Here is a 56,420-nt window from a genome sequence, read left to right as displayed (position 1 = left end):
GGCTCCCAATCGAGTTCTGGAGGGGCGGACGGTTAGGCGTCTTCTTTGTAATGGGGTACGGCAGGCGCATCGGCGGAGACGCCCATTGGAACGAAGTCGAAATCGTAACCGAATGCGCGCGGGCCGACGGAGGCGAGCGCGATCTCACTGCGCAGCAGCACCGGAGCCGGCATGGACAGGATGTCGATGCGCAGGCCGTAGCGCAGCTCTTCCGTGCCGATGGCGCGACCGGTCTCCGAATCCACGATGCAGATCAGGTCCGGCACCATGGTGATGATCTCTTCGCCTTCGCGTGCGATCAGATATTCGTTCTGGATGTCGACGGTGAGCGTGCGGCCGGCATCCGCATCGAGCCCTGCAACGGTAAGCTTGCCGCGGGTGAAGCCCGCCATGACGCGGCGGCTGATATCGGTGACCTTGCCGCGCATCAATCGCACGCCGCCGGACTGCTTCAAAATGGCGTCGACGGGGTCTTCCTTCGCCGCCCGCGCGTTCATCACCGCGTCCCCGAGGCTCCAGGCCTGGCTTGTGGTGTGAGGCACACCGAAACGGCGGACGAATTCACCGGACATCGGCGCCGTCGTCATCAGCGCCGTGCATCCCATCGCAATGGTGCTGGCGCGCAGCAGCTTTTCCAGCATTTTCGGCGTCGTCGCGTCGGTGACGACGATCACGTTGCCGTCTGCATCGGCGAGAGCCGCGGGCTGTACGGCCTGGCCGTGGATGAAGAAGGTGGTCATCTGCACTTCCGGGAAGGCGCGGCCCATGCCGTCAGCGTCGACGACGGGCAGGTCGACCATAGCCGCCGTCAGCATCGGCGCAATGCCGTTGCCGCCGCCAACCTCATCACCGAGCAGCGCATCGACCTTGCGGCCGAGATGCCGTTCGAGAGCGTGCAGAAGCCGCACGCCCTCGCTGCCTTCGGGGATCTTTTCGATACCCACGGTCGGGGCGCCGATGCCGCCGATTCCGAGGATCTGGGCATCCGGCGCCATGTCGGCCGGGCGCACCATGCGAATGCGCTTGCCTTCTCGCAAAAGCGCCTTGGCGCGCAGCAGGCCGTGATAGGTGCTGCCGCCGCCGCCGGTTCCCAGAATGCCGCAGCCGATGGCGATCCGATCGATATCCGCTTCGCTGAGCGTCCAATACTTCATGCCCGCAACTCCCCAATCACTTTCGCGGCGACGCGAACGGCATTGCCGGGCAGGTAAGCCAGCGGCGTTTCTTCGATTTCGGCAAGGGTGGTCGTCTCCGCGTCAGCGCCCGCCTCGACGGCCCGCGCCCGTGCCTCGGCGACGATGGATTCCAGTGCGATTTCCCGCGTGGTGCCTTCGAGCGAAACCACGCTGTCCACCTCGCCGGACACCTGCGCGATCGCCGCGCCGATGGCGTTGGCGGAACCGAAATGATCGGGCTTCAACGAAACCGAGGTGCCTTCGAGCAGCCCTTCGACCAGCACCGAACCGCCGCCGACGAGAATGGCGGGAATGGGATCGGCGCTTGGTTTCATGCGGTCGAGAACCGTCTCGATGCTGGCCTTCATCTGGGCCAGCAACTGCTGCGCCAGTTCCGGCGTGATGTCGCTGAGACGGCTGCGGTCGCCGAGATCGACGAGGCCGGCCGCAACGGCGATATCGGTCGCCGTCAGCGTGTCGCCACCGAAGCAGAGCGCCTTTTCCGGCAGGCGGAAGCCAACCGAATCCGGACCGACCGTTGCCGACGGGCCCGGGCGTACGATGCTGCCGCCGCCAAGGCCGAAGGAATAGACATCCGGCACGCGGAAATTGGTCGGCACGCCGCCGATCATCGCGCCTTCGCTGCGGGTGCGCGGGAAGCCGGCAACCAGCATGCCGATATCGGTGGTGGTGCCACCGATGTCGATCACGGCTGCGTCGGAAAGCCCGGTGAGGAAGGCCGCGCCGCGCATGGAATTGGTCGGGCCCGAGGCGATGGTGAAGACCGGATAACGTTCCGCGAACTCGGCGGCCATCAGCGTGCCGTCGTTCTGCGTCAGGAAGAGCGGGCAGGTGAGGCCGAGGGCGGCAAAGGCCGAGCGGAAGGCGCCGACAGTCTCACGCCCGAGCGTATGCAGGCTCGCGTTGAGGATGGTGGCATTTTCGCGCGGCAGGAGGCCGGTGCGACCGACGCGATGCGACAGGCTGATTGCCGCGCCCGGCATCTCCTCGGCAACGATTTCCGCCGCGTCGTTTTCCATCTTCGGGTCGACAAGGGCGAAGACCGAGCAGATCGCGATGGCGGAGATGCCGCGAGCGCGCCAGTCGCGGCAGGCCGCGCGGATTGCCATATCGTCGAGCGGCGCAATTTCCGAGCCATCGTAATTGACGCCGCCCCCGACCAGGGCTGCGCCGCCGTCAACGACGGGGCGGAGCCTGTCGGGCCAGTCGATCATCGGCGGCAGCGAGCGCGTCGCCGCACCGCAAAGCCTGAGAACGCCAACCTTTTCAAGATGACGGCCCTCGACGATGGCGTTGAGAAAATGCGTGGTGCCGATCATCACGGCATTGACCGCGCCGGCCAAAACGCCGGCTTCCGCGAGCACGGTGCGGATCGCAGCGCTGACGCCCGATGTCACGTCCGCTGTGGTCGAGGATTTGACCGTGGCCAGGACCTCGGAGCCACGCAGCAGCGCCGCATCCGTATTGGTTCCGCCGACATCCACTCCGATACGAAGCATGGATTATCCCTTCTTCTTGCTGCCGAGGTCCGTGCCGCGGCTGATTGCGGTCGTCCTCGTGCCGAATACCTTGTAGAGGCGCAGCACAACCGAGCTGGTGACGCGCTTGACGCCAGGCAATTTGCCCAACTCTTGATCGATGAATTCGAGCAATGCCGCATGATCAGAGACGAAGAGCGACGCGCTCAAATTCGCCGTACCGCTCGTGGCGGCGAGGTATCCGATCTCGTCATATTCGGCGAGCAGGATGGCGACCTCTTCCTGCTTGCCCGCCTCGACCTCGATCAGGAGTTCAACCTGGACATCGCGTCCGAGAGCGACCGGATCAGGAATGGCGCCAATGACGATCATCTTCGCCTGCAACAATCCGGCGATACGGTTGCGGATCGTGCGTTCCGAGGCGCTGCCGATCCGGCCGGCGATTTCGGCCGCCGAAAGGCGCCCGTCTTCGGTGAGGTAGCGAATAATCTCGCGGTCCAGATCATCGACGAGGTAGCGTTGGGTCATCACCGTTTCCATTTCGGCCTTGATGAGCCGAGTAAATTTCCGAAACGGAATTGTGTCAAGAATATTTCAGTCATGTATGGCATTTTTTGTCGAAAATGTCCCGTTATAGGCGGGGATTCTTCCGGAAGTTGCCGAATCGGAAATTCGAGTTGGGCGGGAAAGTTGCCGAAACGGCCGATTTGGAGCGACGGATGTCTGATTTTCGCTTGGCCGGGGCTGTGCCCAGGGCCTGGAGCGCTGCCGGGTTGCGCCTGAAGAGCGTCCGATCGTCCGAAAGGAAGTCTTCCGTATCGATATGAGAGGAGCCGAGTGCGGCTGTGGAGGCTGTTCTCTTCAGGGATGGCGCTCGGCCGACAAGCGCGGCTCTGCCGGTCACGACAACGCGAGACCTGGTTCGATCGGCGGCGTTCACGTCATGCTGGGCGGCAGCAAGCCAAAGTCCAAAACGCGACCGCCTGCAGCGTCGCAGCCGGGCCTGGCACTCGCAGGAGAACGCTGGCGAACCGCAATGATCTCAGCCGCTTTTGGCGGGCAGGCCAGGGTGCGATGGTGTCTCGCGGCCCTCGGCTGTCGAGATCCGCTGGCTCAGTGGTACTTTTCCTGCTCGCGAACGAGGATCGCCGGAGCGTTCAGCCCGGCGATCGGTTGGTTGACATCTGTCGGAATGTCTCCGGTCAGTTGAAGGTCGAGATAACGCGCGCAGCAGACCCTGAGAAATGAAGTGAAGTTCCCGAGATCGTGGCCGGCATCGATGGATTCATGATGCAGCTTGGTGATCAACTGCGTGACGTTCATGCGATCGCGCTGTGCGATCTCCTCAAGCTTGGACCAGAAGAAATTCTCCAGGCGAACGCTGGTCACCATGCCATCGATGCGTAGCGAACGGGTCGTGCTTTCCCAGAGCCTCGCGTCCGCCTTTATGAACAACTCGCACATCGCGACCTCCCTTGTCCGCTTCCTCAGGCGGCGTCCGTTTGTAGCAGGGCGGAGGCGTCGAGCACAGCCATGAACTGCCGCAGCCACGACGGATGCGCCGGCCATGCAGGTGCGGTAACGAGGTTGCCGTCCGAGACCGCATCGTCAATCGCGATATCGGCGTAGGTGCCGCCGGCAAGTTCGACTTCTGGGCGGCAGGCGGGATAGGCTGAGCATGTGCGTCCCTTCAGCACGCCGGCCGCAGCGAGCAGTTGGGCTCCGTGGCAGATGGCGGCCACTGGCTTTCCGGCTTCGAAGAAATGCTGAACAGCCTTGATGACGTCGGGGTTGAGGCGGAGATATTCGGGCGCACGGCCGCCGGGGATGACGAGCGCGTCATAGTCCTCGGCGCGAATACTAGAGAAGGTGGCATTTAGCGCGAAATTGTGGCCGCGCTTTTCGGAATAGGTCTGGTCGCCTTCGAAATCATGGATGGCGGTTGCGACCGTTTCTCCTGCCTTCTTGCCGGGGCAAACGGCATGAACGGTGTAGCCGCAGGCAAGCAGCGTCTGAAACGGGACCATGGTTTCATAGTCCTCGGTGAAGTCGCCGGTGATCATCAGAATTTTCGAAGCTGTCATGTGTTCCTCCCAAAACCAATGGAAGGAGCCTAACAGGGCTGATGAGCGAGTAGGTACTAACTGAATACTACAATGAAGATTCCGGGAAAATTCCGGGCGGTTCCGACTGCTGCCGATTGGTGGAGCGATCGCCATGGGCGGCTCGATGAAATTGCCTGTCAGTCGGAGACGCCGCACCAGCCCGGCAAAAAGCTGGCGGATTTGCCATGTGCAAGGCCGAGCGCGTCATGCAGCGCCTTGCCGATGTCGCTGGCGATGAGCTTCGCGTCGATCCGCGTGCGCAGGAAGTTCGCCCACATGAACTCGCTATAGGGGGTGGTGTCCTTGGCATAACCGCCCGCCCGGCGAAGCGCGCCTGCCAGGGAGCGATAGGGATCGTCGACGAGGTCGGCGATGGTCTTCGGCAAGTCGTGGTGCGAGCGCCGCAGGCCCTGTGCGTCGAAAGGATACATCCAGTGACGATGGTCCATGACCGACCAGAACTCATCCTTGCCGAGATGGCTGAGGTCGTACACGATGCTGGTCAGCACATGTGCGACGCCTTCATCGTAAAGGGCGCGAACGAGGTGGTGGTGGTCGACGAGATAAGCGCGCTCTCTCGGCCCCAGAACGACCGGCACCATATGATGCCCCAGAAATTCCGAACCGTGTTTCTTGGCGTTTCTGCGCCACTCCTGCCGTTTGTCGGCGACTTCGAGGAGGCCGACGGTGAGCTGGGTCGGGCGAAGGTCGGCAATCTCCACCGGCTGCAATTGCGGCTCATAGACAGTTGTCATTGAACGGCTCCGGGTGCGGGGGTGGTGGCCCCGGGTTGAGAAACGGCGGCTACGGCGTCATCGACACTGTAGCTGAGATAGGCGAGGAGCGCGGGCGCTGCCAGTCCGATCAGATCACGAACGCGGTCATGCACACGTGCATATTGCAGGCATTTGCCCTGTGCGCGGACCAGCGTGTCGAATTCGAGCAACGCGTCGAGCGCGGTGCTGTCGAGGTCGAAGCTTTCTTCCAGGCTGACGACGATGGCGCGGACCGTCTGGTCCTTGCCGATCCTTGCCGCGGTCTCGGTGAGAATGGCATCAGCATTGGCAAAGAAAAGCGGTTGTGCCGGCCGCCAAATCGAAATCCCCGGAATGGGTTGGGCGTCAGAATGGCGGGCGAGGTCGACGAAATCGTGCCCCTGACCAAGGCGCCCAAGGGTAGCGACATAAGGAGTGGCCAGCCTGTGCAGCAGAACGGCCAGCGAGAGTGCGACGGCGATCGTGATGCCGTTTACGACACCGAAGGCGATGACCCCCACTGCCGCCGCGAGCGCAATGACGACGTCATGTTTCAGCTTCCACAGCCACAAGAAGGGGCGCGGATCGAGGGCATGGGCCAGCGCGGCGATCACCACCGCCGCCAAGACGGGTTCGGGCAGGCTCTCCACGAGGCCGGCGCCAACAATGACGAGGACGGCAAGGCCGATCGCAGCGATTGGTGCCGTCATCCGACTTCCAGCGCCGGCTGCCTCGGCGGCGGATCCCGCCGAAAAGCCTGCGCCAACGGGCATGCCTTGAACGACGGCGCTCGCCACATTCGCGGCGCCGAGCGCCAGCAGTTCACGATTGGCCGTGACGGTCTCTCCATGGCGCAGCGACAGCGAGCGGATCGTGCCCCAGGACTCGGCAAACAGAATGAGCACGAGCGGAAGCGTGTAGGGCACCAGTTGCCTGAGTTGGCTCCATTCCACCAGCGATAACGATGGCCAGGCCAACGCGATCGATAGCGGGCCGACCACTGCCACGCCATGGCTGGAGAGGTCCAGAAGCTTCGAGGCGAATATACCGCCGCAGAGCACCACGAAAGCTCCGGGAAGCATCGGAAGGCGACGCAAAAGCAGCAGGGCGGCGAGGGCCACAAGACCGACCGTGACGCTTACGGCATTCCACTGCGGATAGGCGGCGGCGAGGTCCGCGACCTGATGGAATATATCCGTGGCCGGCACGCTTACTCCCATAACGGCGGGCAGCTGTTTGATGATGATGGTGATCGCGAGGCCCAAGGCGAAGCCGCGAAGGACGGGGCGGGAGATGAAGCCGGCCAGATTGCCTAGCCGCAGCAGCGACGCCGTCACGAACAGGAGGCCGGTCAATGCCACGATCAAGGTCACGAGTGTCATCTTGTCGGCCGTCGAACCGGGCAGTGCGGCGATCGTTGCTGCAAGAATGGCGGCCGACGATGACGTCGGCGACACGATCGCGAAACGGCTTCTACCGAAGACGGAATAGGTCAGGCAGCCGGCAATGGCGGCTACGACCGCATGCTGCGGTGGCAGGCCCGCAATACCCGCATAGGCAACAGCTTCGGGCAGCATCAGTCCTGCGACGGACAGCCCGGCAATCCAGTCCCTGTTGCCCATTCTTGTCGTCACCTTTTCCTCATGCACGCCGGGACGCGCGGCCAAGCGCCGCCGAATGCGCGCGATACTGCGAGCATGCCGGAGCCAACTCAGCGTTTTATTATAGTCGAATAGACTTGATTTTTCGTTCAGGGCTGCAGCGCACTTGAGGTGCGACTGCCGGTTGAACGCACATGCTAGACAAGATGGCGCTTGGAAGCCTTTATCAAGGCTCGTTTTCCCGAAGGCGGCTCCTTGGTTGCGGGCGCTTTTTCACCGGTTCATTTCCGTGCGACACTTACGATGCCGCTAAGAGTCCCCGACACGGCTGATGCGGCCGGGGCGATTGCTTGCTGAGAGGACAAGGTAGCAAGACGTGCAATGTGGGCGTTTCCCCTCCCATTTTTCAATCGCTCATTGCGAGACGGAGTGTCACATATCTGTCATAAATGCAGTCAAGATTCTGGCTGCAATCCATTGGGACCGAGAGAGAAATGTCCGAGCAAATCTCGCTGGTATGCGAAGCGCTGCCGCAAAATGCTGCTCGTTCAATAACATTTGTCCAACAGGCAGGCGCGATCTGTTTTCGGATCGCAGCAGATGGTCATCCTGAGGTGCTGCTCGTCACGAGCCGCCGCAACGGCCGTTGGGGGATTCCGAAGGGCCGCATAGAGGAGGGCGAAACGTCCTGCGCCGCTGCCGTGCGTGAGGCCATGGAAGAAGCTGGCGTTGGAGGTCAAGTGTCGAGCGAGGTGGTTGGCTCGTTCCTTTATACCAAGGACGGTGCCGACCTCAGCTATCACCTCAACATTCATCTGCTCGAAGTTCAGGAAATTCTGGCGGACTTCCCCGAGAGGCAAAGTCGCAAGCTGAAATGGGCTCCGCTTGAAACTGCGGCCCGGGAGGTTTCTCAGCCGAAGCTTCGCGATCTGCTGTTGTTTCTGGTCGCGGAAAATCGGCTGCGTGTCGGGTTCGAGCTCGAGGCGCAATAGCGCCGCCACTGTCGGCCCCGATTGAGTCATGCTGCGCCAAAACTAGCTCGCCATGCGGACGAAGGTGGCGCCGTTGGCGGGCTCAGTTTGCAGTTTTTGCTCGTTGCAGGAGAACCTGCATTTCCTGAAATCGTCTCTTGCGCACGGGATCGTCTTCGTCGGCCGAGTAGCAAATGCGCGAAACGCAGAAGCGCAGGATCTTCTTCGGCGCGTTCGTCTTGTCGAACTCGCATTCGAAGGTGTCCGTCATGTCGGCCTTCTTCGTGTCGGCTCTCTCGGCATACTTGAAGCGTGCTCCAGGCGGCTCGATCTCGGGAAAGGACTGCACCACCCCGACATTGAGGGTATCGACCATGAAGAAATTCCTGGCGACCGCCATGCAGGTCGATTCAAGATCGGGGCTTTGCGCGTATGCAGGCCCTGCTGCGATACATAGGACTGGGAGAAGCCATTTCATCGCACACTCCATCCCCAGGGAACCTGCCCGCTCGGACTGTTGCGACAACACGAAAGTGGGGCAATTGTTCCATCGTGGGCGCTTGGGGCTGGTGGGGGCGCGAACCCGGAAACCCAGCAGCCCGACTTTGATCGCAAAGTGCGCCGGTAATCCGATCAGGATCGGTTTATGAGCGTTTGGCCAATTGGTGTTCGCGCCAGATCGTGAAAAGGCCTGCACCGACAACGATGAGGGCGCCGACGATCATGTTGTGCGTGATCGTTTCGCCAAACAGCAGGACGGCGAACATCACGTTGAGAACCAGCTGAAAATAGGTGACCGGCTGGACTTCCGCGGCAGGCAGCAGGCCGTAGGCCCGGATGAGGAAGTAGTGGCTGAGCGTGCCGCAGACGCAAAGGGCTGCCAAGGCGAACCAATCGGATGGGACGACTTCGGTCCAGTAGAACGGACCGATCAGCGAAATCGCCAAAGCCCCGACGACGCCCGCGTAAAAGAGGCTCGTTACGGCGGAATCCTCGCGGCTGACAGCGCGCGTGGCGATGCTGTAGAGCGCGAAGAGCACGGAGGCGACAAGCGGCAAAAGCAGCGACATGTCGAAGTGAACATTCACCGGATTGATGATCACCAGGACGCCGGCGAGACCAACCAGCACCGCCGTGCCGCGCCGCCATCCAACCACCTCTCCAAGCAGAGGGATCGACAGGATGGTGATGATCAGTGGCGTTGCCTGGAAGATCGACTGGCTCATGGCGAGCCCGGCGTGAACGTAGGAAAAGACGATGACGACGATCTCTGCGACCAGCAGAAGGCCACGAATGACCTGCAGCCAGGGATGCCGCGTTTGAATGGATCCGCGAAGGCCCCCGGGCGACGACGCGGCAAAGGCAAACACGAAGAGAGCGAAGGCCCAAAAGCGGATCATCGTGATGAAGAGCGCCGGGTAGCGATCACCCAGATACTTGGTTATCGCGTCCTGCCCCGCGAAGATGCAGATGGCGAGGAAGGCAAACAAATAGCCGCGGGTCTTGGGGCTCATCACACTAAAAACTCAGAATCGTTCGCCACTTGATTAACATAGTCTTTTCGGGAGCGCTCGAACCAAACGACGGGATCCTTCTCGGCGCATGTCACATGGGAGCGTGACGAGATGGCTCCGCTCGCTCGCGCAATTGTTTCGCTGCCGCATCGCGTCGCGCAAGAACGGCCACTCGACCAGTCGCGCTTTCGCTCACATCAGAGCAGACCGAGATGGGTGGCCAGTTCCCTTGCTGCCGCGCCGCCCGCCCTGTTTGCCCCGATCGTCGACGCCGAGGGGCCGTAGCCGACCAGGTGGATGCGCGGATCTTTCTCGACCCGCGTCGCGAGACGTCCGCCCATCACGATGCCGCCATCGTTCCCGCGCAGTTGCAGCGGCGCGAGATGATCGAGCGAACTGCGAAAGCCCGTCGCCCAGAGAATGACGTCGGCTTTCTGTTCCGTTCCATCCGGCCAGCGTACGGCGTGAGGGAGGATCTCGTTGAACATCGGCCGGCGGTTCAGCGCCCCACGGGCCGCTGCGGCCCGCAACGCCGGGGTCCACGGAATTCCGGTGACGGACACCACCGATCCCGGCACCAGACCGCTCCTCACCCGTTCTTCGACGGCAGCGACGGCGGCGCGGCCGTCTTCCGGGGTGAACGGCCCATCGTGAAACCGCGGCTCGTGGCGCGTGACCCAGGTTGTCGTCGTCACTTGCGAGATTTCGTCGAGATGCTGAAGTGCCGAGATGCCGCCGCCGACGACAATCACATGTTTGCCGGCAAACGCTGCCGCCGTTTGATAGTCGCGGGAGTGAAGCTGCTGTCCTTCGAAACGATCGGCGCCGGGGTAAACGGGAATGGAAGGGGTCTCCCAGGTTCCTGTGGCGTTGATAAGTCCCTCGGCCGAGAAGGTCTCGCGGTCGGTTTCCACCCGAAGCCGGCCGAAGCGTTCGCAGACCACCTTGACTGCGACCGGGCGATAGATCGGCAATTGGAATTTCTCTTCGTAGGCGGCGTAGTAGTTGGGAACCGCCGTCGAAGCCCGCGCCTCTGTTTCGCCAACCGGAATAACTTCCGCGAACTCCATGCCCGGCAGGTCGTGGAGGCGGTTGACCGTGCTCAACGTCAGTGACGGCCAGCGGTGCTGCCAGGCGCCGCCGGGTTTGTCGTTCTTGTCGAGGACGATAAAGTTCCGGCCCGGCTGAAGGCCGAGTTTCATCAGGTGATAGGCCGATGACAGCCCGGCCTGCCCGGCGCCAATCACGACAATGTTGACCTTGATCGCGGTCTGAAGCGTAGCATTCGTTGACGTCGTGGATGGCATGGCAGCAGTCGATCCTGATCTTTGGGCCCGGCAAGTCGGCTGCCCCGTGCGGCGCAAACCTTATGCTCTTCTGCGCATCCATGTGGTCCCATGCAGCCGGAAGCACAATCCCGTGTCCGGCGTCGGTCGGGGGAATTCCTCCATCGCGATGCCGGTCTGAAAAATCTTCTTCGCCGCGATCCGTTTCCGCGCTCCTGATCGTCCTTGGCATATCCGAAACCGAAGGAGCCATGCCATGGTCGACGAGCCTGCCATCCTGAGCAATTTGCGGCAGCATACGCCAGGGAAATGGGAAGCGCCGACCCACGCATGAAAGCCCTTTCCCGATGATTGCGCTGGTGAGCGTGGCTCCACGGAAACGCCTCCTTGCCTGCGGGACACAACAGACAAAAGGAGAACCACAATGGCCCATATGGTTGTGATCTATCGGACGCCTGCGGATATCGAGGCGTTTGATCGGCACTACTTCGACATTCACGTGCCCCTCGCCAAGAAGCTTCCGGGGCTCCGCAAATACGAAGTCAGTCAAGGTCCCATCGCAACGCCGGCAGGCGTCCCCGATGTCTATCGGATCGGGACGTTGCACTTCGAAGATCTCGCGGCGATCAAAAGAGCATTTGCGAGCCCGGAGGGACAAGCGGCCGCTGCCGATCGAAGGCTCTTCGCACCTGATGGTTCGGGCGTTCAAATATACATGTTTGAGAACAGGGAAGTCTGAGGTCGGCCGGGTCCGTACGATCCGGGCACGAGGTGCAGGTGGCGGCTAGCCTGGTCACCCGGACAGTCACTTGAAGCAATGACATCAGATCGAGGAAGGCGCAGCAATGACGGCATCCAAGGCAGTTTTCGTCCTGATCCACGGCGGTTGGCACAACCATTCGTCCTGGAGCAAAGTCACCCCAATCCTTGAGGCACAGGGCTTCACCGCGTTGACGATCGACCTCCCCGGAGCGGGCGTGCACGCGGTTGCGCCAAGGTCACGCGATCATCGTCCGTTCGACCCGCTTGCGTTTGCCCGTGAGCGCTCGCCCGTTGCCGAGGCAACGCAGGACGAGCGGACCGAAGCGGTGATCGCGTTGGTGAAGCAAGCCGCGTCGCTTGGCAACGGCAAGGTCATATTGATCGGGCATTCCGCCGGTGGCATGACGGTTTCTGCGGTTGCCGAGCGGGTTCCGGAACTGCTTCTCGCAGTCGTCTATCTTGCTGGATTCATGGTGCCGAAGGGCATGCCGTTGCTCACCATGCTTCAGCACGAAACCATGTCTTCGGCGCTAGCGCCCAAACTGTTCATCGGCGACCCCATCGCCATCGGCGCAACGCGGATACACGCCGGATCGACCGACGAGGCCTACCGGGCTTTGCTGCAGGCATCGTTCTACGCCGACGTGCCGGAGGCCGACTTTGCGCAGGCCGCATCGCAGCTCCATTGCGACGAATCCAACGCCGGCGCACTGGCTCCATCGGAGATTACGCCCGGAAGATTTGGCTCGGTGCCGCGCCACTACATCCGCTGCACCCGGGATTGCGCAGTTCCCCTATCCGGTCAGGATCATATGATTGCGACGGTCGACGGCTCCATTGACGGCAAGACGATCACCCACACATTGGAAAGCAGTCATTCGCCGTTCCTGTCCCAGCCGGCGAACTTGTCGAACATCCTTATCGACATCGCTCTCCGATCGAGCGCCGAACAGTAGCTCGATCGACAGTGACGAATGCCAAGGCGGACTGAAGGCGCGGCAGGCCGCCTTCGGCGCTGCCGTGTGTGTGGCTGAACCAGCGATCGCTCGGCTGATCTTCCTCGGGACATTTCCACGGTAGCCGCGCCATGTCCGCGTAGGTGAAGGGCCGGACGCGCAGCCCTTGCTGTTTGCAAATGTGTCTTTCGTCCGCCGAAGACCAGAGACTCTTGCAATGCTGACCCATATGTGAGTAAGCTATTTATATAAGAAGATATCTGGTTTTGCTCGCGGAGCATTTCTGCTCCGGCCGCCAAAATCAGGGACTGACTTAGCTATCGCTGCGCAAGGGTCTGCTCATGCATGAATTCACGCCGACCRTCGGTGTTTCCTCGACGCATCCCACGGATATGCCGCAAGACCATGCCGCCCTGCCGGTGTGGAACGCGGAAAACTGGTTTTATGAGGATTGGCCCGTCGGCCAACGTATCCGGTCTCTGCGCCGGACGATCGCCGAGGGTGACAGCCACCTGTTCAACACGCTGGTGGTCGACATCCACCCCTACGTCCAGGACCAGATGTTTGCCGAGCGAGACGGCATGTTTGGCCGCCGCCTTGTTGCCGGTGCCTTCGTCTTCTCCGCGGGGCTCGGGCTCGTTGCGACCAACTGCGTCAACGCCTTTTCCTATGGCTACGACAAGCTACGCTTCATCAAGCCGGTCTTCATCGGCGACACGATCTACACGATCCGAACCAACATGGACAAAAGCCCGCGCTACAAGGAGCTCGGGCTCATCCGAGCCAGCTACCAGGTCTTCAAGGGCGAGGGGGAGCTGGTGCTCTACTGCGAGCACTTGCAAACCGTGAAGTACAAGAACCCCGCCGATTTTGTCGGCAAGACCGAGAAATAAGATACCGATGACCGAAACAAACGAACTGCCGCTCTCGGGCCTTGTCGTGGTCGACATGAGCCAGTTTCTTTCCGGCCCCTATTGCTCCCTGCGCCTCATGGATCTCGGTGCACGCGTCATCAAGATCGAGCGCCCCGACGGTGGCGACCTGTCGCGCCGGCTCTATCTGAGCGACACCGAGATCGGCGGCGACTCGACGATCTTCCATGCGATCAATCGCGCCAAGGAGAGTCTCGCGATCGACCTCAAGAACGAGGCCGACCTTGCGGCCTTGAAGACGCTGCTCGCCAAGGCCGACGTCCTCATCCAGAACTTCCGGCCCGGCGTCATTCAGCGTCTCGGGCTCGACTATGAAGCGGTCAAGGCGATCAATCCGAAGATCGTCTATGCCTCGATCAGCGGTTACGGGGAGGAGGGCCCCTGGGTGAAGCGTCCGGGGCAGGATCTGCTTGCGCAATCCCGCTCCGGCGTGATGTGGCTGAATGGCGACGAAGGGCAGGGGCCGGTTCCCTTCGGTCTGGCGATCGGCGACATGCTCGCCGGTGCTGCGGCGGCGCAAGGCATTCTCGCCGCTCTGGTTCGCCGCGGCATCAGTGGCAAGGGGAGCCTGATCGAAACCAGCCTGCTCGAGGCGCTGGTAGACTTCCAGTTCGAGGTGCTGACCACGCACTTGAACGACGGTCGCCGGCTTCCGGCCCGGTCCGGCTTCCGCAGCGCCCATGCCTATCTGTCGGCGCCTTACGGGGTCTATCCGGCCGAGGACGGCTATCTCGCCATCGCCATGACGCCGATCCCCAAGCTCGCGGATCTTCTGGAAATGCCCGAGCTCGACGCCTACCGCGACGACCCGGCGTCCTGGTTCTCCGAGCGGGACAAGATCAAGGCGCTGATCGCCAAGCGTATCGCCGAAAACACCATCGACCATTGGCTTGGTGTCCTTGAGCCAGCAGACATCTGGTGCGCCCGAGTTTTGAACTGGAACGAACTGCTCGAAAGCGAAGGTTTTCGCGTGCTCGACATGCTGCAGACGGTGGTGCGCGAGGACGATGTTTCAATCCTGACCACGCGGTCGCCGCTTAGGGTCAACGGCAAGCGCGCCCAGGTGGATCGCGCCGCTCCGCGGATCGGCGAGCATAGTACCTCGATCCGAGAGGAGTTCGGCCTGTGAGCATCACGTTGAAGGGCATGACCTGGAGCCACCCGCGCGGCTACGATCCGATGATCGCCTGTTCACAGCTCTGGCAGGAGCGCGCCGGCGTCACGGTCGAATGGGAGAAGCGGTCGCTGCAGGACTTCGAGACCTATCCGGTCGAGGAACTTGCAAAGGCCTATGACCTGATCGTCATCGATCATCCCCACGTCGGCCAGATCACCAAGGAGAAGTGCCTGGCGCCGCTCGATGTCGAGGGCCGCGAAGCCGAGCGGAAGGCGCTTGTGAATGCAAGCGTCGGACGTTCCTACCCGAGCTACGCCTGGCAGGGTCGGCAGTGGGCCTTCCCGATCGATGCCGCCACCCAGGTTCAGGCGTGGCGCCCGGATCGGACGGACCGTATAGACAGCTGGACCGATATGTTGGCACTCGCACGACAGGGACGAGTGACACTGCCGATGCGCCCGCCGCATTCTTTGATGAGCTTCTACACGCTTGCCGCCAATCTCGGTCACCCCTGTCGCAGCGATGGTACTGGCCTGCTGATCGAGGCTGATGCGGGCATCGACGCCTTCGAACGCCTGCGTGAACTGACGGAACTGGTTGATCCCGGCTGCTTCTCGATGGACCCGATCGCCGTACTCGAAGCGATGAGCGAACCGGCTTCGAAGGTTGTCTGCGCGCCACTGATCTACGGCTATGTCAGCTACGCGATGCCGGGATTTCGACCGTCTCTCGTAAAGTTCGGCGATATTCCGGTTGCCGGAACCATCGGTCCGGTCGGCTCGGCCTTGGGTGGTACGGGCATTGCGGTTTCGGCCTTTTCGCAAGCGCGCGATTCCGCGATCGATTTCGCCTATTTCGTTGCGAGCGGCGAGGTGCAGCGCGGTCCCTATGCCGCCGGTGGCGGGCAGCCCGGCCATGCGGCCGCCTGGGACGACGACGTCGTCAATGCCGCGACCTCGGACTTCTATCGTGCCACGCGCAAGACGCTGGAGAAAGCCTGGGTTCGGCCCCGGCACGATGGCTACATGGCCTTCCAGCAGGCGGCCTCGGATCGCATCAACGACGGCCTCCTGCGCAAGGAGACGGCGCGAAAGGTCGTCGACGACCTCAATCGGCTGTTTGCGGAGAGTTTCACTGCGGCCTGATATCCGGGCTCCGGGACGCCCTCGGCGTCCCGGTCCTGTGACGACAAGATCTCGCTAGGCGAGATTCCAGATCCGGCGCGCATTGTCGGCGAGCAGCTTGCGCTTCTCCGCGGCACTGCAGCCTTCGAGAAGCGCGTGGGTGGCGCCGACCCAGGTCGAAAGATTACCGCCGAGCGTGCAGACCGGCCAGTCGCTTCCCCAGACCACCCGGTCCCAGCCGAAGGCGCCGATGGTGTGCTCGACATAGGGGCGCAACGTTTGGACCTGCCAGGCTTCGTCCGCATAGGCGACGACGCCGGAGATCTTCGCCGTGACATTCGGCCGGCGCGCGATCTCGCTCATATGCTCGCGCCAGGGGTGCTCGGCGCCGGCGCGAATGTCGGGGACGCCGCAATGGTCGAGAATGAACTGAACGTCGGGCGCGAGATCGGCAAGCGCGATCGCCTTTCCGATCTGGTGCGGCAGGACACAGAGGTCGAAGGTGAAGCGGCGGCCGCCGAGCTTGCGGATGTTGTCGCGAAAGCGTGATGCTTCGGACAGTTCATCCGGCATGACATGCAGCACCCTGCGGAAGCCCTTGACGAAGCCATTCGCTTCCTGCCGCTCCAGATAGGCTTCGAATCCATCGCCCTCGGGGCGGCAGGCGGCAATGGCGCCCTTGAGCAGGCTGTCCGGCCCGCGCGAGAGCCGTTCGATCTCTGCCGTTTCCTTCTCGATTTCCGAAGGCTCGACATCGACCTCCATGTGCAGGGAGGCTTCGATGCCGAGCCGGCGCGCTTCCCGTTCATAGGCTGCGTAAAGGAAGTCGTGGTCGAGCGCCGGTACGCCTGCGAGCCACGGATAGGTGAGCTTCGACCTGTCGATGAGGTGAAGATGGGTATCGATGATCAAGGCGATTCTCCTCCGGATAGAATTCTTACATAAGAATTGACTATTCAAATAAGAATTAGTGCCGTCTCAAGCGGTCGTCAATCGGCTGCCGGAACCACATCCGAGCCTGCAAGCGTCGATAGTTGTTCGGCGGTTTTCAGCAGCAGGGCGATTGTTTCGGTGATATCCGGCGCCGAAGGCGCGTTGACGAGCGCGATGTAGGGCACGGTCAACGCAGCGATGCCGCGACCGTCGGGGCCGAGGATCGGTGCCGAGAGGTTATAGACGCCGGCTGTCTGCGCACTCGCCATCATCTCGTAGCCGCGTTCGCGAATCTGGTCGAGGCGCGCGTAGAATTCCGGCCCGCGCGGGACTTCGTCTTTGCTCTTGGCATGTTCCGTAATCATCATCTCGCGCTCTTCGGCAGAGCGGAAGGCGAGCAGGATATGGCCGGAACCGGTATCGAACAGGCTGATGTGCGAGCCGACCCGGATCGAAATTCCCCAGTAGTCAGGGGCTTCCTGCTGGGCGATCACCACGGCCGAGCCGCGGTCGAACACCGCAAGGTGGTTTGCCTGCTTGGAGCGCTGCGCCAGATCGCGCATCAACGGTGTCGCATAGGAAGCGAGCCTGCGCACCGGTGCATGCAGCTGCGAAAGCCCGAACAGCTTCAAAGTCAGGGAATAGCGATCGCCGTCAATGCGGGTGACGTAGCCGCGCCGCACCAGCCGGTCGAGCATGCGGTAAAACTCGTTGGGGCTGCGGTTCAGGCGCTTGGATATCTCCGCCTGCGTTAGGCCGCCGTCGACGCTGGCGAGCAGCTCGAGAATGTCGAGCCCCTTGTCGAGGGCGGGCGCGCGATAGCGGTCGGACTCTTCGGTGTCCATGGGTTCCCTCCTTGGTGAATATTCATATCCATATACGCAGAGAAAGGCGCCGACAAAGGAAAGTTCTCCCTTGACGCTGGATAAATTTATTGTTTGTATATGAATTAGTTTCTCACAAATGAGAAAGTCGCGCCAGGATGAGGGCGTGAACCCAGGGAGGAGTGGAGATGAGAAGGCTGCTATCCGGCGTGTCCGCCGGAGTCATCATGCTTGCCGCGGGACTGGGGTCGGCTATAGCCGCCGACCTGCCCGGCAAGTTCGAGGGCGTCACGATCGACGCCAAGCTGATCGGCGGACAGCAATACGAAAAGCTCTATGAGCGGATCGGCGAATGGGAGAAGGCGACCGGCGCCAAGGTCAACATCCTGTCGAAGAAGAATCACTTCGAACTCGACAAGGAAATCAAATCGGACATCGCGACCGGCGGCGTCAGCTGGTGCGTGGGCTCCAACCATTCCTCCTTCGCTCCGCAATATCCTGACATCTATACCGACCTCCTGGCGCTGCTGCCGCCGGAAGAGATCGCCAAGTTCGTGCCGGCGCTGATCGACGCTTCGACGCTCGACGGCAAGCTGGTGATGCTGCCGCGCGCCCAATTCGACGTGTCGGCGCTCTACTACCAGAAGAGCCTCTACCAGGACGAAGCCAAGAAGACCGCCTTCAAGGCGAAATACGGCTACGATCTCGCGCCGCCGGACACTTGGGCCCAGGTCAGCGATCAGGCTGAGTTCTTCGCCGCACCGCCGAATTTCTACGGTACGCAGTTTGCCGGCAAGGAAGAGGCCATCAACGGCCGCTTCTATGAAATGCTGGTTGCCGAAGGTGGCGAGTACCTCGACAAGGACGGCCGCCCGGCCTTCAATTCCGAAGCCGGTGTCCGTGCGCTCGACTGGTTCGTCAAGCTCTACAAGGACAAGGCCGTACCGCCGGGCACGACCAACTACCTCTGGGACGACCTCGGCCAGGGCTTTGCCTCGGGCTCGATCGCCCTCAATCTCGACTGGCCTGGCTGGGCAAGCTTCTTCAACGACCCGAAGTCGTCCAAGGTTGCCGGCAATGTCGGCGTGAAGGTGCAGCCGGCCGGTTCTTCCGGCAAGCGCACCGGCTGGTCGGGCCATCACGGCTTCTCGGTCACCGAGGATTGCGCCAACAAGGAAGCGGCCGCTTCGCTCGTCTGGTGGCTGACCAACGAGGATAGCCAGAAGCTGGAATCGGCTGCCGGCCCGCTGCCGACCCGCACCGCCGTCTGGGAATACAACATCAAGCAAGCCGAGGGCGACGCCTACAAGACGGAAGTGCTTCAGGCTTTCCAGGAAGCCGCCAAGCATGCCTTCCCGGTTCCGAAGACGGCCGAATGGATCGAAATCTCCAACGCCGTCTATCCGGAGCTCCAGGCCGCCATCCTCGGCGACAAGACGTCGAAGGAAGCGCTTGATGCCGCCGCCCAGAAGGCGACCGGCATTCTCGAAGACGCGGGCAAGCTCTGATCGATAACAACGAGGCGGCGCCGATGCCTTGAAGGCGCCGGCGCCGCCTCAGCCATTTCATGCAATCCTCAGGACTGCCCGATGAAGCTCAAGAAATTGTCAGCGCCGGCCCTGCTTCTGCTACCGGCCTTTGTCGTGCTCGCGGCGGTGATCGTCCTGCCGCTGCTCTTCTCCTTCTATTCGAGCTTCACGCCTTTCCGTTTGACCAAGCCGGAGACGCTGTGGGTCTTCGTCGGCCTGCGCAACTACGCGACCGTTCTCGGCAACACCGAGTTCTGGGTCGCCTTCGGCCGCACCGTGCTGCTGCTGACGGTGGCCTTGAACGCGGAGATGCTGCTCGGCCTCGGCCTGGCGCTGCTCGTCAACAAGGCGACCCATGGTCAGCGCCTGCTGCGCACCATGATGATGTTTCCGATGATGTTTTCGCCCGTGCTCGTCGGCTTCCAGTTCAAGTTCCTGTTCAACGACAATATCGGCTTCGTCAACAATGCGCTGCAGTCGCTGGGACTGACGGATCAGGCGATCCCGTGGCTGATCGACGGCAATCTGGCGCTCCTCTCGATCATCATCGCCGAAGTCTGGTCCTCGACCGCGGTCTTCGCCATCCTGATCCTCGCCGGTCTGCTTGCCATGCCGAAGGATCCGGTGGAGGCCGCCCATGTCGATGGTTGCACACCGTGGCAGACCTTCCGCTACGTCACTTGGCCCTATCTCATGCCGTTCGCATTCATCGCCATGACGATCCGTTCGCTGGACGTTGCGCGCGCCTATGACATCGTCAAGATCATGACCGATGGTGGCCCGGCCAAGCGCACCGAGTTGCTGTGGACGCTCGTCGGCCGCACGGCTTATGCCGATGCCCGCATGGGGCTCGCCAACGCCATGGCCTATGTCGCGATCCTCTTGTCGATTGTCTTCACCGTCTATTTCTTCCGCAAGCTCGCCGCAGCGCGCCAGCAGATCGGAGCCGAGTGGTAATGGATATCAACGCTTCGCACCGCTTGCGCCGCCGCCTGTTGAAGACGGCGCACCTGATCGGCCTGTTTCTGGCCATGCTCGTCATCTGCCTGCCCGGTCTCTGGATCGTGCTGTCTTCGCTGCGCCCGACCGTCGAGATCATGGCGAAACCGCCGGTCTGGATCCCCGAGAGCATTTCGCTCGATGCCTATCGCGCCATGTTTTCGGGCGCAGGTCAGGGCGGCGTTCCCGTCTGGGACTATTTCCGCAATTCGCTGATCATCTCGGTGACCTCGACGGTGATCGCGCTCGCGATCGGCATGGCCGGCGGCTACGCCTTTGCCCGCTATCGTTTCAAGGCGAAGTCGGCGATCTTCCTCGGCTTCATGCTGACACGGGCGGTGCCCGGCATCGCGCTCTCGCTGCCGCTGTTCATGCTCTACGCCCGCACCGGCATCATCGATACCCACTTCTCGCTGATCCTGACCTACGTTGCGCTCAACGTGCCCTTCACCATCTGGCTGATCGACGGCTTCTTTCGCCAGGTGCCGAAGGATCTCGCTGAAGCCGCCCAGATCGACGGCTGCACACCCTGGCAGGCCTTCTGGCAGGTGGAGTTTCCGCTTGCCGGTCCCGGCATCGCATCTGCCGGCATCTTTGCGTTCCTGACGTCCTGGAACGAATATGCGCTCGCCTCGCAGATCACCCGCTCGGTCAATTCCAAGACCCTGCCGGTCGGGCTTCTCGACTACACCGCCGAATTCACCATCGACTGGCGCGGCATGTGTGCGCTCGCCGTCGTGATGATCATCCCGGCGCTGACCCTTACCTTCATCATTCAGAAGCACCTCGTTTCGGGCCTCACCTTCGGCGCGGTGAAAGGATAATCGTTCATGGCTCCTGTAACCCTCAGGAAACTGGTCAAGCGCTACGGCGCGCTCGAGGTCGTCCACGGCATCGACCTCGAAGTGAAGGACCGCGAGTTCATCGCGCTCGTCGGCCCCTCGGGCTGCGGCAAGTCGACGACGCTGCGGATGATCGCCGGCCTCGAGGACGTCAGCGACGGCGCCATCGAAATCGGCGGAAAGAAGGTCAACGACCTGCCGCCGCGGGCGCGCAACATCTCCATGGTCTTCCAGTCCTATGCGCTCTATCCGCACATGACGGTCGCTGAAAACATGGGCTTTTCGCTGAAGATTGCAGGGCGCTCGGCAGACGAAATCAAGACGCGGGTCGACGAGGCCGCCGCCATCCTCGATCTCGGCCATCTCCTGGAGCGCCGCCCGTCGCAGCTTTCCGGCGGCCAGCGCCAGCGTGTTGCCATGGGACGGGCGATCGTGCGTCAGCCTGATGTCTTCCTGTTCGACGAGCCTCTGTCGAACCTCGACGCCAAGCTCAGGACGCAAGTCCGCACCGAGATCAAGAAGCTGCACGCCCGCATGCAGGCAACGATGATCTACGTCACCCACGACCAGGTCGAGGCGATGACGCTATCGGACCGCATCGTCATCATGCGCGACGGCTATATCGAGCAGGTGGGCACGCCCGAAGAAGTCTTCCAGCGCCCGGCCACCAAGTTTGTCGCCGGCTTCATCGGCTCGCCGCCGATGAACATGGACGAGGCGATCGTCGACAACGGTACGCTGGTCTTTGTAAGCGGCGCGCGGCTGCCGATCCCGCCGCGCTTTGCCAAGGCACTGCGCCCGGGCCAGAAGGTCACTTTCGGCCTCAGGCCCGACGACATCTATCCAAGCGGCCATGGCCTGCATGCCGGCGATCCGGCGGCTGTGCACGAGGTGGAACTGCCRGTGTCGATCACCGAACCGCTCGGCAACGAGACGCTCGTCTTCATCCAATTCAACGGTCGCGACTGGGTCTCGCGCATGCTCAACCCGCGCGCGCTTAGCCCAGGCGAGAAGGTGCGCATGAGCTTCGACCTCTCGCGCGCCCATCTCTTCGACATCGATACCGGCAAGGCTCTGGAAGGCTGACATGGCAAGAATCGAGAAAATTGAACTGCGCATGGTCGACCTGCCGCCGAAGGTGAAGCGGACCGATGCGATCCAGAGCTTCGTCAGCCAGGAAACCCCAATCGTCACCATCACCGACAGCGATGGCGCAACCGGCACCGGTTACAGCTACACGATCGGTACCGGCGGTTCGTCGGTGATGCGGCTTCTCTCCGATCACCTCGTGCCGATCCTGATTGGCGAAGATGCCGATTGCATCGAGGCGATCTGGCACAAGATGGAATTTGCGACCCACGCCACAACGATCGGCCCGATAACGGCGCTGGCACTGGCTGCTGTCGATACGGCCCTTTGGGACCTGCGCGCCAAGAAGCAGAAGCTGCCGCTCTGGAAGCTTGCCGGCGGCGCCAAGGAGAGCTGCCCACTCTATACGACCGAGGGCGGCTGGCTGCACATCGAGAAGGAAGCGCTGGTCGAAGATGCACTGGCCGCCAAGTCCAAGGGCTTTTCCGGTTCGAAGGTGAAGATCGGCAAGCCGCACGGTTCCGAGGACTACGATCGTCTGTCGGCGATGCGCAAGGCGCTCGGCGACGGCTTCGAGATCATGACCGACTGCAACCAGGGCTTCACCGTCGACGAGGCGATCCGCCGGGCATCGCGGCTGAAGGAACTCGATCTCGCCTGGATCGAGGAGCCACTGCCGGCCGATGATCTCGACGGCCATATCCGGCTGGCGCGCTCGACGCCAACGCCGATCGCGGTCGGTGAATCGATGTACTCAATCCGTCATTTTCGCGAATATATGCAGAAGGGCGCCTGCTCGATCGTCCAGGTCGACGTTGCCCGTATCGGCGGCATCACGCCGTGGCTGAAAGTCGCGCATGCGGCGGAAGCCTTCGACATTCCGGTCTGCCCGCATTTTCTGATGGAGTTGCATGTCAGCCTCGTCTGCGCGGTGCCGAACGGCAAATATGTCGAGTACATTCCGCAGCTCGACGACCTGACGACCGAGGGCATGGAGATCCGCAACGGTCGCGCATTGGCGCCGTCCGAGCCGGGCATCGGGATCTCATGGGACTGGGATGCCGTGCGCGCCCGCTCGATCGGTGAATTCACCCGCGAGTTTCGCGGCTAGGGCAGGGAGGTCATCATGCAACGGATGGGAATGGTGATCGGCCTCGAAGCCTCGAAGATCACCGAATACAAGGCACTGCATGCCGCCGTCTGGCCGGAGATCCTCGCGCTGATCTCGGAATGCAACGTCACCAACTATTCGATCTTCCTCAAGGAGCCGGAAAACCTCCTGTTCGGCTACTGGGAATATGTCGGCTCCGATTTCGAAGCGGACATGGCCAAGATGGCCGCCCATCCGAAGAACCAGGAATGGTGGTCGGTGTGCATGCCCTGCCAGAAGCCGCTTGAGACGCGAAAAGAAGGTGAGTGGTGGGCGATGATGGAAGAGGTTTTCCATCATGACTGAGCATTTCGATCCGGGCGCGCTCAGGCAGTGGTTGCCGAAACCGAGCAATCCGCAACCGATCGTTATCTTCGGCGCCGGCAGCATCGTCGGCGACGCGCATCTGCCAGCCTATCGCCAGGCCGGTTTCCCGGTTGCCGGGATTTATGACCCTGACCATTCCAAGGCGGCAGTCCTGGCAGGCAAATGGGCTATCCGCGCCTTCGACAACGAGGCGGACGCGCTTGCGGTCGCCGATGCGATCTTCGACCTCGCAACCCCGCCGGCTGCCCACGCAGCCATCCTCGCCAAGCTGCCGATTGGCGCAGCCGCGCTGATCCAGAAGCCGATGGGCTCGGATATTGCAGCTGCAACCGCCATTCTCCAGATCTGCCGCGCGCGCAAGCTCAAGGCAGCCGTCAACTTCCAGCTTCGCTTCGCGCCGATGATGCTGGCGCTGAAAGACGCGATCGCCAAGGGATACCTCGGCGAGGTCGTCGATTTCGACGCCTGGCTGGCACTCGCTACTCCTTGGGGCCTGTGGCCGTTCTTGAAAGGCCTGCCGCGCATCGAGATCGCCATGCACTCGATCCACTATCTGGATCTCGTGCGCGGCCTGCTCGGCAACCCCTTGGGCGTTCACGCCAAGACGATCGGCCATCCGAACCATGACGTCGCGCAGACGCGGACGGCGGCGATCCTCGACTATGGCGATCGCGTGCGCTGCGTGCTCTCGGTCAATCACGACCACGATTTCGGCCGTAAGTTCCAGGCCTGCGAGTTCCGCATTTCCGGCACGTCGGGTGCAGCCTATGTGAAGCTCGGCGTCAATCTCGACTATCCCAAGGGCGAGCCGGACGAGCTTTGGATCAAGCCGGCCGGTAGCAGCGAGTGGGTTTCCGTGCCGCTGGAAGGCGCTTGGTTCCCCGATGCATTCGTCAACCGCATGGCCAGTCTGCAGCGCTTCGCCATGGGCGAGGATCAGGAACTGATCGGCTCCGTGGAGGACGCCTGGCAGACGATGGCCCTGGTCGAGGCCGCCTATCAATCGAGTGCCGCGCCGGCAACGGCGATCGCGCCACTTCCGGGACGCTGAGATGTCAGAACAGATCATCCATTTCGAAGATTACGAGTTGGGGCATGAGCGCCTGACGACGGGCCGCACGATCACCGAGACCGACTTCGTCGTCCATGCCGGCCACACCGGCGACTTCTTTCCGCACCACATGGATGCAGAGTTTGCCAAGACCCTGCCGGGCGGCCAGCGGATCGCCCACGGCACCATGATCTTTTCGATCGGCGTCGGGCTCACGGCATCGCTGATCAATCCGGTTGCCTTTTCCTACGGCTATGATCGTCTGCGCTTCGTGCGCCCGGTCCATATCGGCGATAYGATCCGCACCCGCGTCACGATTTCCGCCAAGGAGGACGATCCGAAGCGGCCGAAGGCGGGGCGCGTCGTGGAACGATTAGAAGTTATCAACCAGCGTGGCGAGGTTGTTCTCGCCGCCGACCATATCCTGGTCGTCGAACGCAAAGCATGAGGGATCGAGAATGACAGCGGATCTTAAAGGCAAGGTCGTCCTGATTACGGCTGCCGCTCAAGGCATCGGCCGCGCTTCGGCTTTGGCCTTCGCAAAGGCCGGCGCGAAAGTTCATGCGACGGATATCAACGGGGATGCGCTTGCCGCGCTCGCCAAGGAAGCCGATGTCGAGACGCACCGGCTGGACGTGTTGGACACGCAAGCCGTCGAAGCCCTGGTCGCCAAGATCGGCGCCGTCGATGTGCTCTTCAACTGCGCCGGCTTCGTTCATGCAGGCTCGATCCTGGAGATGAAGGATTCCGATCTAGAATTCGCCCTCGACCTCAACGTCAAGGCGATGATCCGCACCATTCGTGCCGTGCTTCCGGCGATGCTACAGCGCAAGGACGGCGCTATCATCAACATGGCTTCCGTCGCCTCCAGCATCAAGGGCGTGCCGAACCGGTTTGCCTATGGCGTTACCAAGGCGGCGGTCATTGGTCTCACCAAGGCCGTTGCCGCCGACTATGTCTCTGAAGGTATTCGCTGCAACGCGATTTGCCCCGGCACGGTAGAAAGTCCGTCGCTGCAGGACCGCATGCGTGCCCAGGGCGACTATGAAACGGCACGGGCCGCCTTTATCGCCCGCCAGCCAATGGGACGTCTCGGCACCCCGGAAGAGATTGCCGACCTTGCCGTCCATCTCGCGGGCGCCACCTATACGACCGGCCAAGCCTATGCCATCGATGGCGGCTGGACCATCTGACAACAGACAAGCAGGAAGCAGAGATATGAAACTTCTTCGTTACGGCCTCCCGGGTCAGGAAAAGCCGGGCATCCTCGATGCGAACGGCACCTTGCGCGACCTTTCCGGCCACGTCGCCGATTTCTCAGGTGCGGCGCTCGACCCGGACAAACTCGCCGAACTCAAGGCGCTCGATCTCGCCGGCCTTCCGGCTGTCGACAGCAACCAGCGGCTCGGCCCTTGCGTGGCCGGCACCGGCAAGTTCATCTGCATCGGCCTCAACTATTCCGACCATGCTGCCGAGACCGGCGCCACGGTTCCCTCCGAACCGATCATCTTCATGAAGGCGACGTCGGCGATCGTCGGCCCGAATGACGACCTGATCATTCCGCGCGGCTCGGAGAAGACCGACTGGGAAGTGGAACTTGGCGTGGTCATCGGCCGCAAGGCGAAGTACGTCACCGAGGCCGAAGCCCTCGACTACGTTGCCGGCTATTGCACCGTGCACGACGTCTCCGAGCGTGCCTTCCAGATCGAGCGCCAGGGCCAGTGGACCAAGGGCAAGTCCTGCGACACCTTTGGCCCGACCGGTCCGTGGCTCGTGACCAAGGACGAGGTGCCGGATCCGCAGAACCTGCCGATGTGGCTGAAGGTCAATGGCGAGACCATGCAGAACGGTTCGTCGAAGACCATGGTCTATAGCGTCGCCTATCTCGTTTCGTACCTGTCGCAGTTCATGTCACTGCAGCCGGGCGACATCATTTCCACCGGCACGCCGCCGGGCGTCGGCATGGGCATGAAGCCGCCGCGTTATCTGAAAGCAGGCGACGTCGTCGAACTCGGCATCGAGGGCCTCGGCAGCCAGAAGCAGTCCGTTCGCGCGGACGATTGATACCTACCGACTGGAGTGACCATGACCCGCATCACTGACCTGCGCGTCTTCGACCTGCGCTTTCCGACCTCGCAGAGCCTCGACGGTTCCGATGCGATGAACCCGGACCCGGATTACTCCGCGGCCTATGTCATCCTCGATACCGACAAGGAAGGCGTTGCGGGCCATGGTCTCACCTTCACCATCGGCCGCGGCAACGACATTTGCTGCATGGCGATCAAGGCCATGCGGCATTTGATCGTCGGCCAGGATACATCAGACATTCTCGCGCACCCCGGCCGTTTCTGGCGGCACCTGACCAGCGACAGCCAGCTGCGCTGGATCGGCCCGGAGAAAGGCGCGATGCATCTGGCGACCGGCGCTGTCGTCAACGCCGTTTGGGACCTGCTCGCCAAGGAAGCGGGCAAGCCCGTGTGGCGGCTTGTCGCCGACATGTCGCCGGAAGAGATCGCCGATATCGTCGACTATCGCTACATGACCGACGTTTTGACGCGTGACGAAGCGGTCGCCATCCTCAGCAAGGCCGAACCCGGCAAGGCGCAGCGCATCGCGACACTCGAGAAGGAAGGTTATGCTTGCTACACGACGTCGGCGGGCTGGCTCGGCTACGACGACGACAAGCTCCGGCGTCTCGCCCAGGAGGCGATCGACGAAGGCTTCAACCATATCAAGATGAAGGTCGGCCGAGACCTTGCCGACGACATCCGGCGACTGACGATCGCCCGCGAGGTAATCGGGCCGGACCGCTACCTGATGATCGACGCCAACCAGGTCTGGGAGGTCGGCGAGGCGATCGACTGGGTCAAGCAGCTCGCCTTTGCCAAGCCGTTTTTCATCGAGGAGCCGACGAGCCCCGACGATGTTGCCGGTCACCGCAAGATCCGCGAGGCGATCGGGCCGGTGAAGGTCGCAACCGGTGAGATGTGCCAGAACCGCATCATGTTCAAGCAGTTCATCGCCGAAGGCGCGATCGACATCGTCCAGATCGACTCGTGCCGCATGGGGGGACTGAACGAGGTGCTGGCGGTACTACTCGTCGCCGCCAAGTACGGACTGCCTGTCTGGCCGCATGCCGGCGGCGTCGGCCTTTGCGAATACGTGCAGCACCTGTCGATGATCGACTACGTCGCCGTCTCCGGCACGAAGGAGGGGCGTGTCATCGAATATGTCGACCATCTGCACGAGCACTTCGTCGATCCCTGCGTGATTGAAAACGCGGCCTATATGCCGCCGCAACGGCCGGGCTTCTCCATCGAGATGAAGCCGCAATCGATCGCGGAATACACATTCTGAGGGTGACCGAAGAATTCATATAAAAATATATCATTCAAAGTTCTGAGGCCGGAGCGATGGTCCATCGCTCCGGCTTTTTGCATTCGTCCCGGAAAGCGGCGAAGACGTGGGTGAGAGCGTATCCTTTCACTCTTGACGCAAAAGTTCATTCATGAATAGATCATTCATCCGTTGTGCGTTCCGGAGGGGAGTCCGGAAAGAGGAGGAACTGATGAAGACCTTGATCGTCGCAGCCGCTCTGGCTGCCCTTTCCTGTTGCGGCATTGCCAATGCGCAGGAGTACAGCCTGCGGTTCTCGACCTCGCAGGTGAACCCCAACGAGCCCATCGTCAAAGCGATGAAGACCTATGCCGAACGTGTCGGCGAACGCTCCGGCGGCCGCATCGCAATCACGGTCATGACCGGCGACCAGCTCGGCGCGCAGAAGAAGGTCAACGAGATGGTCATGAGCGGCGCAAGTCTGCTCAGCGCCACGGACTATGGCCAGCTCGGCCAGTTCGTTCCGGACCTGTCGATCCTGGCCGGACCCTATGTCTATCCGGATCTCGCCGCGACCGACCGTCTCTTCGCCTCGGATCTCTACAAGGAGTTGTCCGGCAAGCTGGAAGCGCAGGGCATCAAGATCATCATGCCGAATGGCCTCTTCGGCTATCGCCATATCATCGCCAACAAGCCGGTGCGCTCACCGGCCGACCTTGCCGGCGTCACCATTCGCGTGCCGTCCTCGCCGATCATGATGGCCACCTTCGGCAACTATGGTGCCCGCCCGACGGAACTGCCCTGGGGCGACGTCTACAACGCCCTGCAGACCGGTGTCGTCGACGCGGCCGAAGGTCCCTTCGGCTCGATCGCCGGGGCGAAGCTGAACGAAACCCGCAAGGTGATTTCGAAGACCGGTCACCAGATCATGTTCACGGCCTGGGTGGCTTCCAGTCAGTTTTTCAACGGCCTGCCAGAAGACCTGCAAAAGATCCTGCTCGAAGAGGGGCAGACGATCGCCAAGGAACTGACTGAGATGACGCTCGAGACCGATGATGCCTACGCCAAGCAGCTCGCTGCCTCCGGCGTCGAAATCGTCACCGACATCGACGTTCCGGCCTTCATCGAAGCCTCGCGCGCGGCCTACGAGAAGGTGCCGAACATCACGCCCGGGATGTACGATCAGGTGCAGAAGGCAATGGCCGAGTAATGCTGGGCCGGGCGTGGCTCGAACGGCCACGCCCGGACATTCTTTCGCGCGTCGCGGCGCGATGACGCCAGGCCGCGCGGGCATGTCCGCCCGTTCAGTGCCGCCGCTAATCCCATTCCGCCCCTAGGACTTCGAGGCAACCATGGAAACGTCACCACCGGAGGAAGCAATTCCTCTGCTCAGCCTGCGTCGCGCCGATGAGGCGATCGGCGTTGCGGCGCTGCTCGTCATCGTCTTTTCGATACTTTGGGGCGTGATCAGCCGGTACATCTTCCCGCAGCCTGCCGCCTGGACATACGAACTGGCGATCATGGCCTTCGCCTATCTCGTCTTCTTCGGCGCAGTCGCCGGTGTCCGCCTCGGTACACATGCCGCCATCGACGTTCTCGTCGCAGCCTTCCCCGAGGGCTGGCAGAAGGCTGTCGCCTGGTTCAACTATCTTCTGCTGGCGCTTTTCTTCATCGCCATGACGGTGCTCTTTGCATGGCAGGCCTGGACCTCGCGGCATGTGCACACGATCGCGCTCGACCTGTCGCGCAGTCTTTCCTACGGGCCGCTCGCACTCGCCTCGGCCGGCATGTTGATCCAGCACCTCATTACCGAAAGACCCTGGACCGCCCGCCTGCATCGCAATGTGGAATCGCTGATATGACCTTCTTCCATCTGGCTGGCCCCTCGCTCCTGGTCGCCGTTCTCTTCCTGCTGTCGACCCCGATCACCTGGGCCATGGCGATCGGAGCGCTCGCCTTCTTCGTCATCAACATGGACATGATCCCGCTGGCGAACTTCGCCCAGGAAATGGCGGAGGGCAGCCAATCCGTCTCGTTGCTGGCGCTGCCGCTGTTCGTGCTTGCCGGCTGCATCATGAACGCATCGGGGATCACCCGGCGCCTGCTGGCGCTCGCAGACGTGATGGTCGGCCACATGACCGGGGCGCTGGCGCAGATGTGCACCGTGCTCGGCACCTTGCTCGGCGGCCTGACCGCGTCGGCAAACGCCGATGCTGCGATGTTGGCGAAGACCCTTGGCGTCGAAATGGCGGAGCGAGGCTATAGCCGCGCCTTTGCGGCGGTCATCACGTCCTCGGCCTCCATCATCACCAGCCTCATCCCGCCTTCGATCGGTCTCATCGTCTATGGTTTCCTTGCGGAAACCTCCATCGGTCGGCTCTTCGCAGCCGGTGTCGTGCCGGGCCTGATCCTCGCAGCCGGACTGATGATCACCACCTATTTCATCGCCCGCAAACGTGGCTACAAGCCGCTTCGCAAGGAGCGCGCGACGCGGGCGGAGGGCACCCGGGCGCTGATCGACGGGCTTTGGGCATTGTCGATCCCGGTCGTGATCTTCGCGGGCACGCGCTACGGCATCTTCACCACCACCGAAGCCGGCGCCGTGGTGGTCGTCTATGTGCTTTTCGTCGCCGTCTTCGGCTACCGTGAATTTACGCTCCGGCAGATCCCGGAAGTGCTTGCCGAGTCGGTGCGCGATTCCTCCGTCGTGATGATCATGATCTGCGCGGCCGCGGCCTTCGGCTTCTATCTCGCCTGGGAACAGGTGCCGCAAGCCATGTCCGGCTGGCTGGGCGGCGCAACCGACAATCCGCTGCTCATGCTGCTCCTGATCAACGTTCTGCTGATTGTCATCGGAACGGCGATCGAAGGATCGGCTGCGCTCATCATCCTGACACCGATGCTGATCCCGATCATCGACGGTGTCGGCATCGATCGCGTGCATTTCGGGGTCGTCTTCATCACCAACCTGACGATCGCCGGCATCACACCGCCGGTCGGTGGGTTGATGTACATCTCGTCGATGGTGCTGAAAGTGCCGATGATGGCCTATGCGCGCGAGGTGCTGCCTTATCTCGCGATGATGATGGTTCTGCTGGTCATGCTCAGCATGTTCCCGCAGCTGTCGCTATGGCTTCCGAACCTCGTCTACGGAACGACGGCCGTGCAGTAGCGTACGCTCAGAAGGCCCTCCGCGCCGACGGAGGGCCTTACGGGGTTCGGAGACGTTCGACCGGCTCCGTTACCCTGGGTCCGTGGCAAACCGCTTCGACACGTCCGGGCGATCAAGGGCAAGGAACGCAGTCGGGACGCCAGGGGCCGCCGCCGTGTGAGGCCGTTCAATCGGTCGTTCGTTCGTTTTCAAAAACGCGGACGCCCGCCCATCAAGCGGGCTCCGGCGCGATCTGTCCGTCCATCCAGCCGATCGGGCCGTATCATCGGTTTTTGAGATGCACCTCGACTGAGGTCTGCTGCTTTGCCAGCGTATCGATTTCTTCGGGCGCCATCAGCGAAAACGCCGTTGAAAGGGCATCAGCCGTCGAAGCCTCCGGTGCAACGACCGAAACGCGAGAATACCGCTGTGCGGTGGTGCCGCTCCGCGGGTCGAGGATGTGACTGAACCGGCCATCGGCGTCGAACTGGAACCCCTGTCCGGACGAGGTAGCGACCGCGCGGTCGGTGACATCCAGGGTCGCATCGACCTCATCCGCATCCTCAAAGTCGGCAAGTCCGATCCGCCAGGGCTGCCCGTTGGCGCGTGCGCCGATGGCACGGTTCTCGCCCATGTCGACGAGACTGCTGGTGATGCCGGCCTCACGCAAGAGCACGACGACGCGATCTGTCACGTAGCCCTGGGCGATGCCGTTGAGCGTCAGTGCCATGCCGCGGCGAGAGAAAGCGATGCGATTGCGGTCGACCCGTACCTGCGCGAAATCGGCAAGGGCCAGCGCCTCGCGCACCTTGTCCTGATGAGGCCCGGCAGGGTCGGCTTCGGGTCTTGCGAAGTGTCGCGCATAGAGCGCCCAGAGGGGCTGTATAGCGGGCTCGAACCGGCCGCCGGTAAGGGCGTGAAAACGGCCCGATATCTCCAGGAGTTCGACAAGCTCGGTTGGCGGGTTTGCAAGAGCGCCGAGCCGATTCAGTTGGCTGAGTGCCGAATCCTCGCGATAGAGGCTGAAGATATCCTCGAGGCGGCGAACCTCTGCTACCACTCTGGTGATCAATGCCATTGCTTGCGCGCCGTCTTCATGGTTGAGGACAAGCGTCGCCGGCGCGCCTAGAGCTTGACCGTGCCAGACGACAGGTTCGACCGGTACCGCCGCCCGGCCCGTTCCTCGCAGCAGCGGCAACCCGGCGAAAGCCGCCATGATCGTGATGAAGCGCCGGCGGCTGACAGGTTTATCCATGATCGTGTCCTCCCGGTATTTCGGCCTCATCGGCGTTTCCTTCGCCCGCGCCCAGGATGTAGCTTTCGGGAAGATCGGCGAAATGCACGATGCGGCCACCGTTCTTGGCAATGAAGGCCTGGGCAGCCTCCTGCGAGGAGAAGGGCACGGCTTCTTCCGCGCCCATCCCGCCTCTAAGCCGGCTGTCGATGACGAAAACTGCCTTGCGCGCGTCGATCCAGTTATCGGCGCCGGGTTTCTCCCAGCTCGGCGCCTTGCCCATGTCGGATACGTAGATGGCAGCGATTTCCTTCGGCTCGTCCGGCAGCATGGTGAAGGCGACGGTGTCGCGGGCCGACGAAAACCAGATGGCTTCCGGTATCTTCTCAAGGATGATCTGGCCCTTGGGGCCGGCGTGTTCCAGAACATTCATGCCGCAATAGCGGCCCATGGCATCCTGGGTGAGGGCATAGGGCGCAGGCATTTCTGCCTGTTCCTTGTTTTCGCAGGCAGCAAGCACCAGCGAAGCTGCGACGATGAGGGCAAAGCGGACGGGTTTCAAATGTCCCTCCTGGAGAAAAGCAGGGTGGCAAGAGCGAGCGGTGCGGCTGTCCAGACGCAGAGTGCTGTAAGCAGGACCTCGCCCGTGAGGATCGAATTCTTGGCAACACCGCCCATGCCCGAGAGCGCAGCAGCGCCGCCGCTGCCGAGATTGAGAAGACGGTAGGCATCGGTGGGGTTGGCGAGAAGCAGGAAATCGAGCAGCCCGTCCGGCAGTGAACGGCCCTGTGCCGCCACGAGCCCGCCGAGGAGAGCCATGTCGTAGATCAGCACGAAGAACAGCCACAGGCCGATGGCAATGCCGCCCGCAGTGCTGCGCTCACCGGCACTTGCACTGATAAAATATCCGATTGCCACGAAGACCGCGCCCAGCAGGACGGAAGATCCTGTCATGGAAACGAAAGCCAGCCAGCTTTGCGCGTCCGTTGCACCGCCCATCAAGGCGAGTGCGATGGCGGCTGCGCCATAGCCGCAAATGGTCGCAAAGCACAGGATGGCGATGTGGCCGAGGAACTTGCCGAACACGATCTGGCCCCGCCCGATGGGGTAGCCGAGCAGCAGCAGCATGGTGCCGCGTTCCACCTCGCCAACGATGGCATCGTGAGAGATCAGAAGCGCGATCAGTGGCACCAGAAAGATCGTCAGGCTGGAAAGGCTGACGATCACCACGTCGAGGCGGCTCGCCCCGACATTGCCGGTGGGCGCGCTTCCGAGAAACGTCAGCGTCAGCGCGAGTGCGGCGAGGACCAATGTCGTGGCAAGGACCCAGCGATTGCGCATGCCTTCGCGAACTTCCTTGGCTGCGATAATCAGGATGTTGCGCATCACGCCGCCTCCTGGCTGTTCAGGAAATGAGCGTAGAGATCGTCGAGTGTCGGCTCTATCATCGTCAGCGTATCGATACCGGAGGCGGCATCGCTGAGGCGATGCAACAGTGGAAGTCTTTCGGCATGCGCCACCTCGGTTTCCAGGCTGCCGTCGCCTGCTTCTGTCCAGCGGACGCCGGTCTTTTCGAGAAGATCGGGTCTTTGGCCGGAGTCCGATCGCACCCGGATCCGGGACGGGAGGCTCGCGATCCGCCTGAGGTCGTCGATGGTGCCATCTGCGATCTGCGAGCCGCGATTGACGATGATCACGCGCCCTGCGCGATCCTCGAGCTCCCCAAGCGCATGCGAGGACAAAAGGATCGTTGTTCCGCCGGCACGCAGTTCATCGATGAGGGCGTAGAAGTTGCGCCGCAGCGCCGGATCGAGACCGCTCGTCGGCTCGTCAAGAAACAGCACCTTTGGTGCGCCGAGCAGCGCCTGCGCCAGGCCGAGCCTTTGCCGCATGCCCTTGGAATAGGTGCGGATGGGACGGTCCGCGGCGCTGGCCGCAAGCCCGACGCGCTCGAAGAGTTCGTCCGCGGACCTCACGTCCACCCGCTTCAGGCGCGCGTAGAAGGACAGGGTTTCGCGTCCCGTCAGTGCCATATGAAAAGACACGCTCTCGGGCAGGTAGCCAAGCGCCCGACGGACGCCGAAATCGCCGTTTGCCGGATCTTCGCCGAGGACGCGAACCTCGCCGGATGTCGGGCGGATAAGCCCGAGCAGCAGCTTGATCAGCGTCGTCTTGCCGGCACCATTGTGGCCGACCAGCGCAACGGTCTCGCCTTCGTCGAGGGTGAAGGAAAGCTCCCGCAGGGCATCCACCTTGCCGCCGTATCTTTTTGAAACCCCTTTGACGCTAACGGTCGAGGTCATGGTCATTGTTCCTTTCGTGCCGGCATCGCCATCAGCGGGTGGCTGTCGGTGACGCCGCCGGGCAGAAGTGCTGGAAACCGGGCCTGGGCCCAGCGCACGACCTGAACGGCGGGGCTGCTGGTCAGCACGCGCGCCTGCGGTGCCGTCCAGAGCACMCGATCGATCAGATCGTTGGGGCGATAGGCGTTGTCGGAGATGCCGTCGCCGTCGAGATCGAAGGCCGGATTGTCGCTCCAGTAGTTGCCGCGCCCATCCTCGGACCAGTCGAGATAGCGGGCGCCGACATATTTCACCTGGTTGCGATTGCCGACGAAAGCGTTGCCGCTCAGCTTGTTGCTTTCAGAACCTGCGGTGAAATGGATGCCGATCGCACAGCCCTCGAACAAGTTGTCGCGCAGGCGGTTCTTGTTGGCATTGTAGATGAAGACGCATTTGTCCGGACCGGGGCGCATCCCCGTTTTGTCTTCGGCGGCGCTGTCATCGGCTGTCGGAATGCCGTGCTCCTGGGAGCGGACGCCGCGCTCGGCCCAGCGCGAGACCGGCTGCAGACGTCCTTTGACGATATTGCCGGTGATGGTTGAGCCGTTAGCGTAATTCAAAAGCAGACCGTGATCGCGATCGCCGTCGGAGATGTTGCCGGTGATCTTCAGCCGGCTCGAGAACATGATGGCATAGCCGACCGAGTTGCCGGTGGAGATGTTGTCGCTGATCTCGCTGTCGTTCGTGTACATGTAATGGATCGCGAAACGCAGATTGCTGAAGCGGTTGCCGCTGAAGACGTTGCGTTTGCTTGCGTTGGTCGCGATGCCGTCGCGCCCTAAACTGATGTCGTTTCCGGTTACCCGTGCGCCGGGTGCATTCCAGAGCGTGACGCCATTGCCGGTTTCGCTCAGCCGGCCTTCCCCTGTGCCGATGATGACGTTGTCGCGGGCAATAGAGTTCTCCGCGCCATGCAGATAGATGCCGTAAAGATTGCCTTCGATCCGGCTCTTTTCGACGATCGCCCGCTTGGCGCTTTGGGCGACGAAGACGCCCGAATTCATGTCTTCGAGCGAGCTTCCCGATCCTGAAACGGTAATGCCGCTGAAGACCACGTCTTCGGCGGTGATGGTGACGACGCTGCCCTTGCCGTTTCCCTTGATCGAGGCGCCCGGTTCGCCGCGCAGCGTGAGTGGCACGCCGATCGTGACCGGGCCGAAGAACTCTCCCTTCTCCAGCACCAGTTCATCGCCCGGCTTGGCAGTATCGACGGCTTGCTGGAGGGACGATACGGCAGCAGGCGCGAGGCGGATCGTTTCCGCCCCCGCCGTTGCCGGGATGGCGGCGACTGCCGCCATCCCGAGCAATGTCGCCTTGTGGAGACGCATCATGCCTTCTTCGGCTCCACGAACATCCGGCCCTTCATCTCCATGTGCATGGCATGGCAGAACCAGGAGCAATAGTACCACCACACGCCGGGCTTATCGGCGGTGAAGGTCACGGAAGCCGTCGCCTGCGGCGCAACTTCCATGTTGATGCCGTAGTTGATGATCGAGAAGCCGTGCGTGAGATCTTCCACCTCGTCGATGTTGGTGATGTAGACGGTCACCTCATCGCCCTGCTTGACCGAGAAGCTCTCCAATCCGAAGGCGGGCGCGGCCGACGTCATGTAGACGCGGACCTTGTTGCCGTCGCGGATCACTTCGGAATCGATCAGAAGGTCGATGTTGTCAGCCTTTGCCTGGGCGACCGCATCGGCAAAGAAGCTGTCGTCGCGGCTCCAGATGCTGACCGGGTTGATCTTCGAGTTGTGAACGATCGTCGCGTCATGCGGCTCGGCAAACGTCGGGTTGTCGTGAACCAGCACCATCTCGTCGCCGGAGATGTCGATCAACTGATCGTTCTCGGGCTTCAGCGGGCCTACATTGAGGTAGCGGTCCTTTGAGAACTTGTTCAGCGAAATCAGCCACTTGCCATCAGCATCCTTGGTCTGGCCCATGGATGTGTGGTTGTGACCGGGCTGATACTGCACATCGAGCTTCTGCCGGATCGGGTTGACCTTTTCGCCCTTGTAGGCGCGCCGCGCATCCTCAAGGTTCCACTTGCAGATCTGGCTGTCGATGAAGAGCGTCGTGTAGCAATTGCCCCGACCGTCATAGGCGGTATGCAACGGCCCAAGCCCGAGTTCGGGCTCGGCAACAACCGTGTCACGCGGCTTGATCTTATCGTCGAAAAGGTCGTCGAACAGGCGCACGTCCATGACGGTGACGGTCGGGGACAGCTTGCCGTTTGCGACGATGTGAATGCCATCCGGCGCCGTGTTCATGCCGTGCGGGCCGTTGGAAACCGGGATGTAGCGGGTGTAGGGCGAACCCTTGCGGCCGTCGACGACCGGGACGCCGCCCATTTCCTTGAAGTCGCCTTTCGCGACCGCTTCCTCGATACGCTTGAGGTTGAAGACGACGATCCAGTCCTGGTCCTTCGCCATCATCTCCGCGAGGTTCACGCCTTCTTCGGAGTTATAGCAGGTGGCAAAGGCATATTTGCCCTGGTAGTCGGCGTCGACGTTATCGAGATTGCCGTCGACCATGACCTGCCACGCGACTTTCATCGTGTCGCCGTCGATCGCCGAGAAGATCGCGTGATACTGCTTATGGTCGTCGAGAACCGAGCCGTCGTTCGGGATCGGCACGCGATCTTCGCCATTGGCAAAGACGTAGCCGGTGCGGGGGTACTTCTGTACGCGCAGGCCGTGAACCGTGTGCTGGTTCGGCAGCTGGATGATCTTGTCGCACCTCATCACGTCGAGGCGGATGCGGCAGACACGCGTGTTGGCCTTGTCGTTCGCGAAGAGGTAACGCCCGTCATAGGTGCCTTCGGTGAAGGACGGGTGCGGGTGGTGCAGGTCGCCGTTGAGATAGATGCCGCCCTTGTCCTTCAGATATTCCTTGGTCTCGGGCAGAAGCCCCTCGGTCAGGATCTTGCGGCTCTCGTTCGTCTGGCCCCAGCCGGTGGCGCTGTCGCGGTTGAAGACCGGAATTCGCATCAACTCGCGCATGGACGGCAGGCCGAGGATGCGGACCTCGCCGCTGTGGCCGCCGGAGAAGAACACATAATATTCGTCGAGTTCGCCGGGCTTCACTTCAATGGACTGGCCACCGGCAGCAAGTGCCGGGGCCGCCGTGACGGTGGAAATGGTAACCGCGCCGCCGACCGCGGCGGCACCCGCAACGGCCGCTGCGGCTGTCGAGCCGAGCAGCTGGCGCCTGCTGAGGGCGGTTGGGATGGTGGGATCTGACATGTCTATGCTCCTTTGATGATGGCTTCAGGCGGTCTCGCCTGTGGCCTCTTCCTTGCCGCCGATCGGCTTGCCCTTGTGGGTAACCACGGTTTTTGTGGACGCCTGTCCCCTCGATGCCGGGGTGGAAAGCGCCATGAATTTCTCTCGCTTCAACCGCACCTGGATCATGTGCGGGCAGCGTTGGTCGTCCTGGTAGAGTTCCTGGCAGTGCATGCAGTAGATGCACTCGTTGACGTTGATCTGCCCTTCCGGATGGATCGACTGCACCGGGCATTCCTTGGCGCAGCGCTGGCAGGGCGAGCCGCATTCGGGCCAGCGCTTCAGCCATTCGAACATGCGGATGCGGCCAGGAATGGCGAGTGCGGCGCCGAGCGGGCAGAGATAGCGGCAGTAAAACCGTTCGATGAAGAGGCCCGCAGCCAGCAGCGTCAAAGCAAAGAGGACGAAGGGCCATTCGCGCGCGAATTTCAGGATGATCGCCGTCTTGAAGGGCTCGATCTCGGCAAAGGTCTCCGCCAGTGCAACCGAATAAAGTGACAGGCCGAACAAGCCGAGGAAGATGATGTACTTCACCGGCCAGAGGCGCTCATGCAGGCCCCAGGGCAGCTTGATCTGCGGCACCTTCAGCCATTTGGCGATGCCGTTCGTAAGCTCCTGCAAGGCGCCAAATGGGCAGAGCCAGCCGCAGAACGGGCCGCGTCCCCAAAAGAGCAGTGCCGCCGCCACCGCTGCCCACAGAATGAAGATCAGCGGTGCGGAGAGGAAAAATTCCCAGTGAAAGCCGGTGATCAGCGAATTCACGAAGGTGAGGACATTGACCACCGAAAGTTGCGCATTGGCGTACCAGCCCAGCCAAACCAGGGCGAAGAGCAGGTAGCCACGTCGTACCCAGCCGAACAGTTTCGGTCGGCTCACCAGCCAGTTCTGGAAGAAGAAGATTGCGGTCAGAACCAGCAGTCCAGCGAAGGTGATGACGATGGAGAGACGGCTCATTTCCCAGATGCTGACCCAGAGTGGCACCTGTTCATCATCAAGCGGACCGGGCTCCGCTGCGGCTTGCGCAGGGGCTGTGAGCGCGGGCTGAACCACCGCTGGAGCGGGCGCCGCCTCGACGATCATGTAGCGCTCGGGCAGCGTGTATCCGAGATCGTAGGGCAGGGTGGCCTTGTCGCGCACACCGGTGCTGCGCTGGACCAGAAGTTGCAGTTCCCATGGCTCGGTGACGTCGAAGGCGAAGCTGTCAGGGATGATGTAGAGAGCGATTTCGCGCAAGCGAGGCGCGCCATCGGCGGCGATCTGCGTCAGCCGCGTGTGGTCGCGGTCGCGAAACCGCAAACCTTGCCCGTCCTGCAGCAGTTCGATGCGGTCGAAGATGCCGCCGCGCACATAGCCCGATCCCTTGAACGAATAGGCACCGTCGCCAGCGACCAGAATGGCGGACTGGCTCGGTTTCAGTCGCTTGGCGAGCCGCGCATAGCCTTCTTCGCCAAGCAGGCTTTTGCCGATGGATGGCACGCTGACCGGTGCGAGATAGAGATCGATGAAGCGGTCCTTGGGCTCGGCTGTTTCCGGCTTTTCGGCTGCGTCCTCGTGTCCGGCCCTGCGGAATGCCTCCGACACTTCGCCGACGTCGAGCCGAAGACTGCGGATCGAACCGTCACCGAGAAGGGTTTGCCAGTCTTGGGCCTCCTGTTTCGCAGCATCGAGCTTTCTGACCGGAGCAGTGCTGGCGATTGCAGTTGTTGCCTTGTCCCCGAGCCGGCCGCTCCGCACCAGCTTCACGGCAGAGCGCACAACGCTATCGCCCATCACAAGAACGGTAACGGTCGCGCCGCTGACGATGTCGACTTGAGGGGGACGTTCTGCGCCCGAGGCGACGCGGGAAAGATCACGGCCAATGATCGAGTTCAGCGCCTGGACGACGCGCGCTTCCGGTATGCCGATCAGGACGATCGGCTCCTTGTGGTCGACGAGCTTCAGCCCCCGCACCACGCCGGTCTTGTCAATCCCGACGACGATATGGATGGGCTTGCCTGAGTAACCGGTCGAGTTGGTGAAGTCGGAGTTGAGATAGGCGTAGCCGGCTATGTCAGCGCCCTTGTAGACGGGCACGATAGCCGGTTCGCCCAGGGGCTCACCGAAACGGTCGGCGCCGGCAAAAAGCTCCGTCGGCTGAACCTTGGCGAGGTATCCCGAGAGGCTACCGGCGGCAGAAACCTGGCCGGCTGCGGCAAGGACCGCGACGAAAAATAGGAGAAAAACGGCCAGACCGTGTTTTCGGATGGGGACGTTCTTCAGCATTCGCATTCCATCTGGCGCAGCGGCCGTTCTCACATCGGTCCTGCGCCACGCCGCGATGTTCGGCCCAGGAATTCGAGCGGAAGTTAGCGGCAAAGACGGCGTGATCGTTGAGCCAGATCAACCAACGGTTTTTTTGTTTCCGTAGGATGTGGGCGTTATTTTCGGAGAGACTTGATGCCCAAGCTGACTGAAGAGCCCCCGGTTGTGGACACCATGGAGGGCCTGATGCAAACGGCCGCGCGCATGGAACGGGAGGCGATTGAAGGATACGAAGCGCTGCGCGACAGGATGAGCGCCGAGGGGCGACCCGAGTTGGTCGCAGTCTTCGAACGGCTGATCGCCGAAGAAAAGTCGCACCTGTCTCAGGTCGCGGATTGGTCGAGGGCAACTGGCCTTGATGCCGCAGGAACTGTGACGGGCGCTCCATCTGTGCCTGATCTCTTCGACGCGGAAGGTGCCGATTTGATCCCGGCCGAAGCTCTAAGCGCCTATCGGGCCTTTTCGATTGCAGTCAGAAACGAAGAGCGGGCATTCGAATTCTGGAGCTATGTTGCCGGGAGGGCGCCATCACCAGAAATTCGGCGGGCTGCCGAAAGAATGGCCGGTGAAGAGTTGGGTCACATCGCGACGTTGCGGCGCGAACGGCGGTCGGCTTTTCACCACGCGCGAAAAGATGCCCCATCTGAAGCCGGCGTGACGCTTGCAGACCTCGAGCAGCGGCTCCATGCGCGGTTGTCAGGCATGCGGGATATTGCCGATGCACGGGAACTCACGCGCTTTGCGGACGAAGCGAAAGAACGCCTCGCGCAATGTCGCGACCTTCGCGTGGGTTTCAAGCCTAATGTCGATGGGTTTTCTCAGGCAGCGTTCGAACGCCCAGCCGTCCTTTGCGGCATCGTGCTCGACTGCTATCTCGACCTCATGGCGCGCGAGAAGGACGAACGTGGGCTGGTCTTCGCGCAGGAGGCAGCCTCCCAGTTGGTGCAATGTCTGCTGTTCCTACGCGGACTGCCGCAGAAGACATGATCTGTGGCCTACGGGGCACGGGAGTGGATTGCCTCGGAAGAAGGCGGGCGTGGGCTCTCGCGTAAAGTCGACTGCCTCGTCGCTTCGGCGCACCTCCGTCCGAAACACCTCTATGGCTTCGTGCGTTTCGCGCAACTTGCCAACTCGTCTAGGCCTGGTGGCCTCCAAGGGCCATGGTGACGAGCGTGGCAAACACCATGATGACGCCGTAAGGAATCTTGCGGCTGACACGGATCTCCTCGATGCGCATGACCACGGCATAATGCGCGAATGCCAGCGGCATCGGCACTTTCAGGGCCAGCATCGTCAAGATGCCTCCGATCAGCAGGAAGATGGCGAAGGGGAGCATGCCATGCCAGCCGACGAAGAGGCCGATCGGCAGGAACAGTTTGGCGTCGCCCGCGCCGAACAGCCGAAAAGCCCAAAGTACGACCCCGAGCGTAAAGAGGAGTAAGCCAGCTCCGACATCGCCTCCAACGCCGCTGAGTGAGAAGAGCGCGGCGCCGACATCCTCTACAGCGAGTAACTTCACGGCAGCGCCAAGCGCATAGACTGCGATGAGAGCGAGAACGGCGCCGTTCGGTATGCGCCAACGCTGAAAATCGCTCCAGGCCGCATAGAGAAAAACCAGTCCGGCAGTCCACGGGATTATGTTGAATACTTCAATCATGTTTCCTCGACTTGACAGAGCGCAGATCTCATCCGGAGTTTCCGAACTGTACTGCGTACGGCGTAATCACTTGTGGGCGGGAAAACTCAACAAATATTACGGGATGTCACGGTCGTATAAAGTTCATCTAAAATACCCTTAAAATCCGAGGGTTTATGATTTTAACCATACCCTGGAGTTGTTTCGTTCCACGTCGTATTAGAAGTTGACGATATAATAATTAAGGGATTATTAATCAACTTAGTCGGAGAGGCGGTCTCGATGACATGCGGGGGCCGGATAAAATAAAACGGTCGCGCAATCAAAGAATATTTGGAGGTAATTCTCGATGAAAGCACTTTTGTCTGAAGTACGCGCTTTCGCGCGGGAAGAAGAAGGCGTGGCGCTGACTGAATACCTGATCCTGCTTGGCCTGCTTATCGGCGGCGCGATTGTGGCTGTGACCGCCGCAGGAACGAACCTCAGTGCCGCATGGACTTCGTGGGGGACCTGGTGGACTACCACCGTCAGTGCTCCTCCCGCTGCATGACATCGCCCAAGAGGAGGGGGGTTTATTAACCCCTCTCTTCTAAATTAGCATTTAAGCATGAGTTTATTTTCGGATTTGTGAGTATCGGCAATGCGTTTTTCGACGATCATTAGTCTCGCAATCGCCTTTGTTCTTGCCCTTGCAGCGGTCTTCGCCACACGCACCTATCTTGCTGGGGAGCGGGCACGTCTTGCCGCGAACGGTGGCGTCAAACAATCGGAAAAAACTCTTGTCGTCGCCGCCAAGGCCATGCGTTTCGGTGACCGGGTGCGACCCGAGAACCTGAAGGCCATTCCGTGGCCATCCGATGAAAGACCGGACGGCTCCTTCGATGCAATCCAGGCGGTGCTCGGAGACAAGGATGAGCCGCGATATGCTATGGAAGCGATCGATCCGGGCGAGCCGGTGCTGACTTCAAAGATTACCGGCGCCGGTGAGCGCGCCACCCTGTCGGCGGCCCTCGACCAAGGGATGAAGGCGGTTTCCATTCGCGTCAACGACGTACTCGGCGTTGCGGGCTTCGTTCGCCCCTCGGACCGGGTTGACGTACTCCTGACCCGGATCATCCGCGACCCCAAGAACGGCAACGAGCAGACCTCGGTGGACGTGCTGTTGCAGGGTGTAAAAGTACTTGCCGTCGACCAGACAGCCGACGAACGCAAGGACGAGCCGTCGGTGGTGAAAACCGTCACGTTCGAAGTGACGACCGACGAGGCGCAACGTCTGACGCTGGGCACCAATATCGGCACTCTCTCGCTCGCACTCCGCAATATCGCTTCTGCTTCAGTCGAGCAGACCAGGCCGGTCACGGTGGCGGATTTGGGCGGTGGACCTATGGCTGCCGAATTCACGCAGAATACCGACGACGGCCGACTGGACCTGATCGAAGGCATGGTTCGCAAGGTTGGCGAGGACCTCAATGGCAGGATCAACTCCGTCGAAAGCAAATTGAATGCACCCAAGGGCGAAAAACAGGTGCAAATCGTGGAGCGCAGTGTCGAGCCGGTCTTGCCGGTAGAACCGAAGTGGGCAACCGTCGGCGTCTGGAGCGCAACCAAACGGGACGAATACCGGGTTGGGCAGATCCAGGAACTTGGAAATTAACCTGCCCTGGATGAGGGGCAGGGCCAGCTTCGAGGAGAGGGGGCTTTGGCGGGAATGAGGGTAAGCATAAGACACGCGGCAAGACGCAGGATCCTGGCAGCGACGGTCGCGATTATTTCGGGCAGCGCCTTTTTTGGGCCTGTCCTAGTCGGTTCGGCGGCGGCGCAGGAAAAATTCGTCACTCTCGGCGGATCGGTTCAACATGTCGTACTACCGCCGAACGATACGCTGACGATCACCACCGGCAAAGCGTTCGGGGATCTGGTAATTGGTAGTGCCGACCTTATCGATGTCGTACCGCTTTCCGACAAGTCTCTCTTCATTCGCGGCAAAAAGACCGGGGCCACAAACATCTCGGTCTATGGCGACGACAAGAAACTGCTTGGCGTCATCGACATCCGTGTCGCCAGCGACTTCACCGAGGTGGCGTCAGCCATCCGAGCGGCTTCGCCCGGATCACAGGTTCGCGTGATCAATTCTAATGATCGTATACGCCTGACCGGCGTGGTGAGGGATGCGACGGAGCTACAACGCGTCTTGGAGATTGCGCAGTCCTATTCGGACCAGCCCGTTCTCAACCAGTTGCGTGTCAATGATTCCCAACAGGTCATGCTCGAGGTTCGGGTGATCGAGGCTTCGCGCCAGACCGGACGCGACCTGGGTATCGGCTGGTCAGGGCACGGCCGAAACGGTATCGGCAAGGCGACGACCAGTCAGGGGATCGACGTAAAGGACGGCTCACTCGTCCGCACCCTTACGGATGCAGCCGGTGCGGCAACCGGCATGCAACCGTTCGGACAGTTGATCGCCAAAGTCCTTGAGATTTCCGGCGGCCAGATCGATGTCGTCATCAATGCGTTGGAGCAAAAGGGACTGGTGCGGCGACTTGCCCAACCAAACCTGATTGCGATGAGCGGCGAAACCGCAAGCTTTCACGCCGGTGGTGAAGTGCCGATCCAGACGACCGTGGCAAACGGCGCGACATTGGCGACGCAGACCGATTACCGTCCTTTCGGTGTACGGCTGACCTTTACACCAGTTGTGCTCGACGGGGGGCTCATCAGTCTCAAGGTCGAGCCGGAAGTCTCCGAGATCGATACATCGATCAACGTCAACGGCAATCCCGGCTTTATCTCACGCGCTGCGAAAACGACGGTGGCGCTGCGCGATGGTCAAAGTTTCGCATTGGCGGGCCTGCTGCAGTCGGTCAACTCGAAAGATATCCAGCAATTGCCCGGGTTGGGGCAGTTGCCGGTGATCGGAGCCTTGTTCCGCTCGACAAGCTTCTTGAAACGGGAGTCCGATCTCGTCATCGTCGTAACCCCGCATATCGTCCGCCCGGCGGCGCCGGGTGAGGCGCTTTATAGCCCGCTCGACCAGACGCGTTCCTCCAACGATGCGGAGCTTTTTGCACTTGGTGTTTTGGAAGTCGACAAGGACATGCTTCGCCGCTTCCGCAATGGCGAAGGCGTCACCGGTCCCTATGGCCACAGGCTTGATCTCGATACGGGAGGCGTCGTTGCTGTTGTTAAGAAATAAGCGCGCGCCTCTGGTCCTGGTCTTGGCGGCGACCAGCCTCGTTTCGGGTTGCGCCGACTACATGAACCACCGGGATACGATCACCTTCGGGGCTGGCAACGCCGTGGAGGCCAATAAGGCCATCCATATTCAGGATCCTTTTCCGAGGGTGGCGCAGAACACGCGAATCGCCATGGACGGCAAGACGATCGACAAGGTCATGCGGAATTATAACGGCGCCGGCCCGAGCGCAGGTGCAGCGATGCCAACGGCGGTGATCCTGCCGACGGCCACACCGCCCATGGGCACGAACGGTTATAGCGGAACGGCAAATTGACCGTGATGGCATAGCAGGCAGGCGGGGAAGGCCCCTGAAAGGAATGCAATAAGAACAAAGTGTCACGACGGTGAGCCGCCGCGATCGGAGAGGCGTGTCTATGTTGCACAGGACGATCAAGAGGTTTTGGGAAGACCGACGAGGCTACGTCATTGCGTTGACGCTCATTGCCATGCCGTTGTTGCTCGGCGTCTCTCTCATCGTCATTGACGTTGGCCGCAGCGCCAATCTCCATACGGATCTTCAGAGCGCGGTCGATGCCATGGCTCTGACGGGAGCCCGAGAACTTGACGGGCGGAACGATTCGATCACGCGGGCGCAGGCCGCGATCGAAAAGCTTGCCAATACTGCCGCCTTCGGCAACGGCGGCAGTGGCATGTCGCTCGGTTCGTACATCACGGTTGCTTACAAGGCCGGAGACGATACCGCCAGTACGGTGACCGTCAGGTTTCTCAAGGGCATCCCCGGCGACGGCACGTTCGCGGGCGACGACGATGACCCCATAACGGCGGCAATGATCACGACGAATCCGAACGACGCCGGCTATGCCTGGGTCACCGCCAAGAACCAGGCCATGCAGACGATCTTCCCGGTCCCCGTTGGTGTCACACGCTCTACGATCAACGTGTCGGCCGACGCTGTGGCGGCGTACCGGGTCAGCGCCTGCGACGTAACACCGATCTTCATCTGCAATCCTTATGAGCCGGCCGGCAACAGCAGTGCGACTGTCAGCGAGCAGGCGGCCGAGCAGTTACACACCAAATTTGCGGCCGGTAATCTCTATGGTGTCCAGATCGAGCTGCACAGTACGTCGTCTTCCAGTCCGGGGCCGGGCAACTTCGGTTTCCTGAGGACCCCTTTGGGCAATGGTGCGTCCGTGCTGGCCGATGCCCTGGCGACGGGTAACCCCGGAACCTGCTACACCAAGGATAACCTCGACACAGAGACCGGCGCCAAGGCTGGGCCTGTTGAGGACGGTGTGAACACCCGCTTTGGTTTCTATTCTTCATCGTTCAACAAGGTTAGCAACGACGCGCGCTATCGCCCGGCGCAAAATGTGCGCTCTGCGCAGAGCCAGACGGGTAACGCCAACAAGAAGTGCGACACGTACAACCCGGTCACCTCCGGAGGCGCGATCGGAGACGTCACCAAGGCGGTGCCACTCGGCTACGGCGCCACCATGACGGCAATGGGCGGCGGCAAGATCAGCACGGCCAACAACTGGAATTACAATACCTATTGGAACGTTGCGCAGGGTGGCTCGGCGCCGTCCGTCACCGCCGTTCTCAGTAACTATTCGAGCTATCCCAGTGGCGCCACAGGGCTGCCGAGCCGCCCGTCGGCCTACGATGTCTATCGCTATGAGCTCAACAACCCGTCGCTGATCAGCCATGCTTCGGCGAGCGGCGAGAAAGGCACCCCTGGAACCGGCGGACAATGCTATTCGGGGCCGGCGCTTTCGAACTACACGGCCGATGAATATGGCGATCGACGCGAGATCTTTTCCGCGATCGTCAATTGCGGTTACGAGAAGTCGGTCGGGCATTTGAATGGCCACAAGGCGACGAAGGCGATCGCCTTCGCGCGCATGTTCCTGACAAAGCCCGCGGTCAAGGAGAGCAATGAGCGCTATATCTCGCTGGAAATGATCGACATCAGCGGCAAGGGTGGGCGCGGCACCCTTGACGAGTTCCTTCGCGAAGAAGCGGAGTTGGTCAGATGATGATCGCGCTGCGAAACTCCGTCCTTAATCGTTTCCGCCACAGCGATGACGGAGCCGTACTGACCGAAGCGTTGGTTGCCATACCTTTCGTTACCCTCTTTGCTGCGGGTATCCTCGAGTTCGGTAACATCTTCTGGGAACGGATGCAGATCGACGCCGGTCTGAGGGACGCCGGCCGCTATCTCGCTCGATGCCGACCGGATTCGGGAACGTACGACGCAACCTGCGATACGACGACTGCCAAGCTGATTGCTTTCTATGGAACACAAACCCCGGCCGCAAACGCTGCGTTGCGTGTACCCGGTTGGGGACCGGCCCTCACCAACATCACGATTACGCCAGTGGACGCGAACGGCACGATTACCGTCCAGACTGCACATGTCTACCGGAGCTCGCCTATTTTTTCCTGGCTCGGCATCGATGCGATCACAATCCGCTCCTCTCACCAGGAGAGGTACATCGGATGGTAAGCCTTCGATCGCCCATTTCCTTCTGGCAAGACCAGCGCGGTGTGACGCTGACCGAAGGCCTGATATCGCTGCCGCTCGTGCTTCTGGCGATTTCTGCACTCGTTGAGTTCGGTTATGCCATGTCGCAATGGAACCAGACGGTTAAGGCCCTGCAGGCCGGCGCCCGTCTCGCAGCCGTCTCAGATCCGCTGACGAACAACTTCGCCGCCGTTTTTCCGACAGATGCCAACAACCCTCTCTATAATGGCGATGCGACGCCGAATGATGCGACGATATCGTCGACCTGCGGACCGAATCTCGCAAATTGCAGCGCGGCATTAACCCGGATTGTCATGGGCAGCGACGGCGTCTGTGGGGTGGCGGGTGACCCGAACCCAGGCATTTGCGACATCAACTGGCGTATCCAGCCGGCGAACGTCGTGGTCACCTATCAACGCTCCGGTCTGGGATATTGGGGACGGCCGAACGGGCCTGTGCTGACCATGCGGCTGGAAGTGCGCGGCGTCACTTTCGATCTGCCGCTTCTCGGCGCTTTGCTGGGATTAAATCGGATCGAAGTTCCCGCCCATCCGGTGACTCTGACGACGGAAGACCTCAAGACATGTTCAAGCTGCTGAGCCCTTCAATTCTGCGTGGGGAAGCGAGATGACCGCACACATGAACTTTACAACGACCATAAAGATCCTCGTTCTCTCCGACGATGCGGCGGCGGCGAGCCTCATGCTGGATACGTTTGGGTCGCTTTCGCGCTATGAAGCGCGCCATATGTCGTTGAGCGCACTTGGCGAAGCCGGGAAGGTTGATCCGACACAGTTCAACTTGATCGTGCTTGATGTCGATAATGGCGAGGTCCTTTCCCGGCCGGAAATCACTCAGTTCCGCGCCAAGCATCGCAACGTTCCAATGGTCGTCGTATCCGAGGTTCTGTCCGATGAACTGATGCGGCTGCTATTTCGCCTGAACGGCGATGATTGGCTGAAAAAGCCACTGGAGCGCCGCGCTCTGATCGACATGATCTCGACGCATGCGCCGGGCGTCAGCGGCAACGAGAGCCGGGTGCACGCGATCGTCGCTGCAGTTGGTGGTGCCGGGGCGAGCGTGATTTCATCTTCGCTTGCACAAATATTGGCGCAGCCGACGAAAGGCGTTGCGCCGCGTGTTGGCCTCTTCGATCTGGATTTTTCGTCCGGGGCCCTCGGCTACTATCTCAATCTCGTCAACGACTACGATCTGAGGGCCGTTGTCGCGAACCCAGGGCGTGTCGATCTCGAATTTATCGATCTCGTTCGCAAGCGGCATTCGGCCGGGTTCACGCTGCTGTCGTTCAAGCAACCCTCCATATTGCTGGAACCGAAGGGCGCCGAACTGGCGCTGCGAATGCTTGATGTCGCGGCATTCGAGAGCGACCACATGGTCATCGACGTGCCTTACTATGAAACGCCATGGAAGAGCGACGTACTGGCCTCAGTCAACAGCATTTCCATCGTCACTGAAATGACGATCCCATCGCTCCATCAGGCCAAGGATCTATTTGCTCGTCTCGTACGCCTGCGCGGCGGCGCGGATGGCATTCAGGTCGTGATCAACAAATACCGCACCAAGCTCTTTGGCCTTGGCGTGCGCCGCGAACAGGTCGACAAGGTATTCAAGGACACGCACGCACACATCATTCCGTATGATTGGGATACGCTGAGCGAGGCGGTAAATCGCGGCGTCCTGCCCCACGAGGTCAATTCTCGCTCTCCATTCTGTGGTGCCGTTGGCAAGCTTGGGGCGCTCGTCAGATGAGGGCATTCCTGCGCGCCAGCATCAGATCACCAGGGCGAGGCGACGGGGTCGCCAGGTTCCTTCGATGGACGCCGGCCGTATCGCTTCTGGGTGTCCTTGCAATTGCGCCGCAGGCTATGGCAACTGGCGGAACGGTACCACGCAGTCTCGGACCGAAAACGAGCACGGTCGTATCGATCGACAGAACCTACCCGGCCGGTACGATCGTCGTTGCCAGCGAGGCAAGGACGCTGGACCTCGTCATCTCCGGTAACCGCGCGATCCGTTATCGGATCGGGGTCGGCCGCGACGGCTTCCGTTGGAGCGGCGTGGTGAAGGTGGGGAGAAAAGCCGAATGGCCCGACTGGCGGCCGCCGGCCGAGATGAAGGCACGCGCACCGGAACTGCCGGAATTGGTGCCTCCCGGCCCATTCAATCCCCTCGGTGCCCGCGGCATCTATCTCTACCGGGGGAAAGCTGACACGCTTTATCGCATCCACGGAACGAATGAGCAGTCGACGGTCGGGCAGTTTGCATCCTCCGGCTGTTTCCGCATGAGCAACGCCGACATCATCGATCTCTACGAGCGGGTGAGGGTCGGAGCGACGGTGATCGTCGAATAGCCGAACAAGGTGGGAAGCAATGGCAACCGGGTTCATTGGACGTTTCTACAAGCAGCAGCCAGACGAAAACGTTCGGGAGGCTCCCGAGCCCACCTCAATGCCCGTGGCGGTAGCTACCTCGATACACGGTACAGAGGCCGCCGGCGCTGCAGCCAGTGCGGGGCTCGAGGAGTCGCTCGGGCTCGACATGGTGGCGGAGCGGGTCAATCTGCATCGATACCTGCTCGATCGCATCAATCTCGGCATTCTCGACACGATGGACGACGAGGAAATCGCCACCGAAATCAGGCCGCTGGTCAAGGACTATATCCGACGCAACAATTTCCCACTCAATGCGAAGGAAATCAGCGACCTGATCCGCGACATCACTGACGAGATGCTCGGGCTCGGGCCCATAGAGCCGTTGCTGGCTGACGACTCCATCGCCGATATTCTGATCAATGGCTACAACAGCGTCTACGTCGAAAGGCGGGGGAAGCTCGAAAGCACGGCGGTGCGTTTCAAGGACGAAGATCACCTGCTGCGGGTGATCAACAAGATCGTTTCCGCTGTTGGGCGCCGTGTCGATGAAGCGACGCCGCTGGTCGACGCTCGCTTGAAGGACGGATCGCGCGTCAACGTCGCCATCCGGCCGATCTCGGTCGACGGACCGCTCGTCTCGATCCGCAAATTCACCCGCAAGCCGCTGACGCTTGAGCGTCTGGTCGAGTATGGCGCCATGGCCAATGCGATGCGGATCCTGCTGAGCGCCGCCGTCAAAGGCAGGGTGTCGATGGTCGTTTCCGGAGGTACCGGCTCGGGCAAGACGACCCTGCTTAACGCCCTGTCTTCGCAGATATCGGCCAACGAACGCCTGATCACCATCGAGGACGCGGCCGAACTGCAGCTGCAGCAACCACATGTCGGACGGTTGGAAACGCGACCGCCGACCCTCGATGGACGCAACGAAGTGCGCCAGCGCGAGCTCCTGAAGAATGCGCTGCGCATGCGGCCTGACCGCATCATCGTCGGCGAAGTCCGCGGCGAAGAGGCCTTCGACATGCTGCAGGCGATGAACACCGGCCACGAAGGCTCGATGACGACCATTCACGCCAACACGCCGCGCGATGCGGTCGGCCGGCTTGAGCAGATGGTCGGTATGGCGGGCATGCCCATGTCGCAACAAAGCATCCGCTCGCAGATAGCCTCGGCAATCACCATCATTGTTCAGGTTCAACGTTTGAGTGACGGCAGCCGCAAAGTGGTTTCGATCTCCGAGATAACCGGCATGGAAGGCGAGGTCGTGCAGATGCAGGAGATCATGCGGTTCAGGCGAACTGCCACCGACGAGAACGGCCGCATCCACGGGGAGTTTCGTGCCACCGGCCTTCGACCGCGCTTCGTCGAGGAATTCGCGCAGCTCGGAATCATGCTTCCTGCGGCGATATTCGATCCGGGAAGACCATTGCAAACGGGGGTGATTGAACCGTGAACCTGCTGCTCCTCTACGCCGCAGTCTTCGTCGCATCGCTGGTTTCCGTCGAGGCGCTGTTGCGCAGCTACTTCCGGAAGACCGAGCGCCAGCGCGCCGTCAATGATCGGCTGGGCCTGCTCGATGCGAGCGAGGACCACCTCAAGACCTACCGCGCAATGCTGAAAGCGCGTGGCGTCGACAGCGAATGGCGATCCCTGCCGCTCGTCCAGCGTGTTCGGCAACTCTATACTCAGTCAGGCATCAAGTTCGACGCGCAGCGGTTTGCGCTCTATGGGATCGCCGGTGCGGTTCTGGTCTGGCTTGCGGTCAGGTTCCTGCTTCCTGGCATCCTGGTCCAGATATTCGTCTTCCTGGTGATCTGCTTTCTCGTTCCAGTCATTGTCGTCTGGCGGACTCGGGCCAACCGGATCCGCAAATTTACCCTCAAGCTTCCTGAAGCACTCGACGTTGCCAATCGCAGCCTGTCCGCAGGTCATCCGCTGCCTGCGGCGATTTCTCTCGTGGCGCGCGAATTGCCCGATCCGGTCGGGACGGAATTTGGCCTGCTCTCCGACGAGTTGACTTACGGCACCACCCTGGATGACGCGCTGGTAAATCTGAGCCTCCGCGTCGGCGCGGAAGATCTCAATCTTTTGGCAATCGCCTTGAGCGTCCAGGCGGGTACGGGCGGCAATCTGGTCGAAATCCTGCAGAATCTCTCAAAGACGCTGCGGGACCGTACGATGCTGAAGGCCAAGGTCAAGGCGATTTCGTCGGAAGGGCGGATCACGGCGATTTTCATGTCCGCCTATCCATTCCTCCTCTACGCGTTGATCAAGACGCTGGCACCAACCTACTTCGATCCGGTTTGGGCAAGCGGCCATGGAACGACCATCGTCGCGGTACTCGTCGCCATTATGGTTGTGGGCAACGTCATTCTCTACAAGATGGTCAACTTCGAATACTGAGGCCGCCATGGGCGAGTACGGAATTTACATCGTCGTCTTCTTCGYCGTAATGATATTTGCCGGCGTTACTTCGGAGCTGGTGTTTCGTCGACGCGAAGTTGGCGTGCGTCTATCGGAGACGACTGCAAAGGCAGGTGTCGACGACCTCCAGTTCACCGAAGGCGCCCTTCTCGGCCTGGGAGAGGCGGAGAACCGCCTGATCCGCCGCTACTTCGAAATTACCCGGCGCGACCAAAATGCAAACTCCACACAGAACCGGCTGATCCGCGCCGGCTATTTCGGCGCCCAAGCGGTGACCGTATTTCAGGTGATACGGGCACTCCTTTGCGGCGTGGTCATGGTCGCAGCGGCCTGGGCTTTGGATCGGTTCGCTCCGCAGATGTCACGGCCTGCGATCCTGGTCATCGCCATGATTGCGACCGCCGCCACCTTCATGCTGGTGAACATCTACATCGACCGGCGGGGTGACGCCAAGGAAAGGGAGTATCGGCGGCTGTTTCCAGACTTCATGGATATGCTGACTGTATGCCTGGACGCAGGCATGAGCGTTGAGGCGGCAGCGGACCGCGTCGCCCGGGAATTCGTCCAGAAACGCCAGGATTTCGGCCTTCACCTGTCGATCATGATGCTGGAGGTGCGCGGTGGCCGTCGACTGCGCGAGGCCCTCACCAACCTCGCGACGCGTTTGCGGATCGACGAAGCGCGCTCGCTCGCGGTGCTTTTCCGTCAGTCGGAGGAACTCGGGACGAGTGTGACCCAGACGCTGCGTGTCTACAGCAAGGAAATGCGCGATCTGCGGATCGTGCGGGCAGAGGAAAAGGCCAATGCACTGCCGATCAAAATGCTCTTGCCGCTCGGCGCTTTCCTGTTCCCTGTCAGTCTTATCATCGTACTCGTCCCCATCGTCCTTCGCGTCATAGGCCTGCTCACCGGCTTGAGACCGGGTGGCTAAGTAGGAGTGAGGCTTCATGCAGTATTCGCCCAGTCAAGACCGAGAAGACTTTGCCATCGCGCTTGACCCGCGCATGCCGGTGGTGCCGCTAAGCCTTGAAGAAACCGGGCTGGAACCGTCGTTCCTGTTCCGGCTTGCCGCGAAATGCGCGACCGAGCAGGACACGGTGACGGCTTCGCACCTCGCCGACCGGATGAAGCTGTCGAAGGTGCTGACGAACCTGCTCATCAAGGAATTGGTGAAGCTGTCCTATCTCGAGGCGCGCGGGCTTGCTGGTGAGGACGTCAGGTCCGACATCCGCTACGCGCTCTCGTCAAAGGGCCTGGACTACGCGCAGGTGGCGCTGAGGCAGTCGGAGTATATCGGCCCGGCGCCGGTGTCGCTCGATGCCTTCTGTCGCCAGATCGGTTTGCAGTCCATCCATCACGAACGCGTCACCTATGAGCGGCTCATCCGAAGCCTGGACGGGCTGGTGTTGTCCCCGGCACTGGTCGAGAAGCTGGGACCGGCGGTCAATTCGGGCCGATCCATTCTCCTTTACGGTCCTCCTGGTAATGGCAAGACCAGCATTGCAGAGCGGACTTCCGAGCTCTTCATCCAGACGATCTGGGTGCCCTACGCCATCGAGGTCGGTGGCTATGTCATCAGCTTCTATGACGAGGCGACGCACCAGGCGGTGAGAGAGCCGACGAGCAAACCGAACGCGAAGACCGACCAGCGATGGGTCGAATGCCGGCGGCCCGTTATCAAGACGGGTGGAGAGCTCACGCTCGATCTGCTCGACCTCACATATAACCCCGCATCGCGGGCCTATGAGGCACCGATGCATTTGAAGGCATCGGGCGGCGYGTTCATCATCGATGATTTCGGGCGCCAGCAGGACCGGCCTCAAGCTCTCATCAACCGCTGGATCGTTCCGCTTGAGCGCGGATACGACTTCCTGACGCTGCACACAGGCAAGAAGTTCAAGGTGCCGTTCGACGAGCTCGTCGTCTTCTCGACTAACATTCCGCCGCGGGAGCTCTCCGACGAAGCTGGCCTGCGGCGCCTCAAATATAAGATATATGTGAATAACCCGTCGCGAGATGAATATCTGCGCATCTTCGAGTCCTACGCCCGCTCGGTCGCGATAGACTTGGTGGACGATGATTTGCACCTGTTCTACGACCGAAAGTACAGAGGAGATACGCTGGCGTCCTGTTACCATCCCAAGTACCTCCTGGATTTCATCTCCTCCTATTGCGAGTTCAACGAGCAGCCGAAGGTTGCTTCGCTGAAGATGCTGGAGCGGGCGTGGGGTGGGGTGTTCACATTGGATTGAGGCGGGAGACAGCGCCGGACGGCAGGCGAAGATGCGTGGCGTCCTTGTTAAGAAGTGGCTGAAATAATAAAGCAGAGTGACGATCGGCGCGGGAGCGCGGAACGTCTGACGTGAGGCGATCCAGCGGGATCACGTGGGTTTGGGTGCAGGTAGCGTGGGGCCGCGGCCCAATCCGTGACGGAGGAATTCGATGACACATATTTCGAATGTCGATGTCGAAATCGTGCCCGACGTCCGAGCGCGACGCAACGAGCACGCCGCGAAGGAGCCGAGCCGATCGCGGAGCATGCCGATCATCGCGCTGGCACTTGCAATGCTGCCGCTGAATGCCGGAATTCTGCTTTACACCGCCAAGAATGCCGCGGACGTCCGCGAAAGCCGAGAGGCCCTTTCAGCGCTCAAACGGTCGATCGACGGCCTGAAGCAGCAGATCAGCAAGCAGACCGTGAACATCGCCGGCGGAGCCAAGGGCGACGACATGGCGGCCGTTCGCAAATCGGTTGAGGAATTGCAGAAGGATGTTGCCGATCTCGCTGGTCGCGTGACTCCGAGCATGTTCGCGTCTAGCGGCAGCATGATCATCAGCGCGCCGGGGAAGGAAGTTCCCCAGCGCTTGTCGCCATCATCCTATTCGGTTTCCGCTTCGGCATCCGCTGTTGATGACGTGCTGGCTGCGGCCGATCCCCAGGGCGGTTCCATTGCCAACTTGCCGCGCTACGAGCGAACCGTCTCGGCGGATGGCAAGCTTGTGCTGAGGAAGGTGCGCTAGACCGAGCCCGCCTTTAGGCAGGTTATTGCCTCCAGATCCCTCGAAGCGCCGCCGCTGTGACATCTCAAGTATCGGGGCCGTTCGGTGTTATCTGCGCGAGCGTGGTGTAGTCGCGGACTTGCCCTCTTAGAAGAATTTGCGCAAACAAATCCACCCGAGGCGGTCTTGCGCGCCGAAAGACGTGAGGGCCGCCGCAAGCAGCCTATCGTTGCGCGTATTTGACGCTGTTCTTCATCAATTCGAGATTCTTCGCCGTGGTCTCGTTCGAGGGGTCGATCTCGTATGCTTTCAGGAAATACGTGCGGGCGCCGGGCAGGTCACCACGCAGCAGGTGCGAGTAGCCGATATTGTTGTAATAGACGGCTGTGCCGCCGATCATCTTGGAAAGCTGCACATAGGCACGATCCGAGGTATCAAACCGACCGACCATGTCGGACGAGGCAGCAAAGCCCAACCATGCGGCCGGGTCCCGCGGATAGACCTCAACTGCCTTCTTGTAGATCGCGTAGGATTTTCCGTAGTTCTTCTCCTGGAACTGGAGCTTGCCCGTGGTCACGAGTTCATCGTCCTTATAGAAGGCTACCGCCGAATCATCGTTGAGTGTCTTTGCGCTATCGCCGAAGGCGGCGACATCGTCGAGTGCGTCCGATTGGCACCCGGCCAGCAGCAGCACCCCGGTGAGCAGTAGTGTAACGCGACGTTTATTGCTCCGAGACATTTCCATTAYGTTCCCCCAGTTGCGGGTATCCTAGCCTCGCCTACGAATGCGCTCACCGGAAATCTTCGTGAAAAATAACTAATAAAGGAAAAATTGAAATTGGGAGTCGCAATAAAGAGACACATGCCGGCTGGCTGCTCGCGTCTGTCTCCGCAATTCCGCCTTGGAGCCTTGCTAATCAACGGGTTGAAGCTGAAAGACACCGACCCGCAAAGGCCTGTTGGGACGCGAGATATTCCGCTCTCATCGGCAAGTTTCGTAAGCCTCAATTAAGCATCATCTTATATTTTCTGTTCGAGACGCCCGAGTCGAATATTCGGGCATGA

The 56,420-nt window shown here is 61.3% G+C and carries 56 protein-coding genes; 35 read left to right on the top strand and 21 right to left on the bottom strand.

All coding sequences use genetic code 11. The annotated features are described in order from the left end of the window. Positions 1-32: 32 nt before the first annotated feature. From AB4Z53_RS24225 to AB4Z53_RS24195, 7 genes are all read right to left on the bottom strand, one after another. Positions 33-1,154, bottom strand: a complete 1,122-nt coding sequence (locus AB4Z53_RS24225) for a DUF917 domain-containing protein (protein ID WP_113537451.1) — start codon at positions 1,152-1,154, stop codon at positions 33-35. Further along, positions 1,151-2,695, bottom strand: coding sequence for a hydantoinase/oxoprolinase N-terminal domain-containing protein (locus AB4Z53_RS24220; protein WP_441598009.1), 1,545 nt, complete (start codon positions 2,693-2,695; stop codon positions 1,151-1,153). The genes AB4Z53_RS24225 and AB4Z53_RS24220 overlap by 4 nt, the downstream gene beginning before the upstream one ends. Positions 2,696-2,698: 3 nt before the next feature. Further along, positions 2,699-3,202: an Lrp/AsnC family transcriptional regulator gene (locus AB4Z53_RS24215; protein WP_162768732.1), complete on the bottom strand. Its 504-nt coding sequence runs from the start codon at positions 3,200-3,202 to the stop codon at positions 2,699-2,701. 585 nt (positions 3,203-3,787) lie between these two features. Further along, positions 3,788-4,138 (bottom strand): ribbon-helix-helix domain-containing protein, encoded by a 351-nt coding sequence (locus AB4Z53_RS24210; RefSeq protein ID WP_113537448.1) that lies wholly within the window; start codon positions 4,136-4,138, stop codon positions 3,788-3,790. A 23-nt stretch (positions 4,139-4,161) separates the two neighbouring features. Continuing rightward, a complete protein-coding gene (locus AB4Z53_RS24205; protein ID WP_441598008.1) occupies positions 4,162-4,758 on the bottom strand; it encodes a DJ-1/PfpI family protein in 597 nt (198 codons plus the stop codon). A gap of 158 nt (positions 4,759-4,916) precedes the next feature. Next, positions 4,917-5,534 carry a ParB-like protein gene (locus tag AB4Z53_RS24200; protein ID WP_441598007.1) on the bottom strand — a complete coding sequence of 206 codons (618 nt, stop codon included), beginning with the start codon at positions 5,532-5,534 and terminating at the stop codon, positions 4,917-4,919. Continuing rightward, positions 5,531-7,156, bottom strand: a complete 1,626-nt coding sequence (locus AB4Z53_RS24195) for a SulP family inorganic anion transporter (RefSeq protein ID WP_441598030.1) — start codon at positions 7,154-7,156, stop codon at positions 5,531-5,533. The genes AB4Z53_RS24200 and AB4Z53_RS24195 overlap by 4 nt, the downstream gene beginning before the upstream one ends. 473 nt (positions 7,157-7,629) lie before the next feature. Between AB4Z53_RS24195 and AB4Z53_RS24190 the strand changes: the two genes are divergently transcribed. Continuing rightward, positions 7,630-8,127 carry an NUDIX hydrolase gene (locus tag AB4Z53_RS24190; protein WP_441598006.1) on the top strand — a complete coding sequence of 166 codons (498 nt, stop codon included), beginning with the start codon at positions 7,630-7,632 and terminating at the stop codon, positions 8,125-8,127. 82 nt (positions 8,128-8,209) lie between these two features. Here the strand turns inward: AB4Z53_RS24190 and AB4Z53_RS24185 are convergent, their stop codons facing one another. The 3 genes from AB4Z53_RS24185 to AB4Z53_RS24175 all read right to left on the bottom strand — a co-directional run bounded on the left by AB4Z53_RS24185 (position 8,210) and on the right by AB4Z53_RS24175 (position 10,927). Then, positions 8,210-8,482 carry a hypothetical protein gene (locus tag AB4Z53_RS24185; protein WP_441598005.1) on the bottom strand — a complete coding sequence of 91 codons (273 nt, stop codon included), beginning with the start codon at positions 8,480-8,482 and terminating at the stop codon, positions 8,210-8,212. 268 nt (positions 8,483-8,750) lie between these two features. Next, entirely contained in the window at positions 8,751-9,620 is an 870-nt protein-coding gene (locus AB4Z53_RS24180; protein WP_113537443.1) for a DMT family transporter, read from the bottom strand. Between the two features lie 197 nt (positions 9,621-9,817). Then, a complete protein-coding gene (locus AB4Z53_RS24175; protein WP_441598004.1) occupies positions 9,818-10,927 on the bottom strand; it encodes an NAD(P)-binding domain-containing protein in 1,110 nt (369 codons plus the stop codon). A 403-nt stretch (positions 10,928-11,330) separates the two neighbouring features. On the opposite strand from AB4Z53_RS24175, the gene AB4Z53_RS24170 reads away from it, so the two are divergent. The 5 genes from AB4Z53_RS24170 (at position 11,331) to AB4Z53_RS24150 (ending at position 15,818) form a co-directional block, all read left to right on the top strand. Then, positions 11,331-11,645 (top strand): EthD family reductase, encoded by a 315-nt coding sequence (locus AB4Z53_RS24170; protein ID WP_441598003.1) that lies wholly within the window; start codon positions 11,331-11,333, stop codon positions 11,643-11,645. 106 nt (positions 11,646-11,751) lie between these two features. Then, a complete protein-coding gene (locus AB4Z53_RS24165) occupies positions 11,752-12,624 on the top strand; it encodes an alpha/beta fold hydrolase (protein ID WP_441598002.1) in 873 nt (290 codons plus the stop codon). Between the two features lie 341 nt (positions 12,625-12,965). Further along, positions 12,966-13,517, top strand: coding sequence for a MaoC family dehydratase (locus AB4Z53_RS24160; protein WP_441598001.1), 552 nt, complete (start codon positions 12,966-12,968; stop codon positions 13,515-13,517). Between the two features lie 7 nt (positions 13,518-13,524). Next, positions 13,525-14,685: a CaiB/BaiF CoA transferase family protein gene (locus AB4Z53_RS24155; protein WP_441598000.1), complete on the top strand. Its 1,161-nt coding sequence runs from the start codon at positions 13,525-13,527 to the stop codon at positions 14,683-14,685. Further along, entirely contained in the window at positions 14,682-15,818 is a 1,137-nt protein-coding gene (locus AB4Z53_RS24150; RefSeq protein ID WP_441597999.1) for an extracellular solute-binding protein, read from the top strand. Before AB4Z53_RS24155 ends, AB4Z53_RS24150 begins: the two co-directional genes overlap by 4 nt. Positions 15,819-15,872: 54 nt before the next feature. Here the strand turns inward: AB4Z53_RS24150 and AB4Z53_RS24145 are convergent, their stop codons facing one another. Then, positions 15,873-16,709 (bottom strand): amidohydrolase family protein, encoded by an 837-nt coding sequence (locus tag AB4Z53_RS24145; protein ID WP_291154500.1) that lies wholly within the window; start codon positions 16,707-16,709, stop codon positions 15,873-15,875. Positions 16,710-16,786: 77 nt separating this feature from the next. Beyond that, positions 16,787-17,575: an IclR family transcriptional regulator gene (locus tag AB4Z53_RS24140; protein ID WP_113537435.1), complete on the bottom strand. Its 789-nt coding sequence runs from the start codon at positions 17,573-17,575 to the stop codon at positions 16,787-16,789. 167 nt (positions 17,576-17,742) lie between these two features. Here AB4Z53_RS24140 and AB4Z53_RS24135 point away from each other — a divergent pair, with 167 nt between their 5' ends. From AB4Z53_RS24135 to AB4Z53_RS24070, 14 genes are all read left to right on the top strand, one after another. Then, on the top strand, positions 17,743-19,062 hold the full coding sequence (locus AB4Z53_RS24135; protein WP_441597998.1) for an ABC transporter substrate-binding protein: 1,320 nt from the start codon (positions 17,743-17,745) through the stop codon (positions 19,060-19,062). A gap of 81 nt (positions 19,063-19,143) precedes the next feature. After that, positions 19,144-20,040, top strand: a complete 897-nt coding sequence (locus AB4Z53_RS24130; RefSeq protein ID WP_112948648.1) for a carbohydrate ABC transporter permease — start codon at positions 19,144-19,146, stop codon at positions 20,038-20,040. Further along, positions 20,040-20,906: a carbohydrate ABC transporter permease gene (locus tag AB4Z53_RS24125; RefSeq protein WP_291154503.1), complete on the top strand. Its 867-nt coding sequence runs from the start codon at positions 20,040-20,042 to the stop codon at positions 20,904-20,906. The genes AB4Z53_RS24130 and AB4Z53_RS24125 overlap by 1 nt, the downstream gene beginning before the upstream one ends. A gap of 6 nt (positions 20,907-20,912) precedes the next feature. Further along, entirely contained in the window at positions 20,913-22,010 is a 1,098-nt protein-coding gene (locus AB4Z53_RS24120) for an ABC transporter ATP-binding protein (RefSeq protein WP_441597997.1), read from the top strand. A 1-nt stretch (position 22,011) separates the two neighbouring features. Continuing rightward, positions 22,012-23,124, top strand: coding sequence for a mandelate racemase/muconate lactonizing enzyme family protein (locus AB4Z53_RS24115; RefSeq protein ID WP_441597996.1), 1,113 nt, complete (start codon positions 22,012-22,014; stop codon positions 23,122-23,124). A gap of 15 nt (positions 23,125-23,139) precedes the next feature. Then, the gene (locus AB4Z53_RS24110; RefSeq protein ID WP_441597995.1) at positions 23,140-23,469 is read left to right on the top strand and encodes an L-rhamnose mutarotase; all 330 of its coding nucleotides are present in this window, start codon (positions 23,140-23,142) and stop codon (positions 23,467-23,469) included. After that, positions 23,462-24,541 (top strand): Gfo/Idh/MocA family protein, encoded by a 1,080-nt coding sequence (locus tag AB4Z53_RS24105; RefSeq protein ID WP_441597994.1) that lies wholly within the window; start codon positions 23,462-23,464, stop codon positions 24,539-24,541. Before AB4Z53_RS24110 ends, AB4Z53_RS24105 begins: the two co-directional genes overlap by 8 nt. Before the next feature lies 1 nt (position 24,542). Next, positions 24,543-24,989, top strand: coding sequence for a MaoC/PaaZ C-terminal domain-containing protein (locus AB4Z53_RS24100; RefSeq protein ID WP_441597993.1), 447 nt, complete (start codon positions 24,543-24,545; stop codon positions 24,987-24,989). Between the two features lie 10 nt (positions 24,990-24,999). Further along, entirely contained in the window at positions 25,000-25,734 is a 735-nt protein-coding gene (locus tag AB4Z53_RS24095; protein WP_441597992.1) for an SDR family oxidoreductase, read from the top strand. A gap of 25 nt (positions 25,735-25,759) precedes the next feature. Next, the gene (locus AB4Z53_RS24090; RefSeq protein WP_441597991.1) at positions 25,760-26,605 is read left to right on the top strand and encodes a fumarylacetoacetate hydrolase family protein; all 846 of its coding nucleotides are present in this window, start codon (positions 25,760-25,762) and stop codon (positions 26,603-26,605) included. 21 nt (positions 26,606-26,626) lie between these two features. Continuing rightward, a complete protein-coding gene (locus tag AB4Z53_RS24085) occupies positions 26,627-27,898 on the top strand; it encodes an L-fuconate dehydratase (RefSeq protein WP_441597990.1) in 1,272 nt (423 codons plus the stop codon). Between the two features lie 211 nt (positions 27,899-28,109). Continuing rightward, entirely contained in the window at positions 28,110-29,087 is a 978-nt protein-coding gene (locus tag AB4Z53_RS24080) for a C4-dicarboxylate TRAP transporter substrate-binding protein (RefSeq protein WP_113537425.1), read from the top strand. Positions 29,088-29,229: 142 nt separating this feature from the next. Then, positions 29,230-29,739, top strand: a complete 510-nt coding sequence (locus AB4Z53_RS24075) for a TRAP transporter small permease (RefSeq protein WP_441597989.1) — start codon at positions 29,230-29,232, stop codon at positions 29,737-29,739. Then, on the top strand, positions 29,736-31,049 hold the full coding sequence (locus AB4Z53_RS24070; protein WP_441597988.1) for a TRAP transporter large permease: 1,314 nt from the start codon (positions 29,736-29,738) through the stop codon (positions 31,047-31,049). The genes AB4Z53_RS24075 and AB4Z53_RS24070 overlap by 4 nt, the downstream gene beginning before the upstream one ends. 262 nt (positions 31,050-31,311) lie before the next feature. On the opposite strand, the gene AB4Z53_RS24065 is transcribed toward AB4Z53_RS24070, so the two are convergent. Genes AB4Z53_RS24065 through AB4Z53_RS24035 form a run of 7 tightly spaced genes read right to left on the bottom strand, consistent with a single transcriptional unit; the run spans position 31,312 to position 40,146 of the window. Beyond that, the gene (locus AB4Z53_RS24065) at positions 31,312-32,283 is read right to left on the bottom strand and encodes an FAD:protein FMN transferase (RefSeq protein WP_441597987.1); all 972 of its coding nucleotides are present in this window, start codon (positions 32,281-32,283) and stop codon (positions 31,312-31,314) included. Next, positions 32,276-32,824 (bottom strand): nitrous oxide reductase accessory protein NosL, encoded by a 549-nt coding sequence (locus AB4Z53_RS24060; protein WP_441597986.1) that lies wholly within the window; start codon positions 32,822-32,824, stop codon positions 32,276-32,278. Before AB4Z53_RS24060 ends, AB4Z53_RS24065 begins: the two co-directional genes overlap by 8 nt. Continuing rightward, positions 32,821-33,648: an ABC transporter permease gene (locus AB4Z53_RS24055; protein WP_441597985.1), complete on the bottom strand. Its 828-nt coding sequence runs from the start codon at positions 33,646-33,648 to the stop codon at positions 32,821-32,823. Before AB4Z53_RS24055 ends, AB4Z53_RS24060 begins: the two co-directional genes overlap by 4 nt. Next, a complete protein-coding gene (locus AB4Z53_RS24050) occupies positions 33,648-34,571 on the bottom strand; it encodes an ABC transporter ATP-binding protein (protein WP_441597984.1) in 924 nt (307 codons plus the stop codon). The genes AB4Z53_RS24055 and AB4Z53_RS24050 overlap by 1 nt, the downstream gene beginning before the upstream one ends. Next, the gene (locus AB4Z53_RS24045) at positions 34,568-35,932 is read right to left on the bottom strand and encodes a nitrous oxide reductase family maturation protein NosD (protein WP_441598029.1); all 1,365 of its coding nucleotides are present in this window, start codon (positions 35,930-35,932) and stop codon (positions 34,568-34,570) included. The genes AB4Z53_RS24050 and AB4Z53_RS24045 overlap by 4 nt, the downstream gene beginning before the upstream one ends. Next, on the bottom strand, positions 35,932-37,845 hold the full coding sequence (gene nosZ / locus AB4Z53_RS24040) for a TAT-dependent nitrous-oxide reductase (RefSeq protein ID WP_113537417.1): 1,914 nt from the start codon (positions 37,843-37,845) through the stop codon (positions 35,932-35,934). Before nosZ ends, AB4Z53_RS24045 begins: the two co-directional genes overlap by 1 nt. A gap of 24 nt (positions 37,846-37,869) precedes the next feature. Continuing rightward, positions 37,870-40,146 (bottom strand): 4Fe-4S binding protein, encoded by a 2,277-nt coding sequence (locus AB4Z53_RS24035; protein WP_441597983.1) that lies wholly within the window; start codon positions 40,144-40,146, stop codon positions 37,870-37,872. Positions 40,147-40,320: 174 nt separating this feature from the next. On the opposite strand from AB4Z53_RS24035, the gene AB4Z53_RS24030 reads away from it, so the two are divergent. Then, entirely contained in the window at positions 40,321-41,172 is an 852-nt protein-coding gene (locus AB4Z53_RS24030; RefSeq protein ID WP_441597982.1) for a ferritin-like domain-containing protein, read from the top strand. Positions 41,173-41,320: 148 nt separating this feature from the next. Here AB4Z53_RS24030 and AB4Z53_RS24025 read toward each other — a convergent pair whose 3' ends face one another. Then, positions 41,321-41,842 carry a prepilin peptidase gene (locus AB4Z53_RS24025; RefSeq protein ID WP_441597981.1) on the bottom strand — a complete coding sequence of 174 codons (522 nt, stop codon included), beginning with the start codon at positions 41,840-41,842 and terminating at the stop codon, positions 41,321-41,323. 328 nt (positions 41,843-42,170) lie between these two features. Between AB4Z53_RS24025 and AB4Z53_RS24020 the strand changes: the two genes are divergently transcribed. From AB4Z53_RS24020 to AB4Z53_RS23955, 14 genes are all read left to right on the top strand, one after another. Beyond that, on the top strand, positions 42,171-42,371 hold the full coding sequence (locus AB4Z53_RS24020) for a hypothetical protein (RefSeq protein WP_441597980.1): 201 nt from the start codon (positions 42,171-42,173) through the stop codon (positions 42,369-42,371). Positions 42,372-42,461: 90 nt separating this feature from the next. Then, complete coding sequence (gene cpaB, locus AB4Z53_RS24015; RefSeq protein ID WP_441597979.1) at positions 42,462-43,475, top strand: Flp pilus assembly protein CpaB; 1,014 nt, start codon at positions 42,462-42,464, stop codon at positions 43,473-43,475. Positions 43,476-43,529: 54 nt separating this feature from the next. Continuing rightward, positions 43,530-45,014, top strand: a complete 1,485-nt coding sequence (locus AB4Z53_RS24010; RefSeq protein ID WP_441597978.1) for a type II and III secretion system protein family protein — start codon at positions 43,530-43,532, stop codon at positions 45,012-45,014. Next, positions 44,998-45,330 carry a pilus assembly protein gene (locus tag AB4Z53_RS24005; protein ID WP_441598028.1) on the top strand — a complete coding sequence of 111 codons (333 nt, stop codon included), beginning with the start codon at positions 44,998-45,000 and terminating at the stop codon, positions 45,328-45,330. Before AB4Z53_RS24010 ends, AB4Z53_RS24005 begins: the two co-directional genes overlap by 17 nt. Positions 45,331-45,430: 100 nt before the next feature. Beyond that, positions 45,431-47,053 (top strand): TadE/TadG family type IV pilus assembly protein, encoded by a 1,623-nt coding sequence (locus AB4Z53_RS24000; RefSeq protein WP_441597977.1) that lies wholly within the window; start codon positions 45,431-45,433, stop codon positions 47,051-47,053. Further along, positions 47,053-47,523 (top strand): TadE/TadG family type IV pilus assembly protein, encoded by a 471-nt coding sequence (locus AB4Z53_RS23995; protein ID WP_113537474.1) that lies wholly within the window; start codon positions 47,053-47,055, stop codon positions 47,521-47,523. Before AB4Z53_RS24000 ends, AB4Z53_RS23995 begins: the two co-directional genes overlap by 1 nt. Beyond that, positions 47,517-48,140: a TadE/TadG family type IV pilus assembly protein gene (locus AB4Z53_RS23990; RefSeq protein ID WP_113537409.1), complete on the top strand. Its 624-nt coding sequence runs from the start codon at positions 47,517-47,519 to the stop codon at positions 48,138-48,140. Before AB4Z53_RS23995 ends, AB4Z53_RS23990 begins: the two co-directional genes overlap by 7 nt. Before the next feature lie 28 nt (positions 48,141-48,168). Next, on the top strand, positions 48,169-49,311 hold the full coding sequence (locus tag AB4Z53_RS23985; protein ID WP_441597976.1) for a pilus assembly protein: 1,143 nt from the start codon (positions 48,169-48,171) through the stop codon (positions 49,309-49,311). Positions 49,312-49,427: 116 nt separating this feature from the next. Then, positions 49,428-49,913, top strand: coding sequence for a L,D-transpeptidase (locus tag AB4Z53_RS23980; protein ID WP_441597975.1), 486 nt, complete (start codon positions 49,428-49,430; stop codon positions 49,911-49,913). 97 nt (positions 49,914-50,010) lie between these two features. Continuing rightward, a complete protein-coding gene (locus AB4Z53_RS23975) occupies positions 50,011-51,384 on the top strand; it encodes a CpaF family protein (RefSeq protein WP_441598027.1) in 1,374 nt (457 codons plus the stop codon). Then, positions 51,381-52,334: a type II secretion system F family protein gene (locus AB4Z53_RS23970; RefSeq protein WP_441597974.1), complete on the top strand. Its 954-nt coding sequence runs from the start codon at positions 51,381-51,383 to the stop codon at positions 52,332-52,334. Before AB4Z53_RS23975 ends, AB4Z53_RS23970 begins: the two co-directional genes overlap by 4 nt. 7 nt (positions 52,335-52,341) lie before the next feature. Next, the gene (locus AB4Z53_RS23965) at positions 52,342-53,286 is read left to right on the top strand and encodes a type II secretion system F family protein (protein ID WP_441597973.1); all 945 of its coding nucleotides are present in this window, start codon (positions 52,342-52,344) and stop codon (positions 53,284-53,286) included. A 16-nt stretch (positions 53,287-53,302) separates the two neighbouring features. Continuing rightward, entirely contained in the window at positions 53,303-54,607 is a 1,305-nt protein-coding gene (locus AB4Z53_RS23960) for an AAA family ATPase (protein ID WP_441597972.1), read from the top strand. 190 nt (positions 54,608-54,797) lie between these two features. Continuing rightward, the gene (locus tag AB4Z53_RS23955; protein WP_441597971.1) at positions 54,798-55,376 is read left to right on the top strand and encodes a hypothetical protein; all 579 of its coding nucleotides are present in this window, start codon (positions 54,798-54,800) and stop codon (positions 55,374-55,376) included. 202 nt (positions 55,377-55,578) lie between these two features. Here the strand turns inward: AB4Z53_RS23955 and AB4Z53_RS23950 are convergent, their stop codons facing one another. Beyond that, positions 55,579-56,094 (bottom strand): tetratricopeptide repeat protein, encoded by a 516-nt coding sequence (locus tag AB4Z53_RS23950; RefSeq protein WP_441597970.1) that lies wholly within the window; start codon positions 56,092-56,094, stop codon positions 55,579-55,581. Positions 56,095-56,420 lie beyond the last annotated feature (326 nt).

The organism is Ensifer sp. 2TAB8, assembly GCF_052115125.1.
Lineage (GTDB): Bacteria > Pseudomonadota > Alphaproteobacteria > Rhizobiales > Rhizobiaceae > Ensifer.
Note: the sequence above shows the minus strand (reverse complement) of the source record. Positions and strands in the feature narration are given on the sequence as shown.

Excerpts from the sequence above, each read along its gene's own strand:
- AB4Z53_RS24225 (WP_113537451.1), bottom strand. The coding sequence starts at position 1,154 with ATGAAGTATTGGACGCTCAGCGAAGCGGATATCGATCGGATCGCCATC.
- AB4Z53_RS24220 (WP_441598009.1), bottom strand. The coding sequence starts at position 2,695 with ATGCTTCGTATCGGAGTGGATGTCGGCGGAACCAATACGGATGCGGCG.
- AB4Z53_RS24215 (WP_162768732.1), bottom strand. The coding sequence starts at position 3,202 with ATGACCCAACGCTACCTCGTCGATGATCTGGACCGCGAGATTATTCGC.
- AB4Z53_RS24210 (WP_113537448.1), bottom strand. The coding sequence starts at position 4,138 with ATGTGCGAGTTGTTCATAAAGGCGGACGCGAGGCTCTGGGAAAGCACG.
- AB4Z53_RS24205 (WP_441598008.1), bottom strand. The coding sequence starts at position 4,758 with ATGACAGCTTCGAAAATTCTGATGATCACCGGCGACTTCACCGAGGAC.
- AB4Z53_RS24200 (WP_441598007.1), bottom strand. The coding sequence starts at position 5,534 with ATGACAACTGTCTATGAGCCGCAATTGCAGCCGGTGGAGATTGCCGAC.
- AB4Z53_RS24195 (WP_441598030.1), bottom strand. The coding sequence starts at position 7,156 with ATGGGCAACAGGGACTGGATTGCCGGGCTGTCCGTCGCAGGACTGATG.
- AB4Z53_RS24190 (WP_441598006.1), top strand. The coding sequence starts at position 7,630 with ATGTCCGAGCAAATCTCGCTGGTATGCGAAGCGCTGCCGCAAAATGCT.
- AB4Z53_RS24185 (WP_441598005.1), bottom strand. The coding sequence starts at position 8,482 with ATGGTCGATACCCTCAATGTCGGGGTGGTGCAGTCCTTTCCCGAGATC.
- AB4Z53_RS24180 (WP_113537443.1), bottom strand. The coding sequence starts at position 9,620 with ATGAGCCCCAAGACCCGCGGCTATTTGTTTGCCTTCCTCGCCATCTGC.
- AB4Z53_RS24175 (WP_441598004.1), bottom strand. The coding sequence starts at position 10,927 with ATGCCATCCACGACGTCAACGAATGCTACGCTTCAGACCGCGATCAAG.
- AB4Z53_RS24170 (WP_441598003.1), top strand. The coding sequence starts at position 11,331 with ATGGCCCATATGGTTGTGATCTATCGGACGCCTGCGGATATCGAGGCG.
- AB4Z53_RS24165 (WP_441598002.1), top strand. The coding sequence starts at position 11,752 with ATGACGGCATCCAAGGCAGTTTTCGTCCTGATCCACGGCGGTTGGCAC.
- AB4Z53_RS24155 (WP_441598000.1), top strand. The coding sequence starts at position 13,525 with ATGACCGAAACAAACGAACTGCCGCTCTCGGGCCTTGTCGTGGTCGAC.
- AB4Z53_RS24140 (WP_113537435.1), bottom strand. The coding sequence starts at position 17,575 with ATGGACACCGAAGAGTCCGACCGCTATCGCGCGCCCGCCCTCGACAAG.
- AB4Z53_RS24135 (WP_441597998.1), top strand. The coding sequence starts at position 17,743 with ATGAGAAGGCTGCTATCCGGCGTGTCCGCCGGAGTCATCATGCTTGCC.
- AB4Z53_RS24130 (WP_112948648.1), top strand. The coding sequence starts at position 19,144 with ATGAAGCTCAAGAAATTGTCAGCGCCGGCCCTGCTTCTGCTACCGGCC.
- AB4Z53_RS24125 (WP_291154503.1), top strand. The coding sequence starts at position 20,040 with ATGGATATCAACGCTTCGCACCGCTTGCGCCGCCGCCTGTTGAAGACG.
- AB4Z53_RS24115 (WP_441597996.1), top strand. The coding sequence starts at position 22,012 with ATGGCAAGAATCGAGAAAATTGAACTGCGCATGGTCGACCTGCCGCCG.
- AB4Z53_RS24110 (WP_441597995.1), top strand. The coding sequence starts at position 23,140 with ATGCAACGGATGGGAATGGTGATCGGCCTCGAAGCCTCGAAGATCACC.
- AB4Z53_RS24105 (WP_441597994.1), top strand. The coding sequence starts at position 23,462 with ATGACTGAGCATTTCGATCCGGGCGCGCTCAGGCAGTGGTTGCCGAAA.
- AB4Z53_RS24095 (WP_441597992.1), top strand. The coding sequence starts at position 25,000 with ATGACAGCGGATCTTAAAGGCAAGGTCGTCCTGATTACGGCTGCCGCT.
- AB4Z53_RS24090 (WP_441597991.1), top strand. The coding sequence starts at position 25,760 with ATGAAACTTCTTCGTTACGGCCTCCCGGGTCAGGAAAAGCCGGGCATC.
- AB4Z53_RS24085 (WP_441597990.1), top strand. The coding sequence starts at position 26,627 with ATGACCCGCATCACTGACCTGCGCGTCTTCGACCTGCGCTTTCCGACC.
- AB4Z53_RS24080 (WP_113537425.1), top strand. The coding sequence starts at position 28,110 with ATGAAGACCTTGATCGTCGCAGCCGCTCTGGCTGCCCTTTCCTGTTGC.
- AB4Z53_RS24075 (WP_441597989.1), top strand. The coding sequence starts at position 29,230 with ATGGAAACGTCACCACCGGAGGAAGCAATTCCTCTGCTCAGCCTGCGT.
- AB4Z53_RS24070 (WP_441597988.1), top strand. The coding sequence starts at position 29,736 with ATGACCTTCTTCCATCTGGCTGGCCCCTCGCTCCTGGTCGCCGTTCTC.
- AB4Z53_RS24065 (WP_441597987.1), bottom strand. The coding sequence starts at position 32,283 with ATGGATAAACCTGTCAGCCGCCGGCGCTTCATCACGATCATGGCGGCT.
- AB4Z53_RS24055 (WP_441597985.1), bottom strand. The coding sequence starts at position 33,648 with ATGCGCAACATCCTGATTATCGCAGCCAAGGAAGTTCGCGAAGGCATG.
- AB4Z53_RS24050 (WP_441597984.1), bottom strand. The coding sequence starts at position 34,571 with ATGACCATGACCTCGACCGTTAGCGTCAAAGGGGTTTCAAAAAGATAC.
- nosZ (WP_113537417.1), bottom strand. The coding sequence starts at position 37,845 with ATGTCAGATCCCACCATCCCAACCGCCCTCAGCAGGCGCCAGCTGCTC.
- AB4Z53_RS24035 (WP_441597983.1), bottom strand. The coding sequence starts at position 40,146 with ATGCTGAAGAACGTCCCCATCCGAAAACACGGTCTGGCCGTTTTTCTC.
- AB4Z53_RS24030 (WP_441597982.1), top strand. The coding sequence starts at position 40,321 with ATGCCCAAGCTGACTGAAGAGCCCCCGGTTGTGGACACCATGGAGGGC.
- AB4Z53_RS24025 (WP_441597981.1), bottom strand. The coding sequence starts at position 41,842 with ATGATTGAAGTATTCAACATAATCCCGTGGACTGCCGGACTGGTTTTT.
- AB4Z53_RS24020 (WP_441597980.1), top strand. The coding sequence starts at position 42,171 with ATGAAAGCACTTTTGTCTGAAGTACGCGCTTTCGCGCGGGAAGAAGAA.
- cpaB (WP_441597979.1), top strand. The coding sequence starts at position 42,462 with ATGCGTTTTTCGACGATCATTAGTCTCGCAATCGCCTTTGTTCTTGCC.
- AB4Z53_RS24010 (WP_441597978.1), top strand. The coding sequence starts at position 43,530 with ATGAGGGTAAGCATAAGACACGCGGCAAGACGCAGGATCCTGGCAGCG.
- AB4Z53_RS24000 (WP_441597977.1), top strand. The coding sequence starts at position 45,431 with ATGTTGCACAGGACGATCAAGAGGTTTTGGGAAGACCGACGAGGCTAC.
- AB4Z53_RS23995 (WP_113537474.1), top strand. The coding sequence starts at position 47,053 with ATGATCGCGCTGCGAAACTCCGTCCTTAATCGTTTCCGCCACAGCGAT.
- AB4Z53_RS23990 (WP_113537409.1), top strand. The coding sequence starts at position 47,517 with ATGGTAAGCCTTCGATCGCCCATTTCCTTCTGGCAAGACCAGCGCGGT.
- AB4Z53_RS23985 (WP_441597976.1), top strand. The coding sequence starts at position 48,169 with ATGACCGCACACATGAACTTTACAACGACCATAAAGATCCTCGTTCTC.
- AB4Z53_RS23980 (WP_441597975.1), top strand. The coding sequence starts at position 49,428 with ATGGCAACTGGCGGAACGGTACCACGCAGTCTCGGACCGAAAACGAGC.
- AB4Z53_RS23975 (WP_441598027.1), top strand. The coding sequence starts at position 50,011 with ATGCCCGTGGCGGTAGCTACCTCGATACACGGTACAGAGGCCGCCGGC.
- AB4Z53_RS23955 (WP_441597971.1), top strand. The coding sequence starts at position 54,798 with ATGACACATATTTCGAATGTCGATGTCGAAATCGTGCCCGACGTCCGA.
- AB4Z53_RS23950 (WP_441597970.1), bottom strand. The coding sequence starts at position 56,094 with ATGTCTCGGAGCAATAAACGTCGCGTTACACTACTGCTCACCGGGGTG.